This is a genomic window from Sphingobium sp., assembly GCF_036170395.1.
Taxonomy (GTDB): Bacteria; Pseudomonadota; Alphaproteobacteria; order Sphingomonadales; family Sphingomonadaceae; genus Sphingobium.
This window is the reverse complement of the sequence record NZ_JAVHPD010000029.1, coordinates 1-53,506: the sequence shown is the minus strand read 5'-3', so window position 1 is coordinate 53,506 and position 53,506 is coordinate 1. Positions and strand designations below refer to the sequence as shown.

Sequence of the window (53,506 nt, the reverse complement as noted above, 5' to 3'; positions counted from 1 at the left end):
CGGTCGCATTAACGGCGCAAGGGCTGTCCTACATCGCCTTCGCGCGGACCCATCCGGCGCTGTTCCGGCTGATGTTCGCGGACCATGCCGGGCTGACATTGCCGCAGGAAGAATGTCTGGACGCCTATGGGCGAATGGCGCGGCGCGTGGCGCAGTTGGCGCCGGACCGCGCCGAAGCGGGCGCGCTCGCCTGCTGGGGGCTGGTGCATGGCCTTGCCACGCTGGCGCTCGATGGCAGGCTGCCGCCCGATCCGGCTGCGGAACGGGCGGCGCTGGAATTGATGGCGCGGGCGCTCAGCGTCCGCGCCTGATGCTGGCGATCAGCTCCGCACGTCGTTTTCGGTGACGGGCGCGATCTTGATTTCGACGCGGCGGTTGGACGCCTTGCCTTCTTCGGTCGCGTTGGACGCGATCGGCTGGGTTTCGCCATAGCCGCGCGTCGCGATGCGCGCCGACTGGACGCCGCGGCTCACCAGATAGCTCGCAACCGCCTGCGCCCGGCGCTCCGAAAGCGTCTGGTTATAGGCGTCGGTGCCGTCGCTGTCGGTGTGACCGAGAACGTCGACATAGGTTTTGGGATATTGCGCCAAAACCGACGCGACATCGTTCAGCGTCGGCTGGAACTGCGGCTGCACGTCCGCTCGATCATAGGCGAAGGTGATGCCCGAGGGCATACGCAGCAGCAGATTGTCGCCGTCGCGGATCACGTCCACGCCGGTGCCGGCGGTCTGCTCGCGCAGCTTGCGCTCCTGCGCGTCCATATAGGCGCCGATGCCCGCGCCCGCGATCGCGCCGATCCCTGCGCCCACGATCTTTTCGGTGCGGTCGCGCCGGCCGCCGACCAGATCGCCGAGCAGATAGCCGCCCAGCGCGCCGCCGATGCCGCCGATCGCGGCCTTCGACACGCGGCGCTCGCCGGTGGTCGGGTCGGTGGTGCAGGCGGTGGTGGCGAGCATGGCGGCCAGGCCGGCCGCGCCCAAGATGCGATGCGAAATCCTCATGATCCAATGTCCCTTGTCTTGGTGTCAATCAACCGCGGGTGACCTCCCCAATCACCGAGCGATCAACTTTGTTCCACAAGCGAACTGAACAGCCAATGATGGCAAGGTTGTGAAAATGAAAGAATCAAGGTTATAGCGATTCGCTGACCGCTATGGCCCCGATCCCCCCTCACAATCCGACTCCCTTTCCGTGGGTCGATCTTGTCATCATCCTGGTGCTGGTGGCGCTGAACGGCGTCTTCGCCATGTCGGAGCTGGCCGTGGTGTCGGCGCGCCGCCCCCGGTTGCAGGCGATGGAGAAGGCCGGGCGCAAGGGCGCGCGCGCCGCGCTGGGCCTTGCCGCCGATCCCGGCAAGTTCCTGTCCACCGTCCAGATCGGCATCACCCTCATCGGCATCGGCACCGGCGCCTATTCGGGCGCGAGCCTGGGCGGGCCGGTGGGCGAGCGGCTGGCGGCGCTCGGCCTTTCGCCCAATCTTGCCGAAAATCTGGGCTTCGCCATCGTGATCGGCCTCACCACCTATGCCTCGCTGATCGTGGGCGAGCTGGTGCCCAAGCAGTTCGCGCTGCGCGCGCCCGAGCCGATCGCGGTGGTGGTGGCGACGCCGATGATGTGGCTCGCCCGGATCACCGCGCCGATCGTCTGGGTGCTCGACATATCGAGCATCCTCATCTTCAAGGCGCTGCGCCTCGACCGCGAATCCGAAAGCCATGTGACCGCCGAGGAACTGCACCTGATCGTCGCCGAAGCGAGCAAGTCGGGCGTGATCGAGGAAAGCGAGCGGGCGATCATCTCCGGCGTGGTGCGGCTCGCCGACCGGCCGGTGCGCGAGGTGATGACGCAGCGGATGGACGTCGACTGGATCGACATCGCCGCCGATGAGGCGACGATCCGCGCGCGGCTGCTCGACACGCCGCACACGCGCCTGCCGATCGGCCGGGGGTCGGTGGAGGATATTATCGGCATCGTCCAGGCGCGCGACATCATGACTGCGCTGTTCCGGGGCGAGCCGCTGAACCTGGAATCGCTGATGCGCCGGGCGGAGGTCGTGCCCGATCAGGTGGATGCGATGGACGCGCTGGAAGTGCTGCGCCGGTCCGACGTGCCGATGGTCATGGTGCATGACGAATATGGGCATTTCGAGGGGATCGTGACGCCCGCCGATCTTCTGTCCGCCATCGCCGGCCATTTCGCGTCCGACCGCGACGCCTATGACGAGCCGGATCTGGTCGAGCGCGAGGATGGCAGCCTGCTGGTGTCGGGGCAGATGGCGATCGACCAGCTGGCCGAACGAATCGACATCAGCCTGTCGGAGGACCGCGACTATGCGACCGTCGCGGGCCATGTGCTGTGGCTGATGCGCCGCCTGCCCGAAGTCGGCGACTATATCGACGATCAGGGCTGGCGGTTCGAGATCGTCGATATGGACGGGCGCAAGATCGACAAGCTGCTGGTCGCGGCGCAATAAGGCGATGACGCCGCTGGAGCCTGTCGCCGCGCTGGCCGATCGGTTGCTGGCGGCGCGCGACGGGCTGGTGGTGCTGGGCATCGCTGGCGCGCAGGGCAGCGGAAAATCTACATTGGCGGGGGGTCTGAAGGCGCGGATGGAGGCGCGCGGCGTTGCCTGCGCGCTTCTCTCGATCGACGATCTGTATCGTACCAAGGCCGAGCGCGAGCGGCTGGCGGCGCAGGTGCATCCGCTGCTGCGGACGCGGGGCGTGCCGGGCACGCATGACGTGGCGGTTGGCCTTTCGGTGATCGCGGCGCTGGAGCGAGGCGAAGCAGCGGCGCTGCCCCGGTTCGACAAAGGGCGCGACGATCGCGCGCCGGAGGCGGAATGGCCGATCGCGGCGGCGGGCACGCGGCTGCTGATCCTGGAGGGCTGGTGCGTCGGCGCGGCGCCGCAGCCGGACGCGGCGCTGGTCGCGCCGGTCAACCGGCTGGAGGCGGAAGAGGACGCCGAGGGGCGCTGGCGCGCTTATGTGAACGCGGCGCTGGCGGGAGAGTATCAAGCGCTCTTCGGGCGATTGGATGCGCTGGCGCTTCTCGCCGCGCCGGGCTTCGAGATGGTGGCGCAGTGGCGGGGCGAGCAGGAAGCGGCGCTGCGGGCACGGGTCGGCGATGCCGATGGGGTGATGGACGTGGGCCAGCTTGCCCGCTTCATCCAGCATTATGAGCGGCTGACCCGGCATATGCTTGAGCAGATGCCGGGCCGCGCGACGCTGACCATCTTCCTTCGCGCCGATCGCAGCGTGGACCATATCATCGGCGGCTGAATTTGCGGTAGGCGGCGTCGTGCGGATGCGGCAGAACGGGCCAGAGGAGGCGAGCCCATGGAAACGATCGGTCGTGATCTGCGCGAGATGCAGCGGGTGCCGCTGGCCGCCGCGCATGTCGAGGCGCTGCGCGCGGCGGGCACGCCGGCGCATTATCCCGCCGGCGCGTTCCTGGCGCGACCGGGCGATCCGGCCGACCGCTTCGTCTATGTCGAGGATGGCGAGATAGAGGTCGTCAATCCGTTCGGTGACGAACGCCATGTCGCCTCCACCCTTGGCCCGGCCCAGTTCATGGCGGAGATCGGCTTTCTGTCCGGCGGGGTGTGGACCATGCCGATGCGCGCCGCGCGCGACACGCAGGTGATCGAGGTGCCGCGCGCGGCGATGCTGCGGCTGATGTCGCAAATCCCGGAAATGTCCGACATCATCATCACCGTGATCGCCGCGCGGCGGCGGCGGCAGCTCGACATGCAGGACGGCGCGCTGGTGCTGATCGGCGAAGAAGTCGATCGCGACGTGCGCTGCATCGCCGAATTCGCCAGCCGCAACCGCCTGCCCTTCGCCTCCTACCCGCTCGGCAGCGACGATGCGCGCCGGGTTGCGCAGAGCTGCGCGGTGCCTGACGATCGGCCGGCGGTCATCTTCGGCCGCGACCAGGTGATCGAGGAACCGACCCCGCACAAGGTGGCGCAGCTGCTGGGCCTCAACCGCGACATCGGCGAATGCGAGGCGTTCGACGTGCTGATCGTGGGCGGCGGGCCGGCGGGCGTGGCGGCGGCGGTCTATGCCGGGGCGGAGGGGCTGCGCGCGCTGGTGGTCGAAGATATCGCCATCGGCGGGCAGGCGGGCACGTCGAGCCGGATCGAAAATTATATGGGCTTTCCGACCGGCATTTCGGGCGCGGACCTGCTGTGGCGCGGCGAGGTGCAGGCGATGAAGTTCGGCACCCGCTTCGTCATCCCCTGCCGCGCGACCGCGCTGGAGCGGATGGCGGACGACTCTTTCTGCGCCCGGCTGGACAATGGGCACAGCATCCGCGCCGGGGCGGTGGTGGTGGCGACCGGCGTGCAATATCGCCGGCTGCCGATCGAAAAATTGGCGCAGTTCGAGGGCGCGGGCGTCTATTATGCCGCGACCGAGAATGAGGCGCGCTATTGCACCGGGGCGGAGGCGATCGTCATCGGCGGCGGCAATTCGGCGGGACAGGCGGCGATGTACCTCAGCCGCACGGCCGATCATGTCCGGCTGCTGGTGCGGGGCGGATCGCTCGCCGCCTCCATGTCGAGCTATTTGTCGAGCCGGCTGGAGGCGGACCCGGCGATCAGCATCGACTATCATAGCGAAGTCGTCGCGCTGCACGGGGAGAACAGCCTGGAAGCGGTGACGGTGCGCGACATCCAGAGCGGCGAGACGCGCGAGGTGCGGACCTGCGGCCTGTTCATCATGGTGGGCGCGGCTCCCAATACGGAGTGGCTGTCAGGACTGGTGTCGCTGGACGACAAGGGCTTCGTGCTGACCGGCGACGCGGCGGGGGGCGATTCGACCTATGCGACCTCGCAGCCCGGCATCTTCGCGGTGGGCGACGTGCGCGCGGGGTCGGTCAAGCGCGTCGCGTCCTCGGTGGGCGAGGGATCGGTCGTGATCTCGAAAATATGGGAGTATCTGAACGGGTGATTCAACGGGCGTTGGGGGCGTTCCCCGGCGGAGGCCGGGGCCTAGTTCCGCGCTCCCAGCTGGACCCCGGCCTGCGCCGGGGAACAAGAGCTTCAGGTTTCGATTGAGGCGCGCTGGTATGAGCGAGAGGGCGAGAGCCCCTATTTCTTCTTGCCGAAGTCCACCGTGACGACGTTCGATCCGTCCTCCGCAACCGCCTGGGGCGCGTCATTTTCGGCCGCTTCATGCGGTTCGGGGGCTTCGTCGCCCTGGACCTGGAACTGGAGCGCGAAATTGACCGCCGGATCGACGAAAGCGGTGATCGCGCTGAACGGGATGACGAGGTGGGCGGCGACCTGACTGAAGGTCAGGCTGACCTCGAAATGCACGTCGCTGACCTTCAAATCCCAGAATTTATTCTGGAGGACGATGGTCATTTCGTCGGGGAAGCGCTCGATCAGATGGCGGGGAATGTCGACGCCGAGCGCCTGCGTCTTGAAGGTGATGTAGAAATGATGCGCGCCCGGCAGCCCGCCGGTCGTCTGCACTTCGCCCAGCACCCGGCCGACCACGGCGCGCAGCGCCTCCTGCACGATCTCGTCATAGGGAATCAGGCTGTCGGGCAGGTCGTCGCTCATGGCCCCCTGTCCTAGCGGCGGGAAAGGCGGGGTCAACCCCGCGCGCGTCATTGCATGATGGGCGCAAGCCGCTATAGCGCGGCCATGCGCACGGCCGAGATTCACCGCAACACTGCGGAAACGCAGATCAACGTGACCGTCAATCTGGACGGCACCGGGCTTTACACCGTATCGACCGGGATCGGCTTTTTCGACCATATGATCGAGCAGCTTTCCCGCCATTCGCTGATCGACATGGACGTGAAAACGGTGGGCGACCTGCATGTCGACCAGCATCACACAACCGAGGACACGGCGATCGCGATCGGCGAGGCGGTGGCCAAGGCGCTGGGCGACAAGCGCGGCATCAGCCGCTACGGCAGCGTCTATTCGCCTATGGACGAGACGCTGACGCGGGTGGCGCTCGACATTTCGGGCCGGCCCTGGCTGGTGTGCAAGCTGCCCTTCACCGTGAGCAAGATCGGCGAGTGGGACGCGGAGATGGTGGAGCATTTCTTCCACAGCTTCGCGCAGGCGGCGGGCATCACGCTGCACATCGAAAATCTCTATGGCGGCAACAACCACCATATCGTCGAGAGCGCGTTCAAGGGGCTGGCCCGCGCGCTGCGGCAGGCGGTCGAGATCGACCCGCGCAAGGCGGACGCGATCCCGTCCACCAAGGGCATTCTATAAGGAATCGTGGCGATGTTCCTGATTTCCATCACCTATACCGCGGCGCTCGATGTTCTGGACGGCTATCGGGCGGCGCATCGCGAATGGCTGGACCAGGGCATTGCCGAAGGCTGGCTGTTGCTGGCCGGCCCGCTGGAACCGCGCGAGGGCGGCGTGCTGCTGGCGCGCGGCACGCGGGCGGCGTTGCAGGAAAAGGCGGCGGGCGATCCCTTCTTCATCAACAATGTGGCGACGTTCGAACTGATCGAGTTCGTGCCGGTGAAGGCCGCGCCGGGCGTCACATTGGAGAGCCTGCTGGCGTGACCATCGCCCTCATCGACTATGGCGCGGGCAACCTCCATTCGGTGCATAATGCGCTGCGTAAGGCGGGCGCGACGGATGTCGTCATCACCGCCGACGCCGATGTCGTGGCGAAGGCGGACCGGATCGTGCTGCCGGGCGTGGGCGCGTTCCGTGCCTGCCGCGACGCGCTGGTCGGGATCGACGGGATGGTGGAGGCGATGGGCGCTGCGGTTCGGGAGCGCGGCGTACCGTTCCTGGGCGTGTGCGTGGGGATGCAGTTGCTGGCCGATGCCGGCGAGGAGTTCGGGCGGCATGAGGGGCTGGGCTGGGTGCCGGGCACGGTGCGGCTGATCGAGCCGGGCGACTCGGCAATCAAGGTACCGCATATGGGCTGGAACGACGTGACGTTGACGGCGGCTGCGCCGGCGCTGCTGGAGGGCGGCGAGGCCTATTTCCTGCACAGCTATCATTTCGACGCGGCCGACCCGGCTCATGTGGCGGCGGTCACCGACCATGGCGGGCCGCTGGTCGCGGCGGTGGCGCGGGACAGCATCATCGGCTGCCAGTTCCACCCGGAAAAGAGCCAGCGCTATGGGCTGTCTTTCCTTGCGCGATTTCTAGCGTGGAAGCCGTGAATTATCTGCCCCACCCGTTCGGTTCGAGCTTGTCGAGAACCAAGCGCGCGGGTTCTCGACAAGCTCGAACTGAACGGGTGTCAGCATCATGTCCCTGATCGTCTTTCCCGCCATCGACCTGAAAGGCGGCCAGGTCGTACGTCTGGCCGAGGGCGATATGGACCGCGCGACCGTCTATGGCGACGACCCGGCACGCCAAGCGCTGCTGTTCGCCGAGGCCGGCGCGCAGCATCTGCATGTGGTCGATCTCGACGGCAGCTTCGCCGGCCATGCCGTGAATGCGTCGGCGGTCGAGGCGATCGTCGACGCCTTTCCCGGCTATGTCCAGCTGGGCGGCGGCATCCGTAACCGGGAGGCGGTGGAACGCTGGTTCGACCTGGGCGTCGCGCGCATCGTGATTGGCACGGCGGCGCTGAAAGACCCTGCCTTCGTCAAGGCGGCGGCGCGTGACTTCCCTGGCGGGATCGTCGTAGCGGTGGACGCCCGCGACGGCTTCGTCGCGACCGACGGCTGGGCGGAAAAGAGCGACATGCCGGTGATCGACCTCGCCCGCCGGTTCGAGGATGCGGGCGTCGCGAGCCTGCTCTTCACCGATGTCGGGCGCGACGGGCTGCTCAAAGGCTGCAACATCGACGCGACCGTGGACCTTGCCCGCGCCACCGACATTCCGGTGATCGCGAGCGGCGGCGTGGCGGGGATCGCCGACATTCGCGTGCTGAGCCTTCATGCCGACGAGGGGATAGAGGGCGTCATTACCGGGCGGGCGCTCTATGACGGCCGGCTGGACCTCAAGACCGCGCTGGCGGTGGCGCAGGCGGCGGCGTGATGCACGCGGACCTATTCCTCCCCGGTACGGGGAGGGGGACCATGCGAAGCATGGTGGAGGGGGCCGGCCTCTCGCACGTCGCTATGGGACTGCCCCCCTCCACCACCGGCTACGCCGGCGGTCCCCCTCCCCTTGCAGGGGAGGAATAATGACCGTCCGAACCCGCGTCATTCCCTGCCTCGACGTTGCCGATGGGCGCGTGGTCAAGGGCGTCAATTTCGTCGATCTGCGCGATGCCGGCGATCCGGTGGAGCAGGCGCGGCTCTATGACGCGGCGGGGGCGGACGAGCTGTGCTTCCTGGACATCACCGCCAGCCATGAGGCGCGCGGCACCATATTGGACGTGGTGCGGCGCACGGCGGAGGTATGCTTCATGCCGCTGACCGTGGGCGGCGGGGTGCGGAGCGCCGAGGATGCGCGCGCGCTGCTGCTCGCGGGCGCGGACAAGGTGGCGGTGAACAGCGCGGCGGTCGCGCGGCCGGAGGTCGTGGCCGACATCGCCGATCGCTTCGGCAGCCAGTGCATCGTCGGATCGGTCGATGCCCGGCGGGTCGGCGAGGATCGTTGGGAAATCTTCACCCATGGCGGGCGCAAGCCGACCGGGATCGACGCGGTGGCGCATGGGGTGCGGCTGGCGGAGCTGGGCGCGGGCGAACTGCTGGTCACGTCGATGGACGGGGACGGGACGCGCGCGGGCTATGACCTGGCCTTGACCCGCGCGATCGCCGATGCGGTGTCGGTGCCGGTGATCGCCAGCGGCGGCGTCGGCACGCTCGACCATCTGGTCGAGGGCGTGACGAAGGGCCATGCGAGCGCGGTGCTGGCCGCCTCCATCTTCCATTTCGGCCAGCACAGCGTAGCGGACGCGCATCGCGCGCTGGCGGCGGCGGGCGTTGCGGTGCGTCGCGCCTGACCGCGCTGCAAGAGTCGGCATATCTTACAAAGGGCAGGATAGCGCTGCTGGCGTTAACCAGCGGATCGACGGATTTCCGCTGGCCGCCATGCAACGGCACGGCTCCTGCATTAACCCTTGTCGGGTCGCGAACGACCATCGGTTTTCGCGTGAACAAGGGGTGACATTCATGACTATGAGCAAGATGATCCTGACGATGGGCGCCGCCGGCCTGATGGCTGCGGCGCTGCCCTCGCCAGCGCAGGCGACCTTCTGGGGTTGCTGGTTCGGCAAGTGCGGCGGCTCTTCGGGCGGCAGCAGCAGCAGCTCTTCAGGTGGCGGCAGCTCGGGCGGCAATCCGACTCCGGTGCCCGAGCCCGAGCAGATGGCGCTGTTCGGCATGGGCGCGGCGGTGCTCGCCGGCCGCGTCTTCTTCGCGCGCCGCAAGCGCAAGTAAGGCTTGACGGGTCGCGCGCGGGGCGCTTGATGCCGCCATGCGCGCGACCCTTCATACCCTCGAACAGACGATCCTGCAGCGGCGGAGCGCTGATCCGTCGGCTTCCTATGTCGCCAGGCTGACGGCGCGCGGCCGGGCGAAGATCGCGCAGAAAGTGGGCGAGGAAGCGGTCGAGGCGGTGATCGCCGCGATGGGGGACGATCGCGACGGGCTGGTGGGCGAAAGCGCCGACCTCATCTTCCACCTGATGCTGCTGCTGGCCGATGCGGGCGTGTCGTTCGACGCCGTGCTGGACGAACTGGAGCGGCGCGAAGGCGTGTCGGGCATCGCGGAAAAGGCGTCGCGGCCCGCCGACTGAGGGATAGAAGTTGAACCTTCCGCGTTGGGAGCGCAGGTTTTCCGCGCCATAGCGTCAGGGGAGGCATCATGATCCGCATCTTTATCGGCGGGCTGCTCGGCGGCCTTGCGATGTTCATCATCGGCTTCCTCTTCTGGGGCACGCCGCTGTCGGCGCTGGCGCTGAGCCGCGCCGACGATCAGGCGAGCGCCAATCTTCAGGCAGCGCTGGCGCAGGGCCTCAACAGCGGCGGCACCGGCGTCTATATCATCCCCGATCCGGCTACCGCGCAGGGCACCATTCTCTATGGCAAGGGACCGGTGGCGCAGATCTTCTACAACAGCAGCGGCTTTCCGGTGACCGATGGCGCGGCGCTGATCGGCGGCGCGATTCTGGCCGTGGTGGTCGGGCTGCTGATCGCGCTGGCGCTGCGCTTCGCTCTCCCCGATTTCAACAGCCGCGCGCGGGTGTCGGTGATCTTCGCCGTGGCGGCGGCGCTGTGGATGCATGTCGGGCAGGCGGTGTTCAACCATGCGCCCTGGGGCTATATTCTCTATCTCGGCTTCAGCGATTTCCTGGCGCTCGCCGCCGCCGGGCTGATCGCGGCGAAGCTGATGGAGAGCAAGGCGGTCCCCGCCATCGATGCGGATCTGGCGCGCTAGGCGATCTCCTCCGCCATCCTTATCATGCAGGCGGCGTGGCGGTGGGCAACCGCCATGCGGTCGGCGCCATAGCCGCCGCCCATGGTGCTGGCGACCGGAATGCCGCGCGCGCGCGCCTGGCGCATGACATAGCGGTCGCGCGCGTCCAGCCCCGCGTCGGTGAGAGCGAGGCGGCCGAGCCGGTCGTCGCCATGGGGATCGACGCCGGCCTGGTAGAGGATGAGGTCGGGCGCGAAATCGGCGAGCACAGGGGGGAGCGTTTCGGCCAGAATGGCGAGATAGGCATCGTCACCCGTCTTGTCGGGCAGGCCGATGTCGAGCGTCGATCGCGCCTTTCGCACCGGGAAATTCTTTTCGGCGTGGATCGAGAGGGTGAAGATGTCGCTGCGCCCCGCCAGCAGCGACGCGGTGCCGTCGCCCTGATGCACGTCCAAATCGAGGATCAGGATGCGCGCGGCGTCCCCTTCCGCGATCAGCCGGTTGGCGGCGATGGCGAGATCGTTGAACACGCAATAGCCGGCGCCCGTATCAGCGAGCGCATGGTGGCTGCCGCCGGCCGCGTTGGCGGCATAGCCATGGATCATCGCGAGCTTCGCCGCAGCCCAAGTGCCGCCGGGCGAGAGCAGCGACCGGCGCATCACCCGTTCCGTCACCGCAAAGCCGATGCGCCGTTCCTTTTCCGGGGGGACGGTGAGGGTCATCACCTGTTCGACATAGTCGGGGTCATGCACGGCCTCGATCCAGGCGCGGGGCATGGGCTCCGGCGTATGGCGCACATAGATCGCGCCGATTTCCTCCAGCGCCAGCATCACCAGCCCATATTTGTCGAAACGATACGCGCTACCAGGTGTTGCAGGGGAGACATAGGCGGGATGGTGAACGAGGTGCAGCATCATCTTTTCCCGCTATCGCGATTCCAACCTAGGGGGCTTTGCGCTATCTGGTCCAGCATGAACCGTCCCGATATGATCCGTTTTCCGTTGCTGGCGCTCGTTGCGCTCGGCGCTACCGCCAGTTTCGCGCAGACGCCGCCCCCGGCCGTCGCGCCTACCATCGCCCCGCCCACGGTGCAGCCGCTGCCTGCGCCACCCCCGCCGGTGCCGATCCCGGCGCTGTCACCCGCGCAGGAGGCATGGGCGAACGAATGGCTGAAAAATGGCGCGGCGCAGGGGCTGATGGCGCGGCAGAAGGCAGCCGGGCCGCTGAAGGGCGAGGCGCTGGTGAGCGCGCTGCTCGATCGCGCCAAGGCGCTGTCGACCGGGCGGGTGGATACCGCCGACTTCCTGCAAGTCTGGGCGTTGCGCCCTGCCCCGTTCGATCCGCGCCCTGGCCTTGCCCAGGCGGTCAGCAACGACACGCTGGCGCAATGGGCCAAGGGGCTGACCCCGCCCTGGTCGGGCTATGAGACGCTGCGCCGCGGCCTCGCCAAATATGAGGCGATCCGCGACAAGGGCGGCTGGCCGACGCTGACGGCCGGTTCCCCCGCCGATGTCGTGCGCGCGCGAATCGCGCTGGAAGACCCCGCTGTCACGCGCGACGAGCCGCTGGTGCAGGTGATCCAGCGGGCGCAGCGCCGCTATGGGCTGGAGCCGACTGGCCAGCTCGGCGCGCGCACGCTGGAGGCGCTCAATGTCGGGGTCGACGAGCGCATCGCCGCGATCATGGCGAATATGGAGCGGTGGCGCTGGATGCCGCGCAGCCTGCCGGTCAACCGGGTGCAGGTGAACATCGCCGCCGCAGTGCTGACCGTGTTCGAGGGCGACCAGCCCGTCACCTCGATGCGCGCGGTGACCGGCAGCCCGGACAATCAGACGCCGATGCTGACGTCCAGCATCCATTCGATCGTCGTCAATCCGCCCTGGAACGTGCCGATGTCGATCGCCAAGCGCGAGCTGTTCCCCAAGGGGCGGGCGGCGCTCATCCGGCAGGGCTACAAGATCGTCAAGACGCCCGAAGGCGGCGAGCGGATCGTGCAGCCGGCCGGGCCGAACAGCGCGCTCGGGCGGCTGAAGTTCGACTTCAACAATCCCTTCGCCGTCTATCTGCACGATACGCCGTCGCGCGGGAAATTTTCGAGCTACGACCGGCTTGCCAGCCATGGCTGCGTCCGGCTGGAAAAGCCGGTGGCGCTCGCCGAACGGATGGTCGCCGCCGACCCGAACCTGAACGGGCAGATCCAGACGTTGATCGACGAGGGGAAGACTCAGCGCGTGTCGCTGCCCAACCAGGTCGCGGTCTATCTGCTCTACTGGACCGCTTTCGCCAATAATGACGGCGTGGTCAGCTTCCGCAGCGATCCCTATGGCTGGGACAAGCTGCTGGCGTCCAAGATCGAGGCATCGAGCAGCCGCGTCGATCCCACCGCCGCCCCCTCCCCCGCCATCGCTCTCAAGGACTGATCCCATGCGTAAAATCGCCCTCGCCGCGCTCGCCGGCACGTTGATCCTCGCCGCCTGCGGGAAAAAGCCGGAAGAGCCGGCCGCGACCAACAATCTGGTCGAGCCGCCGGTCGAGAATGTCGTGGTGGAAGAACCCGACGCGCCGCTGCCCGAGCCGCAGAACAATGCCGTGGCGACTCCGGCCGCGCCGCCGCCGTCCGTGTCCGAACAGCAGCAGATATTGGACGATGCCGAGGCGACCGGCATGACCTCCCGCCTGCCCGAAGGCGGCGAACAGAGCCAGCCTGCGGACGAATCGAGCACGACGAACGAGTGAAGGCGCCCGCCCCGGACTTCAACCGGGGCGGCGGTTTTGCTATATTGCGGCGATGGATCGTCGCAACTTCACGAAGTTCGCGCTAAGCGGACTCGCCTTTTCGTTTCTTTCCGACAGCATGGGCAGAGCCGCATTGCCGGTGCCTGCTGAACCCGCAGCGCCGGTTCCGGTTCCGGCCGTGCCGGCGACGCCGCGCGCGGTGGCGCAAAAGCCCTATGCCGCGCTGCTGGAACGCGCCCGCGCGGCGCTCGATGCCCATGCCCATCATTTCGAGTTGCGCGACCGGGTGGCGATCGTCGATTTCGATGCGCCGTCGAAGGATATGCGGATGCATATCGTCGACCTGATCGGCGGGCAGACGAGCAGCTATCTGGTCTCGCACGGGCGCGGATCGGACCCGGCCCATTCGGGCTGGCTGCACAGCTTCTCCAACGAACCCAATTCGCTCGCCAGCAGCCAGGGCGCGTTCAAGACGGGCGAGATGTATTTCGGCCAGCATGGGCGATCGATGCGGCTCCATGGCCTCGACCCGGCGAACAGCAACGCCGAGGCGCGCGCGATCGTGATCCATGGCGCGGACTATGTGAGCGAGGATCATGTGGCGACCTGGGGCAAATGCGGGCGGAGCGAAGGCTGCTTCGCGGTCGCGCCGCATATCGTGCCGCAGGTGCTGGGGATGATGGGGCCGGGGCGGATGCTCTATGCCGACAAGATCGGGCGGGGGTGAGGGGGCGGGCTCCCCCAGTTTCTCGTCATTCCCGCGAAGGCGGGAACCCATCTCCTGGCCTTGCGCCTGGACGATAGGGTGGGAGATGGGCCCCCGCTTTCGCGGGGGTGACGATTAAAATTGCGCGTCCGCTATCACCCCGCACTCGCGCCGGTCAGTATCTCGATCGAGGGGCGGTTGGCGGCGTCGATGCTGCCGTCGGCCATCATCGCTTTGCCGAGATTCAGCGTCTCGTCCCGCAGCCCTTCCTCCATCGAGGTCTGGCTCGCGCCGATGAGGGCCGAGAGCAGGATATTCTTGGCGACCTTGTCGTCGGGCTGGGTCTCGACCGCCTTGCGGCCCAGCGTCAGCGCCTCCTGATAATAGGGGTCGGCGCCGCTCGTGTCCTGCACCGCTAGCTTCTGGTTGCCGAGCTGGATCAATATGCCGGCGAGGATGTTGCGGCCGGTGGCATCCTCAGGCTTCGCTTCGACCATCCTGCGCCAGTGCGGGAGCGCTTCCTCGTACAGCGGGATCAGCTTGCCCATCTGGCCCAGCGCGCCATAGGCGGCGGCGTCCGCGAAAAGGGCGTTGGCGAGAAAATTGACATTGTCGATGTTGCTCGGGTCCGCTTCGACCGCGACGCGGATCGCGGGGAGCGCCGCGTCATATTTCGCGACCGCACCCTGATTGTCGCCGGCCTGCTGGGCGGTCTGGCCGGCGGTGAAGTCGCTGACCGCCTGGTTGAAGGCGGCGATTTCCTTGGGCGTCAGCTCGCGGGGTTCGACCGGAGCGGCCTCGGGCGCGGGCGCCTCTTCCGGTGCGGCGACTTCGGGCGGCGGCGCGTCAGGGGCCTGCTGGGCAAAGGCGGGCGCGGCGAGCGCCAGCAGGGCGGTCAGGGCGGATTTCGCGAACGTCGAGGCCATGGCTTCGGGTCTCCTTACGTCGATAAAAGGGGGTCGCAGGCGGACCTAGCCCATCTCTGCTGGCCCAAGAATGAACGAAGAAGCGCTACGGTTCCGCCGTGTCAGGCGCGCGACAGGGCGATGAAATCCGCAGCGGTCGCGAACTCGGCCGCGCGGCGGGAGCTGCGGGCGGCGGCTTCGGCGTCCTCGCCCCATTGCTCGACCTGCCATGCTTCGTCGATTTCGGCCGCCTGCCAGACGGCGACGGGATCATGGCCGCCCTCGACCACCGCGAGGCCGCAGACCAGCGATCCGCTGAGCGTCACCAGCGTCGACATGCCGGTGAGGCGGAAAGGATCGAGCGCCGCCACCGCCGCGCCGAGCCGGGCGAGCGTCTCTTCGGGCTGGGGCACGGGGATGATCCCCTGCGTCACGGCGAAGGCGACATCGTAGCGCGCCCGCGCCCAGTCGAGCAGCGGGTTCCAGGCGGCGGCCTGCCGCGCCACCAGCGCTTCGGGACCATCGGCGCGGTAGCAGAGCAGGTCGGACTGGGCATAGCGAGCGACGCCCGCGGCGAAATCGGCGGGGTTGGGCGCGACATGATCGAGCGCCGCGTTGGCGAGGCCGGTCATGGGCATGGTGGCGGGATCGACGGTCTCGCCCTGCCTGCGCCATTCCGCCGCCACCGCCTCGGCCAGCGTAGGGGTCGGCAGCGCCAGCTGCGCGCGGGCGGGGGTGCGGATGGGGCGGCCGTCGAGCTGGATGGTCCAGCCGCCGTCCGACGGGACGACCGCGACATCCGTGTAGAAGCGCTTCATTGCGGCGGCCCCTTGCGGAACAGCGCCAGCAGCAGGCGCGGCACGAGGACGAACTGGAACAGGCCGGCGAGCACCATGATCGTGCCGAACGCCTTGGCCTTGCCGCCCTGAACCCAGGAGAAACGCTGCGCGATGGCAAGGAAGCCGAACATCACCAGGAATGCGCCCGACAGGCGGAAGAGCGAAAGGGCGAAATGGCGCTGGCGCGCGACCTTTTCGGGGTCGGAGGGCGGAAGAGGATCGGTCATGCGGCGTCGATATGGGCGCGCAGCTCCGCGCTGTCCATGGCGACGGCGTGTGCGCCGGCCGCGATCAGCATGTCGGGGGGATGATAGCCCCAGCCGACGCCGATCGCGCGCACCCCGGCAGCGGCGGCCATGTCGATGTCGAAGCTGGTGTCGCCGATCATCACCGTCGTTTCGGGCGCGGCTCCTGCTTCCGCCATGGCGGTGAGCAGCATGGAAGGGTGCGGCTTGGAGGGGTGGCGATCGGCGGTCTGGAGGGTGACGAAGCGGTCGCGCACGCCATGATGGGCGAGGCAGAGATCAAGCCCGCGATCGGACTTGCCGGTGGCGACGCCGAGCAGCCAGCCGGACTCTTCCAGCGCGACGAGGAGGTCAACGATGCCGGGATAGAGCGGCTCCTGCACGCCCTCGGCCCGGCGCAGCGCCTGAAAGGCCAGCTTGTAGCGTTCGGCGAGATGATCGTGGAAATCGCTGTGGGCCTCAGGAAGCAGGCGCGCCATGGCGTGAGGGAGCGAGAGGCCCACGACCGAGAGGATGGCGGGCCGATCGGGCGGGGACAGCCGCGCTTCCTCGAAGGCGCGGGTCATGGCGGCGCAGATGCTGTGCTGGCTGTCGACCAGCGTGCCGTCGCAATCGAACACCACGAGACGATTGGTCATGCGCCGGTCGTACCCCGCATCAGGTCGGCCATGTCCGCCTTGCCCTGCGCCGCGAGCGCATCGGCGACGGCGTTGCGCGCGGCTTCGGGCTTGTCCTGCCCGAGCTTGGCGGTGCCGTGCATCGCCTCCACCTGCATGGCGAAGCCGATGAGGCCGGTAAGGGTGCGGTCGAACAGGCCGGGGCTCATCTTTTCGCGGGTCCAGGCGGGCTTGGGGGCAAGCCGCCGCTCCTGCTCGGCGCTGAGCGCATCGACCTGCGCGACGGTCGCGTCATGGTCCAGCCGGGTCATCGGCCCACGCAGTTCCACCGCGACATAGTTCCAGGTCGGCACGCGGTCGGGATCGCCATACCAGTCCGGGCTGACATAGGCATCGGGGCCGGTGACGACGATCAGCGCCTGGCGGTCCTCCAGATGCCGGACGATCGGGTTGGCGCGGTGCAGATGGAGGCCGATCCGCGCCTCGTCGAGCCAGATGAGCGGCAGATGCACGGCATGGAGCCGGTCCGGCCCCGCGGCGCAGAGCAGGCCGAAGCCGACATCGCGCACGAAGGCGCGCATCGCCGCCTCGTCGGTCCAGCGATAGGGCGCGCCCGGCGTCATCCCTTGCGCGCGGCGCCCCGTGCGCGACGTTCGCCCTTACGGCCCTTGCGGATCTGCTTGGCGTGCTGGCGGGCGGCCTTCTTCTCGTCCTCGCGGGTGGGGGTGCGGTCGATCTCGTCGTCGAGCGGCAGGTCGCCGAGGCTGATGTCGAAGCCGAGGTCGGCGAGGCTGTTGGCGAAGTGCGAGGGGAGCTGTGCGGTCACGTCGACGCGGCCACCATCGGGATGATCGACGCGGATGCGGCGGGCGTGGAGGTGCATCTTGCGGCTGATCGTGCCGGAGAGAAACGCTTCCTTGCCGCCATATTTGCCGTCGCCGACGATCGGATGGCCGATCGCCGCAAGATGAACGCGCAGCTGGTGGGTGCGGCCGGTATAGGGTTGCAGCTCGACCCAGGCGGCGCGGTTGCCGGCGCGCTCGATCACGCGGTAGCGAGTGCGGGCGGGCAGCCCCTCCGCTTCATCGACGTGCATCTTCTCGCCGCCGGTGCCGGGCTGCTTGGCAAGGGGCAGCTCGATCATGCCATCCTCGATGCTGGGGACGCCCATCACCAAGGCCCAATAGACTTTGCGCGCGGTGCGGCTGGAAAAGGCCTTGGCGAAATGGGCGGCAGAGCGGGCGGTGCGGGCGAGCAGCAGCGCGCCCGACGTGTCCTTGTCGAGCCGGTGGACGAGCTTCGGGCGGGTTTCGAGGTCGTAGAGCAGGCCGTCGAGCAGCTTGTCGACATGCGCGTCGGTCTTGGTCCCGCCTTGCGTCGCGAGGCCGGGGGGCTTGTTGATGACGATGGCCTGTGCGTCGCGATGGATCACCATCTCCTGCGCATAGGCGATCTCCTCGGGGGTGAGGTCGATGACGCGGACGCGCTTGGGCTTGTCGGGGGCTTCGGGCTTCTGGTCGGCGGGAGGGACGCGGATCGTCTGGCCTTCAGTCACGCGGTCGCCCGGCGCGGCGCGCGCGCCATCGACGCGGAGCTGGCCGGTGCGCGACCAGCGCGAGACGAGGTTGAAGCCGACGTCGGGGAGGTGCCGCTGGAACCAGCGATCGAGCCGGATGCCATCATCGTCGGCGGCGACGCGGAATTGGCGAACAGCGAGTGAGACACCTGTGGGGGGGGTTGCTTTGGCTGGCGCGGGCTTGGCTGGCGCGGGTTTCGCGGCGGATTTGGTCGCGGCGGGAGCGCGGGGCTTGAAGGCAGGCTTGTTGTTCTTGCGCGGGCCGGCGGGTTTGCGGTCAGCGGCCGGCTTGCGGGGGCCGGGGCCCTTTGCGGGAGGACGGCCCTTCATGCCGCGACGCTCCGCATCAGGGTGAGGCCAAGGCCAAGCGCCGCGACCGCGCCGGTCACCGAGGCAAGCGCGTAGCCGAGCGCCAGCATCCCCTGCCCGCGCTCGATCATCAGCATCGTCTCGAGGCTGAAGGCAGAGAAAGTGGTGAAGCCGCCGAGCAGACCGACGCCCAGCAGCAGGCGTATCGGCTCGCCCCCGCCCTGCCCGCCGCGCGCCAGCCAGCCGGCGAGCAGGCCCATGGCGAAGCCGCCGATCAGATTGGCCGCGAAGGTGCCCCAGGGCCAGGCCGCGCCAGGCGCGATCTGGCCGGCATAGCGCCCGAGCTGATAGCGCAGCGCCGCGCCCACCGCGCCGCCGCCCATCACGAGAAACATATTGGTCATCGCGCCGCCCTATCGCGAAAGCGCGGATGTGGAAAGGCCAGGCCGTCAGGCGGGCAGGATGAGGCTGGCCTCCAGCCCGCCCTGGGGCCGGTTGGCGAGGCGCAGTTCGCCCTGATGTTCGGCCATGATCGCGCGGACGAGGGCGAGGCCGAGGCCAGCGCCGCCGGTCTCCCGGTTGCGCGATCCTTCCAGGCGGGTGAAGGGCTCCAGCATTTCGGCCATGCGGTCCTGCGCGATGCCGGGGCCGTCATCGGCGACGGCGATGCGGATCGTGCCGCCCTCGCGGCTGACAGACACATGGGCGCGATCGCCATAGACGATCGCGTTCTCGATGAGGTTGCGCAGCGCCCGGCGGATCTGCTGGGGGCGCACGAAAGCGACGGCGCGATCGCTATCGGCGAGATCGACCGGCGATCCGAGTTCGATGAAATCTTCCACGACGGCGTCGGCCAGAGAGGCGAGATCGACCTTCTGCGCGCTTTCGGTGCTGCGGCCGGCACGGGCGAGCGAGAGGATATCCTCCAGCATCCGGTTCATCTCGTCGATAGTTTGCGACATGCGGGCGCGCTCGCCCTCGTCCTCGACCGACTCGGCGCGGACGCGCAGCGACGCGAGCGGGGTGCGCAGGTCATGGCCGATCGCGCCCAGCATCCGGTCCTTCTCGTCCAGCATGGCGATGATGCGCGCGCGCATGGCGTTGAACGCCATGGTGAGATCGCGCACGTCGCCGGGGCCGCGCTCGTCCACCGGATCGGCCGCGCCGGTGCGGGCGAATTGCTGGGCCGAGCCGGTGAGCTGGCGCATCGGCCGCGCCATCCGCCGGCCGATCCAGACGAGCGGGGCGAGGACGATGATGTAGAGGATCAGCGTCTGGCCGATCAGCCAGGGGAGGAAACGCGGCGACCGATCGCCGCCGCGTGCCTGCGCGACCACCCAGCGGCCGGGTTCATATTCGACCGCGAGGGTAAGGCGCGTCGCCGGGCGAGCCTCCGGCGGTTCGCCATTGGCGCGCGCGCGGATGCGGTCCCAGCGGCGCATGGGCGTGGGCCGCGCCTCTTCCGCCGCCGCGAGCGAGCGGACGGTAACGCCGATGTCGGCGAACATGTCGGCCGCGCGCCGCTCTATGTCGGGGCGTGGATTGCCCGGAAGCACAGGGCGGCCCTCAACGAAGCGGACGGCGCGCCAGTCGCGCCGGTTCCGGCCCTGCGGCCGCGCTTCGCCCTGCCCCGACCAGCGGTCGGCGCGGGCGTCGAGCGCGTTGATGATGCGGTAGACGGCGGGCGCGGTCTGGCCGGTCAGCGCCAGCCGGCTGCGCTCGCGCAGCAGCAGTCCGAAATTGATCGCCTGGGCGACGAACAGGCCGATCGCGACCAGCAGGATGATCTGGCCGACCAGGCTCTGCGGCCAGAGGCGCAGTCTCTTCACAGTTTGCGGACCTCGGCGGACAAGGTGTAGCCGCCGCCCCACACCGTCTTGATGAGCGTCGGGTTTTTGGGGTCTGGCTCGATCTTCTTGCGGAGGCGGCTGATCTGGTTGTCGATCGCGCGGTCGAAGGCATTGGCCTCGCGACCCTGGGTAATGTCGAGCAGCTGGTCGCGGCTCAGCACTTGATTGGGCCGGGTGGCGAAGGCGAGCATCAGATTATATTCGGCGGTCGAGAGCGGCAGCGACACGCCCTCGGCATCGACCAAAGTGCGCTCCTGCGATTTCAGCAGCCAGCCGGCAAAGGCGTAGGTCGCGCCATCGGGCGCGGTGACGCGCTGGCCGCCGGTAGCGACGCGGCGGAAGATCACCTTGATCCGGGCGACCAGCTCGCGCGGGGAAAAGGGCTTCAGCACATAGTCGTCCGCGCCCATTTCAAGCCCGACGATGCGGTCGGTCTCTTCCGACTTGGCGGTCAGGAGGATGACCGGAATTTCGCTGGTTGCGCGGATGTGGCGGCAGAGCGACAGGCCGTCCTCGCCGGGCATCATGATGTCGAGGATGACGAGGTCGATGGCGTTGGCGTTGAGGCGGACGCGCGCTTCGGCGGCGCTGTCGACGGCGGTGACGCGAAAGCCGTTGCGGGAGAGATATTGCGCCAGCGGCTCGCGGATGGACCGCTCGTCATCGACGAGGAGGAGATGGGGACGATCGCTCATGATGCCTGTCTGTCATGGCTTGGGAGAGGTTGGAAGGGCGAAGGCGTCCCCTTTTTGGGGAGTGCCTTCGCCCTTCACCGCCGACGGTGGCGATGCGCGGGGACAAGGGGGGAGAGGAACCCCGCGCCGCCATCCCGCCGGCCGAGCCGTCAGCCCTGGGGCGCCTGGCGCGCGCGCCACTGGCCGCGCATCGCGTCGCGCGCCGCCTTCATCTCCTCGGTGGTGACGAAGCCGTCCCCGTTGGCGTCGGCCTTGTCGAAGCGCTGGGTCGCGCCCGCGAGGAATTCGGCCTGGGTCACGACGCCGTCCTTGCGCGCTTCGGCCATCGGGCCGGGGCCGCCATGACGCCGCCCGCCCCAGCGCTTGCCGCCGAGACCGCCACGGCGGTCGGCGCGCGCTTCATGCCCGGCGGTGAACTCCGCCTTGCTGATCTGGCCGTTGCGGTCGGTGTCGAGCGCGGCGAAGCGGTCTTCGAGGCGCTGGTCACGCTTGATCTCGCGATCCTTGAGGGTCAGTTGGCCGTCCTTGTCGGCGTCCATCCTGGCAAAGCGGGCCTGCGCGGCGGCGGTGGCTTCGGCCTTGCTGATCTTGCCGTCCTTGTCGGCGTCGGCCATCGCCATCATGCCGCCGCGCCCGCGCGGGCCGTCTTCTTGGCCGGGCTGGGCGAAAGCGAGATGGGTGGCGGCAAGGCCGCCGACGAACAGCGAACCGGCGGCGACGGTCAGGAAATAGTTGCGGAGCATGGCTTGTCCTTCATTCGGGTTGGCTTGGAACGGCGCTCTCGCCGCCCCTTGAAACCGGTTTTGAAGGAAGAGTGTCCCGCAACTTTGTCAGAGGCGGTGGGGATATGTCGCAAAGTGTATCAGGGCTACCCCGTCATTCCCGCGTAGGCGGGAGCCCATCTCCCGACCTTGCGCCAGGCGGGACGCTCGGGAGATGGATCCCCGCTTTCGCGGGGATGACCGTTATATCTTAAATTACTCGTAATAAACAATATTTTTTGGTATCATTCTCTACACAAGCACTGCACAGCAACGGCATATCAATCACTTAGGTCGCCGTTCTGCACAGAAACTGCACAGAGAGTGAGGTATCGCATGGCTACGGTCGCAGGCAAAGGGACCTTCATCAAGGACAAAGTCGAGTTGAAGCCCGGCTTGATCCTCTTTCGCCGGTCGGACGTGCAGCACGGCAACTGGTATTGCCGGGTAAAGGTGCCGAACGTGGACCGCTATAAGACCTTCTCCCTCAAAACCGAGGACATCAACACCGCTCGCAGCATGGCGTGGCGGCACGATGCCAAGGTCGAGCACAGCCTTGAGCAGAACATTCCGTTGTTCAATCGCTCCTTTGCCAAGGTGGCGCAGGAGTTTTTGATCGAGCAGGAGAAGCGCGCGGAGCATGGCGAAATCAGCGCCCAGCGCCCGAAGAAGCTGCGCGCGGTGATCGAAGGCCCGCTGACCGACTATATGGGTTCGACGCAGGTGCACCTCATTGGCGACGACACATGGAAAAACTATCCGACATGGCGGCGCGCTAACGGTGAAGGACGCGCCGCGCGTAACGGGATGCGGACCGTGTCGGAAGCGCTGGCGGCCAAGCTGGTCGATCAGGAACTGGCGGCCCGCGAGAAGGGCCGTGCGGCACGCGGCCTGCGCGCGCGCCCGCTTCCGGGTGATCGCAACCGGCGCGGCGTGTCGGCGAGTGACGAAGCCATCGCGGCGCGCGAAGCCGCCATTGCGGAACGGATGAAAGGCACCAAGCAGATCAGCGACAGCACCATCCGCTTTGAAATGTCGGTGTTCGCCTCAGTGATGGGCTTCGCCATGAAGAAGCGCTATGCGCCCGTCAGTCAGCGCTACGAAAGCCGCCCCAAACTCAAGGTCATGCGCCGCGACGAGTTTACCAACGAGGAGTATACGGCGCTTTACACCTACTCTCGCGACTATTGGGTAAAGGGCAAGGAAAAGCCCAAGGACAAGGCCGAGACCGAAGAGACGGAAAAGAAAGAGCGCAAGCTATCGCCCATCAGCCGCTGGTATCGCACGGTGACGCATAATTTCGTGCTGGTGATGTGCAACACCGGGATGCGGCCCGGTGAGGCGAAGAACCTGCGCTGGAAGGATGTAACGACCGCCAAGGACCGGGACGGCAACGAAATCGTCGTGCTTGCCGTGCAGGGCAAGGGCAAGTCGCGCAAGCTGGTAGCGGTGCCCAGCGTCGGCAAATATCTCGACCGCATCCGCGCCTGCGCCCGCGACGCCGCCCGCAAACGGGCGGAGGCCGAGGGCAAGAAGAACGTCCCCGACCATGCCATCGAGCCACGGCCCGACGATCCGGTGTTCACCACCATCGATGGGACGCCCGCTTCATCGCTCTACAAGCACCTGATCGACGACCTGCTGAACAAAGCCGAGTTGCGCGACGGGCCGGGCGGCACGGTGCGCTCGACCTACAGCTTCCGCCACACCTATGCGACCATGCGCTTGAGCGAAGGCGTGGACGTGTATCTTCTCGCCGAGCAGATGGGCACATCCGTCAAGATGATCGAAGATCACTATGGCCATGTGAACAGCATCCGGCACGCCGACCGCCTGCTGCAAGGCGCGGGCGGTTGGAACGCCGCCAAGCCGGATGATGTGGAACTGGAAACAAAGGCCAAAGCCACCAAGGCTGCCGCCACGCGCGACAAGGCGAAGCGGCCCGCTAAGCCCCAACGGGGTCGTCGACCTCGCGCCGGTTAGCGCTGCTAACCCGACCCCGCGCCCGGCTCGGGCTCCCCGGCGGGATCAAAAGCCATTGCCTGACGCGCCGCTGGCGCTCCCCGGTCAGGTGACGGCCAAGCGGGCATGGGTAAAAGACGCGCCCGGCCCGTAGCGTCCCTATGCCTGCGTTCTTCCCATCGTCGCTTCCTCTGGCCGCTGGCCATGAAGAGGGAGCAACGATGGGCCACAGTATCTATCCGGTTGGAAGAACAACCGCCTTCATGCGTTTTGCCAGTTCGATACCGGCCTGAACCTCAGGCTTGCTCAAATACTCTAGCGCCGCCTTCAGCGGCGAAAGGGCCACATACTGATTGCGGAGCATCTGAACCGCCTGATGATCGCACATCGCCTTGAGGCGCGTGGCGGCTGGGCTATCCGCTGCGCTGTTGCCAATCACTGCGCTGACTTTCAGTGCCGCCCACCACTGACTGTCCGGCCATTGCCGTGCCTGCTGCAAGGCAAAGCGTCCGTAGGCTCGTGCGTCTACGTCACGTGGCTGCCGCCTGATGCGCCGTTCCTGGGCGTCAGCCATCAATTGCCCTTTCCTGCGATTGAACTTGTCGCGAAGGCGGCGAATGATGGTGTCGTCATATTTTGCCACGACACGCTTAATGGCGGTGGCGCATTTCAAATGCGGCTCGGCTAGAAGAAGGTCGGCGACCTTAGCCAGAAGAATATCGTCACCGGGCTTTTCGCTGCCAATCGGGCGACCGCGTTTGCGTTCGTTGTTCATTGCGACCTCCATTCCTGATGCCGCCATCATGCCTCATCGTCGCGCATGGACAAGGAAGAAGAATTGCCAGCCGCGAAAATCGACAGAGATTAAATGGCGTACTGCTGCGTCGCAGCGGAGGAAAAACCGCCACGGTCATCGCCGCAGGGCGGCGATCAACTGCGCTACCGCCGCAATCAGCTGGGCGATGCTGTTGATGGTCAGCAAGATGATGGTGGTCGTCATGGGTTCCTCCCCGTTTGCGCCCCGCGCGGGATTGCGCGTGGACAGGGCTGAACCGCCGACCGCATGAGCACCACGGACACAGACCGCATGGATGCGCCGCGCCAGCGGACCGCTGCTGCACGAAGGAAGCGAGGAGCCTTTTCCGGGGTGCGCGGTTGCCGATACCGCCCACAACCCACGCCATTCTAAACGGGACCGGATGGGGGGCGAACCCGTGACATGCATCCCAGCCATGCTCTGAACCTGGCGCAACGGTAAGAAGATTTGCTGCCAAACTTGCAGGCGGGAGTCCCTTAATGGACGAACTCAGTTCGGAAAGGTGCCTCGCCCTGTGTGCTTACACAGCTCTGGCGTGACGAGGCACCAGTTGCGGCGCTATCTGGAGTTCGTAAACAGATAGCAGGCCACAGACCAGCTTCTTCCGGCCGGTCTGAACTCCGCGCGCAACCAATCTAAGACGGGTGACGTAACGGAGAACAAAACTCGACCGGTGTTCTACTGGTGTATGGCGCTTCTGTGTGTGACAGTTGTGTGAAGATGACCATCGACACAGAAAAGGCCTGCCACGGGTATGGCAGGCCTCCCTGTTGATTCGCCTCGTTCAGGCAGAGGTGACTTCTGGCACCACCAGCATCTCCGGGCCGGTGGCAGTTATCGTCAACAGCGCAGCGGTCATGCAAAGCATGGCAATCGCTTTGTGAGATCTCCGGTTATCCGCATATTTTGCTTGTTTCCAATGCAGTACGGCTTCGATCAGCAACGCAGCGGCGATAGCGACATGCGCAATTAGAAAAGGCGAGCTAAAAGGGAAAATCGATGTCCCGGCCCCAAAAGCCGGGATCATCATGCTCGCAAGACTGGCTGCCAAGATCACGGCAGCTATCAGAATAAAGGTGCGTATCCGATTCATGACGAACTCCTTCGTTGTGAGGCCTGACGCCAAGTCGGGCGTCAGGTGGAGAGAAGGAGGTCCGTCAAATCGCCAGAGATGTAGGAAATCTCCGTCTCTTCCAGGATTCGCATAACGGAGAAATATGACGTTTTTAGACGTAATATTGCAGTAATATTACGGCGCTCTGAGTGTGGTTATCGTAAGAATCAGGAAAGGGGAAGCACGAGGCTTCCCCTTTCCCGAATGTGGAGATTTTCCACATCTCTGGCGTCTTGGCCCTAGGCCAAGAGGTCGAATCCGTCAACCGCCCTTGGCTACACCGCACTCATTTTATCGCACCCATCCAGGCACTCACCGCGTTTCGTAATCCTCCGCAGAAATCTGATACAAACAAAGATTTAGCATCTGCGATATCACCTGATCCTGTTGCCGACCTTCCATACTGCTAGATCAATTCGTCTATGAAGCGTGATATGAGTATTCTCTAAATAGCTCTATTGCAGTTTGCAGCCGATCGTGCGGACATATCGGATCATCGCTGGCGTAACATGCTACGCGGATGAGTGACCGCCATCAGCGCCGCGCCAGCGGGCCGCTGCTGCACGAAGGAAGCGAGGGGTCTTTTCCGGGGTGCGCGGTCGGCGATACCGCCCGTAACCCACGCCTTTCCGTGAGGGCCACGCCGGGGTGAAATCACGGCGACCCTATGGCCAGCCCTCACCATCAACGACATGGCCGAGCGGATTACCGAGCGTGGCGACGTGTCCAAGCCATAGCCCCTTGGCCGCACCACCCTCCCTATCGGTGGGCTTCGATTGGGTGAGCGATGCGGCAGTCCCGCCGCCGGTCAAGGCGCTCCCTTCCGCGCTACGCTTGTGCAGGTTCGCCCCTGTCGGGCGCTGGCGCGGCCTTGACCGGCGGCTCGATGGCCTGCCGCGAAGGCTCCCCACGAAGCCACCGGATAGGCCGGTGGCACCACCAAGGAGCCGATCATGACCGAACAAGCAACCACCACCAGCAAACCGACCCACCGCATTTACATCGTCGTTGGCGAGGGCAAGAAAGCCAAATGGACCGAGATTGCCGCCGCATGGCCGCACAGCGACGGCAAGGGCTACGGTATCAGCGCCACCGCGATCCCACTGCAAGGCCGCATCGTCATGCGTGAGATCAAGGAACGCCCCCGTGCCGAGTAGCGAGCGCGACGGCCCAAGGCATCCGCCTTGGGCCGTGCGGAAGCGCCCAGCAAATTCGGTTCGCCCCCGCACGATCCAAAATCAAACATGTTGTGAGGGCCTTGCAGCCCATTTATGGCTGGTTCTCCATTGTGGAGGCGGCATGATGGTTCGGTCGGACTTGGTGGCAAAGCTGCTTGAAGACAATCCGGCCCTGACCTCCTTGGAGGTCGAGCGGATCGTGCAGCTATTCTTCGACGAGATTGCCGCCCGATTGAAAGACGGGGGCCGGGTTGAACTGCGCGGCTTTGGTGCCTTCAGCGTCCGCGCCCGCCAAGCACGAACGGGCCGGAATCCCCGCACCGGGGATCAGGTGGAGGTTCCCGCCAAGCATGCCGTGCATTTCAAGCCCGGCAAGGAAATCGCGACGCGCATTCGGCGGAACGAGGTTCCATCAGCACCCGTGGCCGAATAGCGGCAAGCACGGTTCATCCGCCTGTCCTTGCGCCGTTAGGCAAATATTAACCAATTTTTAGCGGTTTCGCGTGTATCCTCTCGGAAGGTTCACGCGCGCACGAAGCACGGCACAGGTAATCTATAGACGCCCGCATCACAGTTTCCCCGACCGATCATCCGGCTTCACCGGATGATCCGCAAGCGAGCTTGCGCGCCGAATTGCTGGGGCAAATCGTCGGTGCGCGTTTTGCATTAGAGGCAGCGCTTACCGAACTGGCGCGCAGCGGCGGCAACGTCGCCGGAGTGCAGAACCAGGCGCAGGCACTGGCCCAGCTTCAACGCAACATCGGCAGCGCCAGCCTTGCTGACCTGGCCGCCATGCGCGGCGAGATTGCCGCCGCCGTGACGCAGACCCATGCCGTCATCGAACAGGGCCGTGCCGCCCAGGGGCCGGATGCGACCGATGACGCGGCGCTGGCGAGCCTCTCCAGCCGTGCGCAGGTGCAGGCTACCAGCTTCATGCGCGACCTGCACCAGTATGATGGCCTCCTGCAATTTGACAACGCCGAGCAGGAACGCGCCTACCGCCAGCGCGGGGAAGACTATCGCAAGCGCTACGAGGCGGGCATGGCGCAAGGCACGCCCGAGGGCGCGCTACAGGCCAGTGGCGCGGCCTACGCGCAGGCGGTCGATCTTGCCGCCCATGGCGGCAGCGCCGACCCGGCCTTGATGCGTCGCGTGGACGAGCTGGCCGCCAGCACCGCAGCGCTGCGCGCTAGAATGATCCGCGACGGCAAGGACGTATCGAGGTTCGACGCCGACATGTGCGCCGACCTCCGCGCGATCATGAAGTCCAAGGGCAAGACGGACGCCGAGATCGACGCGCTGCTCGCCGCCCATCCCGATAATCCCATCGACGCGATGAAGGCGTTTGTTGCCGATCAGGCTGGCACCGTTACGGCAAAGGACGTGGCAACGCTGGAAAACAAAATGAAAGAAAATGCAGCACCCACCGCCGCCCAAGACATCAAGCCGCAATCTGCCTTACCTCTATCCTCATCGGATATACTGGCGGCGTCGTTAGGGGACGTTGGCGCGGAACTGAAAGCGCTCGGTGTCGGCATTGCCGAACACGATAGCAATGTAGCCCCCACCCATGGCGTGGCGGCCCACGTTGCTAAAGGCGACAACAAAACCGCCGCTCTTTCGTAACGAACCGCGCTACGAAACAGGCACAACTTCGCCATGTGCGGCGCGAGCGCCCAGCACTTGGCCCACCAAGCCGCATAGTCGCAACTTCTCTTCTTTCTGGTCAAGGCAGCGGTCAGCGATAGGCAGCAACATCGCCATGCTGGGCGCATCGGCGGGCAACGATTCATGCTTCAGATAGCCGTTCACAAACCCGGTATCGAAAGCAACGGCGGGCGTGGTTTCGTTACTTCCGAGCGTGACGTAACCCAATGTGCCGTCCCGACCTGCGCGGGTCAGTGCCGTCACGCAATAGGCTCCCGCCGAAAGTGTCTGAAAGCCGCTGGCGCGCAGCCGCACCAGCCATGCCGGAATATTCCCCGCTGCGCAGGATGCTCGCCGCTGGGCGATTTTATCAGCAGACAGGTCATGGAGAACACTGTCGCGGTCGAATTGGAGTTGCGATTCCCCTGCTATTGCTGGAGCCGCCACGCATAGGCACCCTATCGCGAGCATCGACAGAGCGGCGGGCCATAGGCCCGCGCCGCCTTTCACATGCCACACGGTTTAGGCCACACGCTTGAAGGTGTAATGATGGAGGGCAACATTCGCCCCGAGCGTCAACAAGGCCGAAAGCAAGGCCCGCTCAAAATCCGCTTTCGACATATGTTCGTGATGCTTCTGGACGGTAACGTCATAGGTGCCCTTGCTCGTCTGCACCGAATAAACATAGGCCATGGCAAAAATCCCTCACCCACCAAGGAACCGATGGAGAGGACGCTACATTACTGTCTGTAGTGTTGCGGGGTGAGTGCCCGGAACGCTTAATGTTCCGGTGTTTCCAACCCCCACAGTATTGCATTTCGACGACGCACGATATTCCGCGCGAACCCACTCTGCGCCTAATTTTTATCGCCCTCCAGGTTGCAACACTACAGACAGTAGTGTTGCACGGGGCAGGCAGGGAGCAAGGTGGTGAGCGTGAACGGCAGCGCGGGCACAGGCTCGTGGTTCGATTTATTTGATGGGAACGGGCAGCGCAAATACCTCACCAATGGCGAAGCCAAGGCCCTGCTTCGCGCCGCTCGCAAGGCCGATGTCCGCACGCGGCTGTTCTGCCGCCTGCTCTATTATACCGGCTGCCGCCTGTCGGAGGGCTTACAAGTCACGCGGCGGCGGCTTGATATAGAAACCGGGCGCGTCATCTTCCGCACCCTCAAACGCCGTCGCACGGTCTTCCGCGCCGTGCCAGTGCCGCGCCCGTTCCTGCGCGAGCTGGCGGAGTTTGCTGAAACGCAGGGCTTGGCACCGGATTCGCTGCTATTCCCGTGGTGCCGGCAGACCGCATGGCGGCATATCCGCGCGCTGATGCAGTGCGCCGGGATCGAAGGCCCCCAAGCCTCGCCCAAGGGCTTCCGGCATGGGTTCGGTTGTCATGGTATCGGCTCCGGTCTGCCGGAATCACTGGTGGGCCGCCTGCTCGGCCATGCCGAAGGCGGTAAATCCACCCGCATCTACACCTATGTCATGGATGCCGAAGAACGAGCGCTGGCCGCGCGTATGTGGCGAAACAACTAACATCCTATGACTGTTCGATTAAATCTTCACCAAATTGTCACAAACAATCCTCGCGATGAATGTATCATCGAAGTATGACCGATAAACACGAACAGAATAGTGAATGCAAACGGGAAATATCTTCAAGCACCGGAATCGGCGTTGGGGCAGGCTTATTCTGTGCTGGAGTTATAGGAACCTCAACACAATTTTTGCATAAGGAACGCAGTTGCAAAGCCCTAACATACTTGAACGTAAATAACGTCACCATAGGAGCTGTTACATGCGCCGTGGCTCTCGTTCACTCATTGAATTTGCGTCCGAAAGCCAAAAACAAAACTTGAATTCCTACTTCATTGTAGTGATTCTAGACGGATTTCTGACATAATTCCCCTTATGGCATTTCGTGCATATAGCTGTAGTGCCATCGCTATATTGACGATCATTGATATTAATGGTTGAGCAATGATAGCACTTATAACCAAATACATTACACTGAGAATAATCGCATTGCATAACATCCACCGTCGGTGGACCGAGCGCAGACCGAGCTGATCGAATTAGGCTAGTAATGGCTCCAATGGTATGCAGGCTAAAAGCTTCAGCCTGATCTACAAAAGGCTTGTGTTTGCCCGATCCACACCTTGGGCATGCATCGGCCATTAATGGGAAGCCATTACTTGAGCAATGCGCTTTAACGCTAGAAAACTCCCGCCACCTAATGTTATGACACCCAAAGGAATCCCCAACCACTTTGCTGCCTGCTTAATCTGATCCCACGCTGGATGATCGGGGTCATGCTGATTCTTCAGAGCATGACTGCCTGCCGCTCTCCAGTTGTCAGATTCATGGGCAGGCATGCTGCTTAGATGGTGCCGTAACTGACGTTCATGATGTTGTTCCACGAATCACCTCCAACCAATCTAAGTCAATTTTGCTCACACGGTTACGGCGTTGCAACTCCTTTGCTTCATCGGGCAGTCATATCTTGCACTTTCGTTTCCCTTATAGCTGTAACCAACGGTCTCACGGGCTGCGCCGCCCACACCGACGGGGCATATTCCAGTATAGTTTCCACCTTGCCCTGCTGGATATGGCGGGCGAGCGCATCGAGGCCCCTTCCTTCGATGACGAACTGCCGCGCGCCGAAATCCAGCGACAGCATCCGTTCGCCTATATATTCGACCGCATACAGGCCATGGTAAGGCATGGCCCAGCCCTGCCATAAGCCGGAGCGCGGCTCGTAGCGGCGCAGTTCCAACATCAGCGCGGGACGCGAGCGCACCCGCTGGATAATCCACGGCTTGTAGTCCGTGAGATCCAGTGCCGACGTGTCTTCCTCAGGCGCATCGTCCTGTGGCGGGGACGTTTGGAAAGACCCGCCCGGAGGCTTACCATCGCGGGACTGTTGCTCGAACATGGCGGTCCAGTTTTTGCCGAGGCCTTGGGGTTCCCAGCTGTTTGAATAGGAATCGCTCATTTAACGCTCCATGGAAATGTCGGGTGATAGGGGTCGATCGCGATCCGGTCCTTCGCGTGGCGAGCTGAGTCGGTCGAGCTGGCGGTCGATCCAGTCGTGGAAGCGCTGGAAGTTGCGGACGGTATCGCCCGCCCGCGTCGGGGCTTGCTCCAGCCGTGCGAAGGCCGCCTTGGCACGAGCTTCGACCGCCTGGTAATGCTTCGCCATCTGGAACTGGCCAAACCGCTCTTTGAGCGCCCCGCGCAAATCCTTGAGGTGGTAAGCCAGCCGTAAGGCCGGTTCGGGCATCCGCGCCAAGCCGCGCTCCAGCAGGCTGCGCCGGTCGATGCGCTCCATCGATCCGGCCCGCGCCAGCGCGGCGTTGGCCGTGTTCTCCCAATCTTCCCGGCAGCGCTCATAATAGTCCGCCGAGTTCCAGCTATGGGCGTTGGACTCGACCATGACCGGCCTGCCGTCCGGCTGGGTTCGGCCTGTGGGATCAGGCACCCAGTCGTGCCGCACCTTCTGGCCGAACCCGCCCGGCTCCACCGCCGGGCGCATGGTCAGCATGACATGGGCGTGGGGCTGTTCCAGCCCGTCGCTGGCGACCTTGTTGTGGATCGCGATGTCTGCGATCATTCCTTTGGACACGAAGTTGCGGATCACATAATCGCGCACCAGCGCGATGCGTTGGTCGGCGGGTATCTCCCGTGGCAGGGTCAGACGCAACTCACGGGCAGTCTGGCTGTCCTTTCTCTTTTCCCCGGACTCGACCGCACACCACAATCCTTGCCGATCAATGTCCCTGACCCATGCGGGAGAGTTTTCCGGGATCAGGATTTCCGTATGCTCCACCCCCGTTCGGTTGGAGTAGTCATGGGTGATGCCCTGCCGTTCATCGACCAGCTTCTCGCCCGCCCGATAGGCGGCGGCAGCCACCGAACTGCGCCCGGCGCTGCGCTTAATGACCTGCATCCGCATGGAGAAGATCGCCATGCTATATCGCCCCCGTAATCATCGCTCCCCGTTCCCCCAAGTCAGTAAAAAGGCCTAAGTGTGCACAGATACGTTGCCCGCTAAGGTTGCGGACAACGTGCACCCCTGCGGGAGGCCTTTTGAAGGTCAGTATGGAGGAGAACGTGGTTAACGATTCCCTAATGTGGTGGTGCAACAGACTGTTTCCCGAGAACATTAGGGCGGCGGCGTCGGTCGCCTTCCGGGTGGTCGGGCAGCGACCCAACCACCCGCAAAGGGCAATCGGCGGTTGCATGGCGGCAGTGCCGCCATGGTCCCTTTGGGAGCCGAGTGCCTCACGGGCGACGAAGGCATGGGCGGTCATGTCAGCGTCCGCCCAGCACTACCCAGCAATGGGCCGGGAGGGCGGCGTAGGCCTGTTGCAGGGTCGGGACCGGCAACAGGGGCGTGCGGACGCAGACGGTGACGGGATCGTCCTTGGCCTGTTTCGCTGCCCGCTTCTTTCGCCAGAGGCTTCGCCCGGCAAAGAACACGCCGACGCCGATCAGCCATACCAGCATCACTCCGATGGCGTTCTGTGTATCGGTGCGGTCGAGCGTGGCAACGAGGTAGAGGCCGATGGCGGCAAGCGCCACCGCACCAGTCAACGGACGGAGGACGTTGCGCCGCTTTCGCGTCTGCCCCGCCATGGCGTTCCATGTCCCGCGCCAGATGCGATAGGCCTCGCATTGCTCGTAGGCGCGCATGACCGGCGCGCCGATCATGAAGGCGGCTGCCGCCATGATCCATGTGTCCGGCTGAACCAGCAGCATGTAGCCCGACCACAGGAAGAAGCCGATGGTCGGCCAGACGACTAGCGGATGGCCCATGATCCGCGTTTTGATGCCCGGCGCCCTCATTGGACGAACTCGCAATAAAGGGCATTGCCGCCGCTGGACGGGAAGATGCGCCCGGCCTGGTACCAGACGGCGGACACGATATTGCCGTTGGGCGGGCCGCCCGTCTTGAGCATCCGGCTAAACTGGCCCGGCTCGATCAGCCAGTCGCTGACCTCGCTGCCGCCCCAGCTCTGACCGCTGTTGCTGCCGGAACTGCGGTTGCGGCCCCACTGGTCGCCGCCACCGCTGGACGTGCCGCTGCTCCATGAACTACCGCCGCCATAGCTGCTACCGCCCGCGCCGTTATTGTAGCTGCTGCTCCCGCCGCCGCTGCTGTTGGTGCCCCAGTTCGTATTCTCGCCCATATTGAGGCCGAACTGGCTGCTGGTGCCCTGAGAGCGGCTTTCGTTGCGCCGCCACTGAATGCCTTTGCCGATGATCCGCGCGGCCCAGTCCGCCGTTTCGCTGCACCCTCCGGGGTTATGGAAGACCTTGGTGCCGAAATTGCCTAGCAAATGGTGGGTGCGGTCATGCGCGTTGTCGCCGCCGATCTTGGCGTAGAAGGTCGGCAGGCTCTGCGAGAGGAACACGGTGCAGATGCGCGATCCCCGGCAGGTCGACAGGAACTCCGCGTCATAGCTGTTGACGAAATATTGCGCTTCGTCGGCCCACAGGAAGGTCGGGCGCTGCTGGTGCGGCGCTGCCAGTGCATTACGCGCCAGCACGGCCCGCTGCCAGAGATATTTGACGATCTGCTGGGCGATGATGCCATCCTCGTTCTTTGTGAGGGCAGGCATGTTCATCAGCAGGATGACGCCGTGCAGACTCAGCTCCGGCACGATGTCCGTGGTGGTACAGAACATCTGTTCGAGCCAGCCATGGTTGAAGCGGTCGAGCGCAGTGGTCAGGGAGAGCTGGACCGACGCGCGCGTCTTGGGGTCGAGCTTCGCATAGTCGTTGCGCCAATAGCTGGTGGCGCGCTCGCCCGCCCTGTCATCGAATCCCGCAACCGGCCCGGCGCGCAGCCGTTCCGCCGCCGTCAGGAACACATGGCAGAAATAGCTTTGCTTTTGCCAATCGGGATTGGCCATCTCGTCCGGGCTGGACGGGGCGCTGCGGACGAAACGGAGCAGGTCCGAAATCTTGACCGTGCCGGTCGCCGCGAACAGGGGAGGAATGGCGTTGCGCAATATCTGCCGCAGCGTATCGTCCCAGAAATGTTCACCTGCCCGGCCCGGCGAGGGGCTGGCTAGGCGCGCGATCTCCAGCACGCGCATCAGTAGTTCCACGACCGAGTTCAGGCCGTCGCCGCCTTGTCGCGCCAGTTCATAGGCCAGCATATTGATATGGGCGTTGGTGCCGTCGCATTCGATCAGCGAGCCGCTGCGGCCATGCTTGGCGCAATAGGCGCGCCATAAATCAGCTTCCTCCGGCTTGGCACACAGCACGAGGCCTCCCATGCCTGCCTTGAGGAAGGCGGCCGCCATGGTCGCGCCGCTGCCACTGGTCTTGCCGCTGCCGACACCGCCGAGGATCAAGGTGCCTTGGCAGGCGTCGCGTACGGTATAGGCGCTATTGCTGTCGAGTTTGAATAAAGGGGTGTCGAGGTCTCCGGTGCGAAGGGCCATGATTGCCTCCTGCTAGCGGTCGATGCCGCGTTCGATGTCGGGATTTTCGGGCGCGGAGGATCTGGGTTGCTCGCCATGCGTCCAACCCAGATCGCCCCGGCTCCAAGGTTCGGGCGACCGTCGCGCATACCAGCCCTCATTGATGAGCTTGGCCCATATGTCATCGACTGTCGCGCCGAAGGCGTCGGTAAACCAGTCGCGGCTCATCCGAAGACATTGCCGCAATAGTTACACTTAATCGGCGGGCGCACCTTGTTCGCGGCAGTGATCGCCAGCCACAGCATCAACTGGCTGAGCGTATCGCGCAGCCAGTTGGGCGGACGCTCGGCGATAACGCCGTTGGCGATCTTGACGATCGGCATGTTCGGAAAGGCGTTGGACGCACAATCCGTGCTGCCGCAGCGAGGACATCCTGCAGTCATGGTTTTTCTCCTGATAGATGGGATCAGCGGAACTCATGGCCGCATTTGGTGCATCGCTTGAGGCCGCCGCCCGGTATCCGCTTGTAGATTTCGCGGCCGAACTTGATGCCGAGATGGGCAAGCTGCATGTGCGGATGCGGATGGTGCCGCATATTCTCGAAACGCAACGCGCCACCGATACCGTTGTTGAGCGCGTCGATGCCATCGGGTTCGATGGACTTGGCGGCACCGCCGCACTCGGGACATTTTGGCATGAACATGGGTCGTCTCCCGTTTGCTGGACGCAGTTCGCCGTTCGGCGGGACGCGCCGTTGAAGAAATTGCTCGTGATGGTGAAAATGGCGGCGAAGCCGCGGGTCAGGCATGGCCTGTGCCATTGAGGGTATGGCTATGGATCGTGGGCTTTTCTCCTTGCCGTGGGAACAGCGTCAGAAAAGCGGAACGGCGCGGAACAGCCTAGGCAAGCGATGGAACAGCTAGCGCGCCCATGTGCGCGGCGCAGTGCGCAGCGCTTCATTAAGCGCATCGAGCAAGGCGGCATCGCTGTCCAGCAGCAGCTTGCCTTTCTCGTCGCAGCCCAGGGCCTCTTTCATTTTGCAGAAGCGATCATAGCGGTCGGCACCGCCCGGCGCGGATGGGAAGGATAACTCGCCGGTTTCGGTGTCGTATTCGGCATCGAACTCCCATGATTCCAGGCCGTGGCGCTGGGCGAGTTCATTGACCTTCATCATTACGGCAACTTCAAAATGTCCGATCTTGCTCATCGTCATCCATTCGCCCACGTGACCGGCGCGCTCGCAACTGTGACGACGCTTCAGGGCTTTTGAGCATCCATTTTGGTTGAATATGTGGCGGTCCCGCCGCACGTGGACTTGCCTTGCCGCTCCGTTGGCACAATGCTGACCGGAACGGGGGAACAGGATGGCAAAGCAACCGAAGCGGACACCGGGCCTTGAATTAGGCGTGCTGCTCAAGCGTCATTTCGACCATCCGCCCGTTCCACCCCCAAAGAATGACCGGGCGTTACCACGATGGACGACCGAGACATTCGCGCTGGCGGTCGGCTATTCCGCCCGCGTCGTCAGGATGTGGTTAAAAGGCGAACGCATACCGGAGGACATCGACACCATCGAGCGGGTGCTATTTGGCGATGACCTTACGCCGTTCAAGAAGCAGGTCGATGAATTGCGCGATGTGGTGACCCGCTGCCGCTATCGGCGTGACGAGAAGGAGCCGCTGCCCGAAAGCCGGTCCGCGCTGGTCGCGCCCGTCATCTACAGTGATCCCACAGCCGACTTCGCTGTGCTGACCTACCGCGACATCGACGCCTTGCCGGTCGATCCCGACTGGCGGTTCGATGAGGCGCATTATGGTGAGGGCGTGCAGAAGATAGCTGTTCCGGGCCGGAGCCTATTTTGGCTGCCTTCCGCCGAACAGCTGACCGACGCAAATGGTGAACGACGCGCGCTGACCGACTTCTTTCCCGCAGAATCCGATGCCTTGGACGCGCTATCGCTGCAGCACCATCTTTTCTTTCCGCGCCGCATCGTTGTTCACGGGATGAAACGGCGTGATGCCGTGGTCCGGCTCTATGCTTGCACTGACCAACCCTATGTCAACGAGGATTATCGCGACGATCCCGAACAGTTTGAGAGCGAGGCGCTTCTTGGGCTGGGCGGCATCGCCGCCTTCGTCAATCGCGACGGCTCGCTGCGCGAGCGCTCCGCAGGAGAAATGGGCAAAGGGCTGGGCTGCGTCGTCGCGCTTGTTGCTGTGGCCTATGTCCATCGGCGACCGCGCTATCGCACACCCTATTGCCTGATGATCCGCAAAGGCATCCGCTATCCCGATGACGTGTGGATCAACCCGGCGACGGGCTCGCCTGTCTGGTCAGGCCCGGAACCGCTTTCATCGCGCTTCCTGTTCCAGTCCCGCGAGGCGAAGGGCAGCAGCACTGATATGTTTGCAGCCGACTTCAACGGCGCCCGCTTGTTCAATCTCAACGAGCAGGACGAAACCGCATGGGATGGGTTCACGGATGAAAATGGCCGTGACCTCGTGACTTGGAAGGAAAACCGGGTCACGATGGCATCACTGGTGGAGGGAAATGGTTTTGTTGGCCAAATCACGAGAGAGGATAGAAATCCCTGATCCACGCTATCTACCGAATGAGAGGCCCCCGGCGATGGAATAAATCAAAGCTGAAAAATGTCAGAAAAACCTGTGTTGAATATGAGCGTCACGCTAGACAGATAGGTATAAAATATCCATTATATTTTGATCAAATCCGCGGCCATTAGTAAGACATTCATCTATATTACCTACTATAGACGCCACCTTGTTTAGATTGTCGCTAAAAGCTGCATCAATATCAAACATCGGGACCGAATTTTCTTTATGTCCCTTACGTGAAAGAATTACGAAATAGGGGAAATTATTTTGTGCTGCTATGCTCAGGATACGAAAAATCTCTCTACTATCAAGCCAAGATGATTGTGCAAAGCCTCTAATATTAGGATAAGAAACTTCATCCATATCTAGACTTATCATTCGCTCTAAGCTTTTTAAGGATAGTTTAATCTGAAGATCAGTCATTTCATCTTCGCCAAACTTTACGTATAATTTTCCGGACAAGATTGGTAATATCATATCCTCCACAGTTTTTACCAGCACTTCAGCCGGTGATAAATCGTTCTCGACGCTGAGAGAAGTTACGAAACGTAAACATCTTAGTCCATCCAATTTAAACTTTCCGACCCATTCAGCTTCGTTCCATCCTATTTCACGAAACGGAATACCGGCTCGAAGGCGATAATGACAGATCGCAGCTCTATTTATCTTCATGGATCTATACCATAGTAATGGTGATTTGGAAGATTCTGGTATGAGCCATTTCTTACTATTCCCGAGTTATAATGGGGAGACTGAAAGTATGACCCACTATCAAAACGAATGCCAACCTTTAATCCCTTACTATTAGAGTATAGAAAATACACCTTATTACGACTATCCAACCCTATATCCGCTCCCTCAGGCGTTCCTGGTTTAAACGTAACTAGCGGTTGAGAAGATGCGTATACTCCGTTTACAAATTTCGCTGAAGCCAGGGCCTGTGATTTTGTTAGGCTATACGTGTCAAATCTATATACCCCATTACTACCACTATATGATTTATAGAACTGAAATGGTGCGCCTACAATTGGACCGGATGGCGGTCTAAAAATGTCCAGAAAGCCGATATCTTCTGTCAACTCATTACCGTCATAGTATTCGTCTGCTTCAAACACTGCCGATTGAGAGTTAAGATTGAGCGCTCCAAGCGTCAGTAGCCCGTTCCTGTAGCTTAGGCATCCATACGCACACGGGGGGAGCTTAACGCTGGGGTTGGTGATAAACGCCGGCGTCGTGGGGCGGCCGGTCACGATGATAGGATCAGTTCCCATTGGGTCGGAAAGGTTCACAGGGTCATTAGCCGCGTAGGCATAAAGGTTACTTCCTCCCTCATACCCAATCGGATCGGTCTCGATAAATCGGCCCATATGCGCATCGTAGAAGCGCGCCTTGTTGTAATACAGCCTGAGCGACGACAGAAAGGCCTGCCCTGCGAATTGAAATAGGCCACGATTATCCTGGCCCGGTACGCCAGATGGGTCGTAAGCGTTGCGTGCCTGTGTTGCGCCGCTCATGTCAGTTATCGCTACGGTCGACCCGCGCTCGTCACCATGCATAAAGCGCCGCGATGCCAAGTCTAGTGCACCGCCCTCGTAATATGCTAACCATTCGTCCATCACCGCGCCGGGCGCATAGCGACGCAACAAAGTCCCACCGTCGCTATATTCAGCGATGATGCGGGGGCCGTCGTAAAGATAACGGGTAGCCGTGCCGCCGCTCACCGATCGCGAAAGGCGCCCCACCGGGTCGTAGAAGAGCGAAGCCGAAGCTCCGCCCGTAGCGCCGGTCAACCGGTTGCGGGAATCGTGAGTGTAATATGTCGCACCATTACGTGAGAGATTGCCGTCCAGATCGGATTCAAGAGGGGTTGGCACTCCATTGGCCGTGATGTTGGTATATTCATCCAGATGGTTCGGCGTATAAGTCGATTCACTCGCGATACCATATTTGGCATAGGCATCGTTGGACAGGCTGCGCGTAGCGATTTCGCTCGCAGGGCTGTAGGTGAATCCCAGGTCCAGATCGTCGGCGGTCCCGGTCAGATCGATGCCCAGCGACGTCAGACGCGAGGCGGGATCATAACCGTAGCTGGTGACCGTCGATCCTGTTCCAACGCCGCGCTGAAGCTCGGTCCTGCGGCCGAGATCATCGTAGGTGAACGCCGCTATCCGCGCGGTCGTCGCGACGCTGCCATTCTCGCGAACATATTTGACCCGATCGACGCGGTCATAATCATAGCGTAAATACTGGCCGTCTGGGTAGATCAGCCTGGTGCGGCGACCAGCGAGGTCATATTCCCATGACACCGTGCCCAATGCGCCCGTCTCGCTGAGCGGCTGGTTCCACGGGTTGTATGTGAAGCTGGTCACGGCGGAACCCTCGGTCACGCTCAACAAGCGTCCTACATTGTCATAGGCGAACTGACTCGTGGCCTCGCCTGCAGGCCGAGTAACCGTCTTCACGCGGTTCAGATCATCATAGGCATAGCTTGTTGTCTGCCCACGACGGTTTTGCACGGTTAGGACATTATCATTGAGGTCGAACGTCTTCACGATCCGATCGGTGCTGCTGGGCTGGCCCGGCGTCGCCGACGGAAACCGCCACTGGTCCCGGCGATCGAAGCGATCATAATGATATTCAGCTTTGTAGCCTCGGCCATTTTCGACCGTGGCGAGAAGGCCATTATCCGTATAGCCATATTTGGCGATCACTTGTTCGCTCGACGTACCAACGCCGCCACGTTCCTCAACGGGCCGATCAGCGTTGTCGTAATAGGTGCGCACGATCCGGTCAGGACCATATTGGCCGGAAGGATCGGACTGGCTGCATCCCGACGAAGGCAGCCCGCTGACGAACAGATCGGGATTCATTCGCACAGCCGTGCAAATCAGTCTGTCGGCCTCATCGTAACGGAAGTGCGTGTAGCTGTAGGACTGGCCGCCTGCGCGCAGCCGCTCCCTGATTTTGCGAGCTGCGCTATCGTAAACAAAATCCGTCTGTTGAAGACTATCAAAGGCTTGCCATTGCGAGTTCGACACGCCTTCGACGGTTCCCCGTTCGACCGTTAGCGGCTGGCCGTTGTCATTATAGCTGTAGCGGATGGCGGGCCGCTTGAGGGGGCCGCTGCCATCGGGATCGGGACCGATCTGCCCCTCAAGCTGGCGGTTGGCCGTGAACCGATAATAGACCTTCTCCAGCGTTCCTTCGATCGGGCCATCGACTGTCTCGCGATTGCCGATGTCGTCATAGGTGAACGCCACGCGGCGATTTGCCCCGCTACCGTCACCAGAATTGGCCGCAAGCGGCAGGAGGTTCGTCGGGACCGCCGTCGAGTCGTATTCGACGCTACTGACCATCTCCTCGGCTGTGCCTGCGCAACTCGACCCCGTTTTGCAGCTTTTGACGGTATCGAGCAGATAGACCATTGGCCCCGCCGTCACGGGCGCCCCGTTTACATCCTTCACATAGGCCTGCCGGTAGACATATGTGTAGCGCGTTTGCGGGCGTGACGAACTCGAACTGGGCGCAGGCAGTGTGACCGTCTTCAACAAACCTGTGTCGAAATACTCATAATCCGTCTGCCGCCCGGTATCGATTTCGAGCGGACCTTTCGTCCAGATCGGCTTGTTGCATTTTGCCGGTGTTGCGCCACAGGTCGAACTCGCTGGATACTCGGTCTTCCAAATGCGGGTCGGAACAGGCGTCGCCCCCGGTTTGGCTGTCTCCTTGATCTCAATAACATTACCGCGCGTATCATCGTTGCTGTCTTTGTCGTACTTGTATTCGACGTAATTTCCCTCAGGAGCGGTGACTTTGATCGTACGACCATAATCGTCATAAACATAGGCGGTCGTTTTGTTTTCGCCGTTGGTCACGGACGCCGGGCGCTTGGCGTTCGTAGCCATCACCAGCGTCGTTGTATGCGACAACGGATCGGTAACTGTGATCGTGTCTCCACTAGCGGCATAGGTCCAGGTCCGCCCGTCACGGACAACCGACGTCACCCGCGCGTCGGCTGTATCGCTTGAGTAGCTGTAGATGATGTTGTCGGTCGAACTTGTGGGACGACGGATCGATTGAACCCGCTCGATTATCCCATAGCCCTGCTGGTTTATCTTCAGATATTTGACGTGCGTCGTCCCTCCATCGGGATTGGTAATAGCCATATCGGTTTCATTGCCGGATACGGTCTTTACGATGTTGACACTAGGCCATGATGGGCTGAGATTTGGACAAGAAGCTTGCGGATCGCAATACTCGACAGCGTTGTTAATCGCGACCGCCTTTACAATGGACCGCCACGAGGTGAGCACAGTTTCATTGGTCAAAATATCAGATTCATATTGGAGGCGAATCTGATAGCCGAAATTATTGGTCACCGCCCGGAGGCGATATGCGTACTTACAAGGATTTATAGGAGACGGTGTACAGTCACTGAACATGGACACGTCGTAAAAATATTTAACTTCGGTTCCATCCGGGTAGTTCACCTTAGTTACCCGATAGAGCGGATAGGATTTTCCCCAATAAAACGGTGCGATTTGCGATCCAACACTTTGCTGTGTCATAATCGCCCCGTCGCGGTCTTTGTAGATTAATCCATTGAGATTTGACCCATTCCCCAAAACAGGTATCGGCGTCCCATCGGACGCATCAAAGGTATCATTCTGATTCCCGTTGACGACCGTGTAGATGGTACGGATGGGTTGGACTACCGCTATGCCTCCGCTGTAAAACTTGCCGGTGATGGTTTCGCTTTCGGTACCACCCATCAAACTGTGACTGAGGCGTTGTCCGTCGAAGATGACATCAAAGCGCAGTCCTCTATTTCCGCTGGGACCGATCGAGACGCCCGGAATGGTGACTTTGACCCGGCCACTCGCCAGATCGACGCTGTTTTCGTCCAGCGTATTGTAAGGCGCTGGCGTCGGCGCATTGGTTTGAGCGCAGACTTTCACTGCCACAGCTGCCATGCAGAACAGCAACAAGCTGCAGAATGCGCGCGACCAGAGACGCACGCCCGATCGCTCCAAGGAGCGCACAAAATCCACCGGGATTGCCGACCGCGTTCCGCAGCCGCCCCCTTGCGTCTGATTGCGACGTGAAACGGGTATGTCGAAAAGGCGCATTTTGTGCCCTCACTCAAAAGAGAATAACTCGCCTGCGCTTCTCAGTCGCCGGGAAGAGCAATGACGGTAAGCCCGTTGAGCGGCACGACCACGACGCGCGAACTGACGCCGCTGACGCGATGCGTTGTTCGGTTGTCCGCATCATCGTAGGTCGTGACAGTCTGCGCGCCGTTATTGACGGTTCCAGTAGTGCTGGTCTGCACCAATCGCCCCAGCGGATCGTAGGTGTAAGTGGTCGTACTCGACGCTAGCACAACATCGGGAGCACATGCGATCGCAAGGGCAACGAAGCCTCCACCTGCCATGAAAAATCTCATTGCCTTAGCCCCCATATGAAAGAAATTCGCTGTCCCGTTGCCGCCGATTCCCAGACGCGCCTTGGCCCATGATGGCGGTATGGTCGCGGAGTGAATAGACTTGCAGAGGAGTTGACGCAGCCCCCGGGCTGCACAGGATCAATCGCTAGGTCTCACCCTATAGTCGCATCAATGTAATCAATGTCCTCCACCGTCGCCGCCCCTGTACAAACGCCTTTTCCCCGAATATAAACTATCGATCCGTCTTGCCTTGCGCTTATCAGCAACGAAGCGATCATTTTATCGGCCTCGCTCGTGATCGCGAGAACACCGGTGTAGTCGGGGCTTGTAGCGCAACTGGGCGGCGTGCCACCGAGAGGAAACGCTAACTTCACGAAGAGTTTGTTCGTACCGGCGTCCAGACGGACAGAGACTACCGGGCCACGTGTGGCGCCTACGGCGAGCGCGCCGGCCGGAAACGCAGATGCAGCAAGAGCTATCGCGAGACATTTGATTGTTATCGCAGTTTTTATCGATTTCATGTTCATCTCCAATCAGTCGTTAATCACGATATATTGCACCGATTCGGTGTCTGATTGGCGATAACAGCTATTCATGCCAACAATGGTCACCTGCTTTCGCTGTGCATAAGCGGTAAGCAATACAGCAAGTTGAGCTTGTCCGAACGGCGTTCCAGCAGCAATGGCCCATCGTGAAGGATTTGCCTGACCACATGTCGGCACCGTTGTCCTTGTACCGGTCTGAATGAACAGCACGGAATTCGTTTCTGCAATGGTAAGTATCTGGCTGACCGTCCCCGATCCGGCCTGGCTAGCCCGAGCCGGAGTCACAGCGACTAAGGCCATGGATAAAATGAGGGCGGGTAAAATTTTTCGGTTCATAACAATACCCCTGTAACGCAGGTTTCTGTCGCTTGCTGCCCGATGGTGTCGTCGTTGTCCTTCGGTTTGGGAGTTCGGACATCAGGGCATCGATTTTACCAAAGAAATGAAAGGCGGAATTTTCTTCCAAAATGCCGCCGTTGGCACGAGACAAAGCAATCCGTCCCGCGCAAGAAGCATGCACAGACGACCTTTCACAATGATGCATAACCCCACTCGGTGGTGAGTGGTCTCATGCAAAATCCTACATTGCAAGCTAAATTATGTGTTAATATTTTATGACAGATGTAACCCTGTTCTTTCATGCCGGTTACACCCATTAAGCAGACATATTCTTAAACCTCAGCCAATTGCACTGTCCAATGATCCGAAATGGAGTTTGTAGAGACTCAGCTGTCGTGATCCGCTCACCGCCCGGCGTGGACGATAGATGTGACATCGATCGAAAATGCTTTTTCCCGTCCGTCATTGAGCCACTGCATGCTGCGCTTGAACTCCAAATCGCGGCGTCCCGCGACCTGAAATGCGGCGAGCTGAGCAAGCATGGCTTCGTTGATGGTTCCAATTAGCGGATTTAACACGACACCCGCTTAACACAGGTGGCAGGTGGGTTAAGTACCACAGCGATTTTCGGCGTTGCCTACGGCCCGCGCTCTCGGCGCTGCGCGCCCGGAGCCTGTAGTCTCCGCCTTCGGTTTCGATCGCAAACGCAAGGGCTGGGGCGCTGCCCCTCGCGCACTGCGAAGCGCCTTCCGCCCAGCTTCCTGCGCTACGCTCCGTGCAGCCGGTTCCCCGTGAAGGCGCTTGCTCCGCTTGCCCCCCGCTGTTCGCCACGAGGCAAGGTTTCAGATCAGCACTGAAACCCAAGCCTAACGGAGAAAACCATGGGAGCAACCATCACCAATCAAACCAAACAGCCCCGCATCTATGTGGCGTGCCTTGCGGCCTATAATAACGGTATCCTGCATGGAGCGTGGATCGACGCAGCGCAGGAGCCTTGGGCGCTGTGGGATGTGGTGAGCGCCATGCTGGCGGGATCGCCCATCACCGGGGCCGAGGAATGGGCCATCCATGACCATGAAGGGTTCGGGGTTCGGCTCGGAGAATGTGCCAGCCTTGACCATGTGGCCGCGCTGGCCGCGTTCATCGCCGAGCATGGAGAACTTGGGGCGGCGATCCTCGATCATTGCAGCGGTGATTTGGATGAAGCACGCGAAGCGATGGACGGGCGCTACCTTGGCCAGCACGCCAGCCTTGCCGACTACATGCAGGAGGTGACGGAGGAAACCACCGAGGTGCCCGCATCGCTGCGCTATTATATCGACTATCAGGCCATGGCGCGCGATGCCGAAATCAGCGGCGACCTGTTTACCGTGCAGACGGCATGGGATGCTTTTCATGTGTTCGCGGGGGCATAAGATGGACCAGCCGCAGCAAGCCTACTGTTTCACATGGCAGGGCATCGAGATCGCGGTGATCTACACGCCCCGCCGCTGGACGGTCATCGACCATCTGGAAATCCGCAGCATCAAACCGGAGGGCGCGCCGCTGCCCATCACCAACACCGGCTACCGATCCCACTTCATGCAACCCGGCACCATCGAAGCCCATGGCGGCGATGTCGTTGCACAGGTCATCGCATGGCTGGACGAGGAAGCGGCTAAGCCCGCGTGGCGGGCGCATGTCGAGGCGGGCAGGCAGGGCGATCTTTTCGCGTGACGTGCGCGGTTGTGGAGAGCATCGCGGTTTCGCTGGACACCGCCTCATGCCGTGATAAAAACGCCACAACCTGCACAAAAAGAGATATTCAGCCTGCACAGTTTCTGCACAGGCGGATTTAAAGTAATTTATTTGTTTAATAACAACGATTTATTTTTGGTATTTCTTTTCGCGGGGATGACGAAGAATTTACGGGCGGTGCGAAGGCCCACCCCGCTGCGACTAAATTCGCTTCGCTCATTAAGTCTCGCTGCCCTTCAAACGAGTCACGTGCCTCGTTTGAACGCTTGCGGGAGGGGAATAGGTCAGCGGTCGCGCCGTCCTAGCAACCGAAGCCGCAGCGCGTTGAGCTTGATGAAGCCGGCCGCATCGCGCTGGTCGTAGGCGCCGGCGTCGTCCTCAAAGGTCACGACCTTTTCGCTGTAGAGCGAGTAAGGCGACTTGCGGCCGACGACATAGACGCCGCCCTTGTAGAGCTTGAGGCGAACCGTGCCGGTCACCTTCTCCTGGCTGTGGTCGATCGCGGCCTGGAGCATCTCGCGCTCGGGCGAGAACCAGAAGCCGTTGTAGATCAGCTCGGCATAGCGGGGGGCGAGTTCATCCTTGAGGTGCGCTGCGCCGCGATCGAGCGTCAGCTGCTCGATGCCCCGATGGGCGAGATGATAGATGGTGCCGCCCGGCGTCTCGTACATGCCGCGCGACTTCATGCCGACGAAACGGTTTTCAACGAGGTCCAGCCGGCCGATGCCATGTTTGCGGCCATAGTCGTTGAGGGTTTCGAGCAGGGTCGCGGGCGACAGGCCGACGCCGTTGATCGCGACGCCGTCGCCGCGCTCGAAGTCGATGGTGATATATTCGGGCGCGTCGGGCGCGTCCTCCGGGTTGACCGTGCGCGAATAGACATAGTCCGGGGTTTCTTCCCACGGGTCTTCGAGCACCTTCCCCTCCGACGAGGTGTGCAGCATGTTCGCGTCGGTCGAGAAGGGGCTTTCGCCGCGCTTGTCGCGCGGGATCGGGATCTGGTGCTGTTCGGCGAATTCGATCAGCTTGGTGCGGCTGGTCAAATCCCATTCGCGCCAGGGGGCGATCACCTTGATGTCGGGGGCGAGGCCGTAATAGCCGAGTTCGAAGCGGACCTGGTCATTGCCCTTGCCGGTCGCGCCGTGGCTGACCGCGTCGGCGCCGACTTGTCTGGCGATCTCGATCTGGCGCTTGGCGATCAGCGGCCGGGCGATCGAGGTGCCGAGCAGGTACAGTCCTTCATAGAGCGCGTTCGAGCGCATCATCGGGAAGACATAGTCGCGCACGAATTCCTCGCGCAGATCGTCGATGAAGATATGCTCTTCCTTGACGCCCATCAGGCGCGCCTTGGCGCGCGCGGGTTCCAGTTCCTCGCCCTGCCCCAGGTCGGCGGTGAAGGTCACGACGTCGCACCCATAGGTCTGTTGCAGCCATTTCAGGATCACGCTGGTGTCGAGGCCCCCGGAGAAGGCGAGGACGATCTTGTCGATGGAATCAGACATGGGCGGCGGCGACTCTTTCTGATGGAACGGCGCGGTAACGATGCGCGCGCCGGTATCAGGCACGCCGCCAAAGCGCAACCGGACAGCCAAAGAGGAGCCGGGCGGATGGCCCGGCTCCCCGATTGGATGGTCCGACGATCAGCGGCGGCTGGGACGCAGCGTGCCGGGGCGGACGGGTTCGCCACCGAAGCGATAGACGGTCTGGCTGCGATTCTCCCGCGCGGCGACCGGAGCCGGCTCGGCGTCGATCGTCTGGGGCGCGGGGCGCGGCATGGCCGCCGCCTCACGCTGCGCGAGCAGGAATTTGGCGCGGCGCACGCGCTTGGCGCGGGTGGTGAAGGGATTGTCGGCGCTTGGCGGGGCAGCGACCATCGCGTCGAGATCGGCGTCGGCGCTGGTGCGGGCAAGGATCGGGCGGGCCGGAGCGGCGGGCATGGGCGCAACGGCCATTTCCGGCACGCGGGGTGCGGCGACCGGCTCATCCTCATATGCATCCTGCGTCAGCGCGTCGCTGCGGCGGCGGCGCATCAGCGCGGTGCCGCCGATGCCCAGAAGCAGAAGCGCGCCACCGCCAAGCGCCCAGAGCAGCGCGTCGTCGGTGCGGGCAGCTTCCGCCGCGGTCGCGGCGGGTGCGACAGCCGGCGCGGGCGGCGCGACATCGGCGGACGACTGCGGGGTCGCGGCGGGCGCGGGTTCAGGCTGAGCGACAGGCGCGGCGACGGGCGGCGAAGCCGTCACGCGCTCGGGACGAGGCGCTTCGCGCGCGGTGGGAGCGGCCGGCTGCGGCGCGGCGCGTTCTGCTTCCACGGCAGCGGTCGCTTCAGCGATGCGTTCTTCGACCGGCGGGGTCTGCTGCACGACGGGCTGGCTCGCCGTGAACAGGGGGGCTGCGGCGGCCGGCGGCGTCGCAGCGGGAGCCGCCGGCGTCACCGTCGGCGCGACCGGCGGGGGCGCGACAATTTCCTGGGCGAGCAACGGGGTTGCACTGAAGGCCAGAACAGCGGCAATCGCGGCCCTGGCGGGGCGGGTTGAGCGGATGGTGTCAGTCATAGCGGAAGGTCAACGACCCACCGTGCAATTCATCCCCGGCGGGAGGTCGAAATCGCGACAGGACGAGTGTTGTTGAAGACAAGTCGCTCATATGAACAGATGTTCATATGCAAGATGAACGGCATGTTTACGGAATGATAGTTACCGACGACGCCATTTATCTGGCCTAGATATAAATAATATGATCTGTTCTTCCGCGAAGGTCGGACTTTGGTTCAGAGGGCGGAACTGGACCCCGGCCTTCGCCGGGGAACAAGATTTAGGCGCTTGCGGCTTATTCTTCCTCGTCGCTCTTGCTTTCCCTGATTATGGGCGCAACAGCTTCCAACCTAGCGCCTTCAATCACCGCTTCTCGGCGCGCCTCCTCCGCCTGTTGCGCCGTGCGTTCCGCCTTGGTCCGGCCGAATTTCGCGCGGTTCGCTTCTGCGGCGCGGGCCTTGTCGGCGCGGACCTTGGCCTTGCGGGCCTGGCGCAGGTTGATGACGTTGCTCATGGCCCGGTTTCTAGCCTGCGCTGCTGCCTCTTGCCAATCCGGCCCGCGAGCCGCCATGGTTGCGCCATGGCCATGCCCAGCATCCACGATGTCGCCGCGCTCGCGCAGGTGTCGATCAAGACCGTGTCGCGCGTCGTCAACAAAGCGCCAAACGTCAGCGCGGAGCTGCGCGACCGGGTGGAGGCGGCGATCGATCGGCTCGGCTATCGGCCCAACCAGTCGGCGCGGCGGCTGGCGGGGGGCAAGTCCTTCATGCTGGCCTTCCTCTACAACAACCCCGCGCCCGGCTATGTCAGCCGCATCCAGATGGGGGCGGCGTGGCGGTGCCGCGACCTTGGCTATCATCTGGTGGTCGAACCGCTGTCCCCCGAAGCGAACGAGCGGTTCGAGGTGCTCGACCGGCTGGTCGCGGCGCTGCGCCCCGACGGCGTGCTGCTGGTGCCGCCGCTGGCCGACGATGCTGGGCTGCTGGCGCGGCTGACCGAGATGGGGCTGCCCTGCGCGCGGATCGCCGGATCGCTGAGCGCGCCCGATTTCACCATCCACACGCCCGAGCGCGCGGGCGGGCGCATGGTCGCGGACCATCTGATCGGCCTTGGCCACCGGCGGATCGGGGTCATCACCCCACCCCCCGGCCACCGCGCCGCATCCCGCCGGGTCGAGGGGTTCCGCGACGGGCTGGAGGCAGCCGGGCTGCCGGTCGAGGATGCGCTGTTTCTGCCCGGCCGGTTCGATTTCGCCTCGGGCATCACAGCGGGCGAGGCGTTGCTGGCGCTGCCCGAACGGCCGAGCGCGATCTTCGCCACCAATGACGAGATGGCGCTGGGCGTGCTGACGCTGGCGCACCGGATGGGGCTCCGGGTGCCCGAAGACCTGTCTGTCGTGGGCTTCGACGATACCAGCGCCAGCCTCACCTCCTGGCCGCCGCTCACCACCGTGCGCCAGCCGCTGGAGGATATGGGGCGATCGGTGGTCGATGCGCTGGCGGGCGGCGGGAGCGACGCGCCCGAATTTCTCTTCACCCTGATCGCGCGGGGCAGCAGCGGGGCGGTGTGACAATTGGCTCCATTATGGAGCGTCCGCTCATCCTTGATAGGGAATTTACCCTTATTCACCGGGCGCATGGACAGTGCCCCTTCTTGCCCGACGAACCCGACGCTGGTGCCCGCGACGCGGCACAGGGACGCGCGGGGATGGTTTGCCGAAAGCTGGTCGATCGACGCTTACGCGCGGATCGGCATCGGCTGCGCCTTCGTGCAGGACAATCATTCGCTCTCGCGCGCGGCCTTCACGCTGCGCGGTCTGCATTATCAGCGGCCGCCGCACACGCAGGCGAAGCTGGTGCGATGCCTGCGCGGGCGGATTTTCGATGTTGCGGTGGATTTGCGCGCGGGGTCGCCGGGGTTCGGGCGCTGGACCGGGGTGGAATTGAGCGCGGAGGGGGGCGCGGCCTTCTTCGTGCCGATCGGGTTCGCCCATGGCTTCCTGACGCTGGAGCCGGATTGCGAGGTGTTTTACAAGGTTTCGGCCCCTTATGCGCCGGCGAGCGATGCCGGGCTGCTCTGGGATGACCCTGCGATCGGCATAGACTGGCCGCTGCCGCGCGGCGTCGCGCCGGTCCTGTCGGCCAAGGATGCCGCTCTGCCCCGGCTGGCCGACATCGCGCAGCCCTTTCCTAGCCAGGAGGGGACGGACTGATGCGCATTCTCGTTACCGGCGGCGCGGGGTTCATCGGGTCGGCGCTGATCCGCCACCTGATCGCCGACAGCACGCATGATTTGCTCAATTTCGACAAGCTCACCTATGCCGCTACCGAAGGATCGGTGGAGAGCGTCGCGGACCATCCGCGCTATGGCTTCGTGCGGGGTGATATTTGCGACCGGGCGGCGGTGGCGGCGGCGCTGGCCGATTTCCGCCCCGACATCATCACCCATCTGGCGGCGGAGAGCCATGTCGATCGCTCGATCGACAGGCCGGACGCCTTCATCCGCACCAATATCGAGGGGACTTTCATCCTGCTGAGCGCGGCGCGGGCTTATTGGGCAGGGCTGGAGGGCGACGCGAAAGCGCGCTTTCGCTTCCACCACATCTCGACCGACGAGGTATTCGGATCGCTGGGCGCGGAGGGACTGTTCAGCGAGGACACGCCCTATGACCCGCGATCGCCCTATTCGGCGTCGAAGGCGGCGGCCGACCATCTGGTCCGCGCCTGGGGGCATAGCTATGGCCTGCCGGTGCTCGTCACCAACTGTTCCAACAATTACGGCCCCTATCATTTTCCCGAAAAGCTGATCCCGCTCATCATCGTCCGCGCGCTGCGGGGCGAGAGCCTGCCCGTCTATGGCGCGGGGGACCAGGTACGCGACTGGCTGTATGTCGAGGATCATGCCCGCGCGCTGCGCGCCGTGTTCGAGCGCGGCGAGCCGGGGCGGAGCTATACTATCGGCGGGTCGGCGGAGCGGCGCAATATCGACGTGGTGCGGGCGGTATGCGCCATCCTCGATGACCTGCGGCCGCTGGGGGATGGGCGCTGCTATGCCGCGCAGATCACCCATGTCGCCGACCGGCCGGGGCATGACGCGCGCTACGCCATCGATGCAAGCCGCATCCGTCGCGAACTGGGCTGGGCGCCGGCCGAGACGTTCGAGAGCGGGCTGGCGAAGACGGTCGGCTGGTATCTGGAGAATGAAGGCTGGTGGGCGCCGCTGCTTTCCGACCGTTCGGCGGCGGCGCGGCGGGGACTGGCGGCCTGATGCGGACGATGCTGGTCACGGGGGGCGACGGGCAGCTTGGCCGGGCGCTTGGCGCGCTGGTTCCGCCGGCGGGGTGGCGCGTGAAGGCCGCAGGGCGCGGCGCGCTGGACGTCGCCGATGCTGGCGCGGTGGCGAAGGCGATCGGCAGCGGCGGCTATGCGGCGGTCATCAACGCTGCCGCCTATACCGATGTCGATCGGGCGAAGCGGGATGCAGTGGAAGCATGGCGGATGAACGCCCTTGCCCCGGCCGGGCTGGCAGCGGCCTGCGCCGCGCATGGCGTCCCGATCGTCCATATCTCCACCGACTATGTGTTCGACGGGCGCAAGCCGGCGCCTTATGAGCCTGGCGACCGACCCGCACCTTGCAACATCTACGGCGCATCGAAACTAGGCGGCGAGATCGCGGTTGCGGCGAGCGGGGCGCGGCATGTGATCCTGCGCACCGCCTGGCTGATTTCGCCTTATGGCCACAATTTCGCGACGACGATGATGCGGCTTGCGGCCGAGCGGCGCAGCGTCCGCGTCGTCGCCGACCAGATCGGCAACCCGACGCTGGCGGGCGATCTGGCGCAGGCGGCCGTCGCGATCGCCATTCGCCTGGCCGACGATCCGACCGCGCCGAGCAGCATCTATCATTTCGCCAATGCGGGCGCGGCGAGTTGGGCGGAGCTTGCGCGCGCGCTCTTTGCGCAGAGCTGCGCGCGCGGCGGGCCGAGCGCGGCGGTGGAGCCGATCGGGTCCGCCGACTGGCCCACCCCGGCGCGGCGGCCGGCGAACAGCCGCTTGTCCACACAGAGCCTGACCGACGGCTTCGGCATCACCCCCCGGCCATGGCGCGACGGGTTGCCTGCGTTGCTCGACATGCTGATCGGAGACCCACGATGAAGGGCATCATCCTGGCCGGCGGGGCCGGCACGCGGCTGCACCCTGCGACGCTGGCGGTGAACAAGCAGTTGCTGCCGGTCTATGACAAGCCGATGATCTATTATCCGCTCTCGGTGCTGATGCTGGCGGGGATACGCGACATCCTCATCATCTCCAGCCCGGACTATCTGGACAGCTATCGCCGGCTGTTCGGCGACGGGACGCCGCTGGGGCTTTCGATGTCCTACGCGCTCCAGCCGCGGCCGGAGGGGCTGGCGCAGGCGCTGCTGATCGGGGCGGACTTCATCGAGGGCGGGCCGGTGGCGCTGATCCTGGGGGACAATATCTTTTTCGGCGCGCATCTGCCGGCGCTGCTGCGGCGCGCAGTCGAACGGACGGAGGGCGCGACGGTGTTCGCCTACCGGGTCGATGATCCGGCGCGATACGGCGTGGTCGAACTGGGGGCGGACGGGCGCGCGATGGGGCTGGAGGAGAAGCCGGCCGCGCCCAAATCGAACCTTGCCGTCACGGGCCTTTATTTCTACGATGCGCGGGCGGTCGGTCTGGCCCGCACGCTCGTTCCCTCGCCGCGCGGCGAGCTGGAGATCACCGATCTCAACCGCCTCTACATGGACGCGGGCGACCTGCATGTCGAGCAGATGGGGCGCGGCTATGCCTGGCTCGATACAGGGACGCATGACAGCCTGATCGAAGCGTCGGAGTTCGTGCGCACGATCCAGCACCGGCAGGGCATCCAGATCGCCTGCCTGGAGGAGATCGCCTATCAGCAGGGGTTCATCGGCCGGGCGGCGGCGCAGGCGCGGGGCGAGCTGTTCGCCAAGACGGCTTATGGGCGGGCGATCTTGGCGGCGCTCAACCCCCAGGGCATTGAGCTTTCAAACTGACCCGTTCGCTTCGAGCAGGTTCGAGTGCAGTCGAGAACCGTCCGTCGAGAAGTCCGCGCACGCATTCTCGATACCCCTTCTCGACTTCGCTCGAAGTCTACTCGAACCGAACGGAGGTGGGTGAGATCAAACGCTCGGCGCTCAATCCCTAGCTTTCGTCCCCCATGCGGAGCGCGGCGATGAAGGCTTCCTGCGGGATTTGCACGCTGCCATATTCGCGCATGCGCTTCTTGCCTTCCTTCTGCTTCTCCAGCAGCTTCTTCTTGCGGGTGATGTCGCCGCCATAGCATTTGGCGGTCACGTCCTTGCGCATCGCCGCGATCGTCTCGCGCGCGATCACCTTGCCGCCGATCGCCGCCTGGATCGGGATTTTGAACAGGTGGCGGGGGATCAAGTCCTTCAGCCGCTCGCACATGTGCCGGCCACGCGCTTCGGCGGCGGAGCGGTGGACGATCATGGAGAGCGCATCGACCGGCTCGTTGTTGACGAGGATGCTCATCTTGACGAGGTCGCCCTCGCGCGTGCCGATCTGGTGATAGTCGAAGCTGGCATAGCC

Annotated in this window: 62 protein-coding genes and 1 pseudogene (1 of these 63 cut by a window edge); 29 read left to right on the top strand and 34 right to left on the bottom strand. The window is 63.7% G+C overall.

The window, feature by feature from the left end:
• Positions 1-311, top strand: partial view of a TetR/AcrR family transcriptional regulator gene (locus tag V2B31_RS08840; protein WP_328277531.1) — the 3' portion only. Its footprint begins 250 nt before the window's first position; only the last 311 of its 561 coding nucleotides appear in the window; its start codon lies beyond the left edge, outside the window; the stop codon is at positions 309-311.
• 9 nt (positions 312-320) lie between these two features.
• Here the strand turns inward: V2B31_RS08840 and V2B31_RS08835 are convergent, their stop codons facing one another.
• On the bottom strand, positions 321-1,001 hold the full coding sequence (locus tag V2B31_RS08835) for an OmpA family protein (protein ID WP_328277529.1): 681 nt from the start codon (positions 999-1,001) through the stop codon (positions 321-323).
• A gap of 152 nt (positions 1,002-1,153) precedes the next feature.
• Here V2B31_RS08835 and V2B31_RS08830 point away from each other — a divergent pair, with 152 nt between their 5' ends.
• Genes V2B31_RS08830 through V2B31_RS08820 form a run of 3 tightly spaced genes read left to right on the top strand, consistent with a single transcriptional unit; the run spans position 1,154 to position 4,952 of the window.
• Positions 1,154-2,470, top strand: coding sequence for a hemolysin family protein (locus V2B31_RS08830; RefSeq protein WP_328277528.1), 1,317 nt, complete (start codon positions 1,154-1,156; stop codon positions 2,468-2,470).
• Positions 2,471-2,474: 4 nt separating this feature from the next.
• Positions 2,475-3,278 carry a kinase gene (locus tag V2B31_RS08825; RefSeq protein ID WP_328277526.1) on the top strand — a complete coding sequence of 268 codons (804 nt, stop codon included), beginning with the start codon at positions 2,475-2,477 and terminating at the stop codon, positions 3,276-3,278.
• 57 nt (positions 3,279-3,335) lie between these two features.
• Positions 3,336-4,952, top strand: coding sequence for an FAD-dependent oxidoreductase (locus V2B31_RS08820; protein WP_328277524.1), 1,617 nt, complete (start codon positions 3,336-3,338; stop codon positions 4,950-4,952).
• A 140-nt stretch (positions 4,953-5,092) separates the two neighbouring features.
• Here the strand turns inward: V2B31_RS08820 and V2B31_RS08815 are convergent, their stop codons facing one another.
• Positions 5,093-5,569 (bottom strand): SspB family protein, encoded by a 477-nt coding sequence (locus V2B31_RS08815; RefSeq protein WP_328277522.1) that lies wholly within the window; start codon positions 5,567-5,569, stop codon positions 5,093-5,095.
• An 84-nt stretch (positions 5,570-5,653) separates the two neighbouring features.
• Here V2B31_RS08815 and hisB point away from each other — a divergent pair, with 84 nt between their 5' ends.
• The 8 genes from hisB (at position 5,654) to V2B31_RS08775 (ending at position 10,332) form a co-directional block, all read left to right on the top strand.
• Entirely contained in the window at positions 5,654-6,241 is a 588-nt protein-coding gene (gene hisB, locus V2B31_RS08810; protein WP_328277520.1) for an imidazoleglycerol-phosphate dehydratase HisB, read from the top strand.
• A 12-nt stretch (positions 6,242-6,253) separates the two neighbouring features.
• Positions 6,254-6,544, top strand: a complete 291-nt coding sequence (locus V2B31_RS08805) for a YciI family protein (RefSeq protein WP_328277518.1) — start codon at positions 6,254-6,256, stop codon at positions 6,542-6,544.
• Positions 6,541-7,158: an imidazole glycerol phosphate synthase subunit HisH gene (hisH, locus tag V2B31_RS08800; protein ID WP_328277516.1), complete on the top strand. Its 618-nt coding sequence runs from the start codon at positions 6,541-6,543 to the stop codon at positions 7,156-7,158. Before V2B31_RS08805 ends, hisH begins: the two co-directional genes overlap by 4 nt.
• Positions 7,159-7,246: 88 nt before the next feature.
• Complete coding sequence (hisA, locus tag V2B31_RS08795) at positions 7,247-7,984, top strand: 1-(5-phosphoribosyl)-5-[(5-phosphoribosylamino)methylideneamino]imidazole-4-carboxamide isomerase (protein WP_328277514.1); 738 nt, start codon at positions 7,247-7,249, stop codon at positions 7,982-7,984.
• Between the two features lie 148 nt (positions 7,985-8,132).
• On the top strand, positions 8,133-8,897 hold the full coding sequence (hisF, locus tag V2B31_RS08790; protein ID WP_328277512.1) for an imidazole glycerol phosphate synthase subunit HisF: 765 nt from the start codon (positions 8,133-8,135) through the stop codon (positions 8,895-8,897).
• A 169-nt stretch (positions 8,898-9,066) separates the two neighbouring features.
• A complete protein-coding gene (locus V2B31_RS08785; protein WP_328277510.1) occupies positions 9,067-9,333 on the top strand; it encodes a PEP-CTERM sorting domain-containing protein in 267 nt (88 codons plus the stop codon).
• A 37-nt stretch (positions 9,334-9,370) separates the two neighbouring features.
• Complete coding sequence (locus tag V2B31_RS08780) at positions 9,371-9,691, top strand: phosphoribosyl-ATP diphosphatase (RefSeq protein ID WP_328277508.1); 321 nt, start codon at positions 9,371-9,373, stop codon at positions 9,689-9,691.
• Positions 9,692-9,759: 68 nt separating this feature from the next.
• Complete coding sequence (locus V2B31_RS08775; protein WP_328277506.1) at positions 9,760-10,332, top strand: hypothetical protein; 573 nt, start codon at positions 9,760-9,762, stop codon at positions 10,330-10,332.
• On the opposite strand, the gene V2B31_RS08770 is transcribed toward V2B31_RS08775, so the two are convergent.
• On the bottom strand, positions 10,329-11,225 hold the full coding sequence (locus V2B31_RS08770) for a histone deacetylase family protein (RefSeq protein WP_328277626.1): 897 nt from the start codon (positions 11,223-11,225) through the stop codon (positions 10,329-10,331). The two genes, V2B31_RS08775 and V2B31_RS08770, sit on opposite strands and share 4 nt — an antisense overlap.
• Positions 11,226-11,282: 57 nt before the next feature.
• Here V2B31_RS08770 and V2B31_RS08765 point away from each other — a divergent pair, with 57 nt between their 5' ends.
• From V2B31_RS08765 to V2B31_RS08755, 3 genes are read left to right on the top strand one after another with little or no spacing between them, the layout of a single operon-like run.
• Positions 11,283-12,731 (top strand): L,D-transpeptidase family protein, encoded by a 1,449-nt coding sequence (locus V2B31_RS08765; protein WP_328277504.1) that lies wholly within the window; start codon positions 11,283-11,285, stop codon positions 12,729-12,731.
• Between the two features lie 4 nt (positions 12,732-12,735).
• On the top strand, positions 12,736-13,047 hold the full coding sequence (locus tag V2B31_RS08760; protein WP_328277502.1) for a hypothetical protein: 312 nt from the start codon (positions 12,736-12,738) through the stop codon (positions 13,045-13,047).
• Positions 13,048-13,099: 52 nt separating this feature from the next.
• Complete coding sequence (locus tag V2B31_RS08755; RefSeq protein ID WP_328277500.1) at positions 13,100-13,774, top strand: murein L,D-transpeptidase catalytic domain family protein; 675 nt, start codon at positions 13,100-13,102, stop codon at positions 13,772-13,774.
• A gap of 134 nt (positions 13,775-13,908) precedes the next feature.
• Here the strand turns inward: V2B31_RS08755 and V2B31_RS08750 are convergent, their stop codons facing one another.
• The 10 genes from V2B31_RS08750 to V2B31_RS08705 all read right to left on the bottom strand — a co-directional run bounded on the left by V2B31_RS08750 (position 13,909) and on the right by V2B31_RS08705 (position 21,532).
• Positions 13,909-14,679, bottom strand: a complete 771-nt coding sequence (locus V2B31_RS08750) for a hypothetical protein (RefSeq protein ID WP_328277498.1) — start codon at positions 14,677-14,679, stop codon at positions 13,909-13,911.
• A gap of 101 nt (positions 14,680-14,780) precedes the next feature.
• Positions 14,781-15,476, bottom strand: coding sequence for an ATP12 family chaperone protein (locus V2B31_RS08745; RefSeq protein ID WP_328277497.1), 696 nt, complete (start codon positions 15,474-15,476; stop codon positions 14,781-14,783).
• On the bottom strand, positions 15,473-15,724 hold the full coding sequence (locus V2B31_RS08740; protein WP_328277495.1) for a hypothetical protein: 252 nt from the start codon (positions 15,722-15,724) through the stop codon (positions 15,473-15,475). The genes V2B31_RS08745 and V2B31_RS08740 overlap by 4 nt, the downstream gene beginning before the upstream one ends.
• A complete protein-coding gene (locus tag V2B31_RS08735) occupies positions 15,721-16,380 on the bottom strand; it encodes an HAD-IA family hydrolase (protein ID WP_328277493.1) in 660 nt (219 codons plus the stop codon). Before V2B31_RS08735 ends, V2B31_RS08740 begins: the two co-directional genes overlap by 4 nt.
• Positions 16,377-16,982, bottom strand: a complete 606-nt coding sequence (locus tag V2B31_RS08730) for an FMN-binding negative transcriptional regulator (RefSeq protein ID WP_328277491.1) — start codon at positions 16,980-16,982, stop codon at positions 16,377-16,379. The genes V2B31_RS08735 and V2B31_RS08730 overlap by 4 nt, the downstream gene beginning before the upstream one ends.
• The gene (locus V2B31_RS08725; protein WP_328277489.1) at positions 16,979-18,265 is read right to left on the bottom strand and encodes an RluA family pseudouridine synthase; all 1,287 of its coding nucleotides are present in this window, start codon (positions 18,263-18,265) and stop codon (positions 16,979-16,981) included. The genes V2B31_RS08730 and V2B31_RS08725 overlap by 4 nt, the downstream gene beginning before the upstream one ends.
• Entirely contained in the window at positions 18,262-18,648 is a 387-nt protein-coding gene (locus tag V2B31_RS08720; RefSeq protein ID WP_328277487.1) for a CrcB family protein, read from the bottom strand. Before V2B31_RS08720 ends, V2B31_RS08725 begins: the two co-directional genes overlap by 4 nt.
• 45 nt (positions 18,649-18,693) lie before the next feature.
• A complete protein-coding gene (locus V2B31_RS08715) occupies positions 18,694-20,073 on the bottom strand; it encodes an ATP-binding protein (RefSeq protein ID WP_328277485.1) in 1,380 nt (459 codons plus the stop codon).
• A complete protein-coding gene (locus V2B31_RS08710) occupies positions 20,070-20,789 on the bottom strand; it encodes a response regulator transcription factor (protein ID WP_328277484.1) in 720 nt (239 codons plus the stop codon). The genes V2B31_RS08715 and V2B31_RS08710 overlap by 4 nt, the downstream gene beginning before the upstream one ends.
• A gap of 149 nt (positions 20,790-20,938) precedes the next feature.
• On the bottom strand, positions 20,939-21,532 hold the full coding sequence (locus V2B31_RS08705) for an EF-hand domain-containing protein (RefSeq protein WP_328277482.1): 594 nt from the start codon (positions 21,530-21,532) through the stop codon (positions 20,939-20,941).
• A gap of 354 nt (positions 21,533-21,886) precedes the next feature.
• Between V2B31_RS08705 and V2B31_RS08700 the strand changes: the two genes are divergently transcribed.
• On the top strand, positions 21,887-23,533 hold the full coding sequence (locus V2B31_RS08700; protein WP_328277480.1) for a tyrosine-type recombinase/integrase: 1,647 nt from the start codon (positions 21,887-21,889) through the stop codon (positions 23,531-23,533).
• A gap of 214 nt (positions 23,534-23,747) precedes the next feature.
• Here the strand turns inward: V2B31_RS08700 and V2B31_RS08695 are convergent, their stop codons facing one another.
• Together V2B31_RS08695 and V2B31_RS08690 are read right to left on the bottom strand one after the other, a co-directional pair.
• Positions 23,748-24,287 (bottom strand): hypothetical protein, encoded by a 540-nt coding sequence (locus V2B31_RS08695; protein ID WP_328277478.1) that lies wholly within the window; start codon positions 24,285-24,287, stop codon positions 23,748-23,750.
• A gap of 826 nt (positions 24,288-25,113) precedes the next feature.
• Positions 25,114-25,422, bottom strand: a complete 309-nt coding sequence (locus tag V2B31_RS08690) for a hypothetical protein (protein WP_328277476.1) — start codon at positions 25,420-25,422, stop codon at positions 25,114-25,116.
• 974 nt (positions 25,423-26,396) lie between these two features.
• Between V2B31_RS08690 and V2B31_RS08685 the strand changes: the two genes are divergently transcribed.
• From V2B31_RS08685 to V2B31_RS08675, 3 genes are all read left to right on the top strand, one after another.
• Positions 26,397-26,600, top strand: coding sequence for a hypothetical protein (locus V2B31_RS08685; RefSeq protein ID WP_328277474.1), 204 nt, complete (start codon positions 26,397-26,399; stop codon positions 26,598-26,600).
• 145 nt (positions 26,601-26,745) lie between these two features.
• A complete protein-coding gene (locus V2B31_RS08680; RefSeq protein WP_328277624.1) occupies positions 26,746-27,054 on the top strand; it encodes an HU family DNA-binding protein in 309 nt (102 codons plus the stop codon).
• Between the two features lie 188 nt (positions 27,055-27,242).
• Positions 27,243-28,247, top strand: coding sequence for a hypothetical protein (locus V2B31_RS08675; protein ID WP_328277472.1), 1,005 nt, complete (start codon positions 27,243-27,245; stop codon positions 28,245-28,247).
• Positions 28,248-28,256: 9 nt separating this feature from the next.
• On the opposite strand, the gene V2B31_RS08670 is transcribed toward V2B31_RS08675, so the two are convergent.
• Together V2B31_RS08670 and V2B31_RS08665 are read right to left on the bottom strand one after the other, a co-directional pair.
• Positions 28,257-28,715 carry a hypothetical protein gene (locus V2B31_RS08670; RefSeq protein ID WP_328277470.1) on the bottom strand — a complete coding sequence of 153 codons (459 nt, stop codon included), beginning with the start codon at positions 28,713-28,715 and terminating at the stop codon, positions 28,257-28,259.
• Positions 28,716-28,790: 75 nt separating this feature from the next.
• Positions 28,791-28,961 (bottom strand): hypothetical protein, encoded by a 171-nt coding sequence (locus V2B31_RS08665; protein ID WP_328277468.1) that lies wholly within the window; start codon positions 28,959-28,961, stop codon positions 28,791-28,793.
• 237 nt (positions 28,962-29,198) lie between these two features.
• Here V2B31_RS08665 and V2B31_RS08660 point away from each other — a divergent pair, with 237 nt between their 5' ends.
• The gene (locus V2B31_RS08660) at positions 29,199-29,801 is read left to right on the top strand and encodes a tyrosine-type recombinase/integrase (RefSeq protein ID WP_328277466.1); all 603 of its coding nucleotides are present in this window, start codon (positions 29,199-29,201) and stop codon (positions 29,799-29,801) included.
• A gap of 949 nt (positions 29,802-30,750) precedes the next feature.
• Here V2B31_RS08660 and V2B31_RS08655 read toward each other — a convergent pair.
• The 6 genes from V2B31_RS08655 to V2B31_RS08630 all read right to left on the bottom strand — a co-directional run bounded on the left by V2B31_RS08655 (position 30,751) and on the right by V2B31_RS08630 (position 35,082).
• Positions 30,751-31,260, bottom strand: coding sequence for a hypothetical protein (locus tag V2B31_RS08655; RefSeq protein WP_328277464.1), 510 nt, complete (start codon positions 31,258-31,260; stop codon positions 30,751-30,753).
• Positions 31,261-32,235 carry a MobQ family relaxase gene (mobQ, locus tag V2B31_RS08650; RefSeq protein ID WP_328277462.1) on the bottom strand — a complete coding sequence of 325 codons (975 nt, stop codon included), beginning with the start codon at positions 32,233-32,235 and terminating at the stop codon, positions 31,261-31,263.
• Positions 32,236-32,579: 344 nt separating this feature from the next.
• Positions 32,580-33,083, bottom strand: coding sequence for a hypothetical protein (locus V2B31_RS08645; RefSeq protein ID WP_328277460.1), 504 nt, complete (start codon positions 33,081-33,083; stop codon positions 32,580-32,582).
• 26 nt (positions 33,084-33,109) lie between these two features.
• Positions 33,110-34,720: a type IV secretory system conjugative DNA transfer family protein gene (locus tag V2B31_RS08640; RefSeq protein ID WP_328277458.1), complete on the bottom strand. Its 1,611-nt coding sequence runs from the start codon at positions 34,718-34,720 to the stop codon at positions 33,110-33,112.
• A 12-nt stretch (positions 34,721-34,732) separates the two neighbouring features.
• Positions 34,733-34,927: a hypothetical protein gene (locus tag V2B31_RS08635; RefSeq protein ID WP_328277456.1), complete on the bottom strand. Its 195-nt coding sequence runs from the start codon at positions 34,925-34,927 to the stop codon at positions 34,733-34,735.
• The gene (locus V2B31_RS08630; protein WP_328277454.1) at positions 34,924-35,082 is read right to left on the bottom strand and encodes a hypothetical protein; all 159 of its coding nucleotides are present in this window, start codon (positions 35,080-35,082) and stop codon (positions 34,924-34,926) included. Before V2B31_RS08630 ends, V2B31_RS08635 begins: the two co-directional genes overlap by 4 nt.
• Before the next feature lie 95 nt (positions 35,083-35,177).
• Between V2B31_RS08630 and V2B31_RS08625 the strand changes: the two genes are divergently transcribed.
• Entirely contained in the window at positions 35,178-35,522 is a 345-nt protein-coding gene (locus V2B31_RS08625) for a hypothetical protein (RefSeq protein ID WP_328277452.1), read from the top strand.
• A 96-nt stretch (positions 35,523-35,618) separates the two neighbouring features.
• On the opposite strand, the gene V2B31_RS08620 is transcribed toward V2B31_RS08625, so the two are convergent.
• Positions 35,619-35,906 (bottom strand): hypothetical protein, encoded by a 288-nt coding sequence (locus V2B31_RS08620; RefSeq protein ID WP_328277450.1) that lies wholly within the window; start codon positions 35,904-35,906, stop codon positions 35,619-35,621.
• 157 nt (positions 35,907-36,063) lie between these two features.
• Here V2B31_RS08620 and V2B31_RS08615 point away from each other — a divergent pair, with 157 nt between their 5' ends.
• On the top strand, positions 36,064-37,293 hold the full coding sequence (locus V2B31_RS08615; protein ID WP_328277448.1) for a hypothetical protein: 1,230 nt from the start codon (positions 36,064-36,066) through the stop codon (positions 37,291-37,293).
• 93 nt (positions 37,294-37,386) lie between these two features.
• On the opposite strand, the gene V2B31_RS08610 is transcribed toward V2B31_RS08615, so the two are convergent.
• The 6 genes from V2B31_RS08610 to V2B31_RS08585 form a co-directional block, all read right to left on the bottom strand.
• Positions 37,387-37,986 (bottom strand): hypothetical protein, encoded by a 600-nt coding sequence (locus V2B31_RS08610; protein WP_328277446.1) that lies wholly within the window; start codon positions 37,984-37,986, stop codon positions 37,387-37,389.
• Positions 37,983-42,443: an RHS repeat domain-containing protein gene (locus V2B31_RS08605; RefSeq protein WP_328277444.1), complete on the bottom strand. Its 4,461-nt coding sequence runs from the start codon at positions 42,441-42,443 to the stop codon at positions 37,983-37,985. Before V2B31_RS08605 ends, V2B31_RS08610 begins: the two co-directional genes overlap by 4 nt.
• A 41-nt stretch (positions 42,444-42,484) precedes the next feature.
• Positions 42,485-42,748, bottom strand: coding sequence for a hypothetical protein (locus tag V2B31_RS08600; protein ID WP_328277442.1), 264 nt, complete (start codon positions 42,746-42,748; stop codon positions 42,485-42,487).
• 164 nt (positions 42,749-42,912) lie between these two features.
• Positions 42,913-43,281: a hypothetical protein gene (locus V2B31_RS08595; RefSeq protein ID WP_328277440.1), complete on the bottom strand. Its 369-nt coding sequence runs from the start codon at positions 43,279-43,281 to the stop codon at positions 42,913-42,915.
• Positions 43,282-43,293: 12 nt separating this feature from the next.
• Positions 43,294-43,641, bottom strand: coding sequence for a hypothetical protein (locus V2B31_RS08590; protein ID WP_328277437.1), 348 nt, complete (start codon positions 43,639-43,641; stop codon positions 43,294-43,296).
• A gap of 407 nt (positions 43,642-44,048) precedes the next feature.
• Positions 44,049-44,222, bottom strand: coding sequence for a hypothetical protein (locus V2B31_RS08585; RefSeq protein ID WP_328277435.1), 174 nt, complete (start codon positions 44,220-44,222; stop codon positions 44,049-44,051).
• A gap of 303 nt (positions 44,223-44,525) precedes the next feature.
• Here V2B31_RS08585 and V2B31_RS08580 point away from each other — a divergent pair, with 303 nt between their 5' ends.
• A complete protein-coding gene (locus tag V2B31_RS08580; protein WP_328277432.1) occupies positions 44,526-45,059 on the top strand; it encodes an antirestriction protein ArdA in 534 nt (177 codons plus the stop codon).
• Between the two features lies 1 nt (position 45,060).
• The gene (locus tag V2B31_RS08575) at positions 45,061-45,360 is read left to right on the top strand and encodes a hypothetical protein (RefSeq protein WP_328277430.1); all 300 of its coding nucleotides are present in this window, start codon (positions 45,061-45,063) and stop codon (positions 45,358-45,360) included.
• A gap of 305 nt (positions 45,361-45,665) precedes the next feature.
• On the opposite strand, the gene V2B31_RS08570 is transcribed toward V2B31_RS08575, so the two are convergent.
• The 3 genes from V2B31_RS08570 to V2B31_RS08560 form a co-directional block, all read right to left on the bottom strand.
• Entirely contained in the window at positions 45,666-46,883 is a 1,218-nt protein-coding gene (locus V2B31_RS08570) for an argininosuccinate synthase (protein ID WP_328277427.1), read from the bottom strand.
• 138 nt (positions 46,884-47,021) lie between these two features.
• Positions 47,022-47,933, bottom strand: coding sequence for a hypothetical protein (locus V2B31_RS08565; RefSeq protein WP_328277424.1), 912 nt, complete (start codon positions 47,931-47,933; stop codon positions 47,022-47,024).
• Between the two features lie 274 nt (positions 47,934-48,207).
• On the bottom strand, positions 48,208-48,426 hold the full coding sequence (locus V2B31_RS08560; protein ID WP_328277422.1) for a DUF4169 family protein: 219 nt from the start codon (positions 48,424-48,426) through the stop codon (positions 48,208-48,210).
• A 72-nt stretch (positions 48,427-48,498) separates the two neighbouring features.
• Between V2B31_RS08560 and V2B31_RS08555 the strand changes: the two genes are divergently transcribed.
• The 5 genes from V2B31_RS08555 to rfbA all read left to right on the top strand — a co-directional run bounded on the left by V2B31_RS08555 (position 48,499) and on the right by rfbA (position 52,950).
• A complete protein-coding gene (locus V2B31_RS08555) occupies positions 48,499-49,482 on the top strand; it encodes a LacI family DNA-binding transcriptional regulator (protein WP_328277622.1) in 984 nt (327 codons plus the stop codon).
• Between the two features lie 66 nt (positions 49,483-49,548).
• Positions 49,549-50,124, top strand: coding sequence for a dTDP-4-dehydrorhamnose 3,5-epimerase (rfbC, locus tag V2B31_RS08550; RefSeq protein ID WP_328277420.1), 576 nt, complete (start codon positions 49,549-49,551; stop codon positions 50,122-50,124).
• The gene (gene rfbB / locus V2B31_RS08545) at positions 50,124-51,179 is read left to right on the top strand and encodes a dTDP-glucose 4,6-dehydratase (RefSeq protein WP_328277418.1); all 1,056 of its coding nucleotides are present in this window, start codon (positions 50,124-50,126) and stop codon (positions 51,177-51,179) included. The genes rfbC and rfbB overlap by 1 nt, the downstream gene beginning before the upstream one ends.
• Positions 51,179-52,066 carry a dTDP-4-dehydrorhamnose reductase gene (gene rfbD, locus V2B31_RS08540; RefSeq protein ID WP_328277417.1) on the top strand — a complete coding sequence of 296 codons (888 nt, stop codon included), beginning with the start codon at positions 51,179-51,181 and terminating at the stop codon, positions 52,064-52,066. Before rfbB ends, rfbD begins: the two co-directional genes overlap by 1 nt.
• Complete coding sequence (gene rfbA, locus V2B31_RS08535) at positions 52,063-52,950, top strand: glucose-1-phosphate thymidylyltransferase RfbA (protein ID WP_328277415.1); 888 nt, start codon at positions 52,063-52,065, stop codon at positions 52,948-52,950. Before rfbD ends, rfbA begins: the two co-directional genes overlap by 4 nt.
• Before the next feature lie 148 nt (positions 52,951-53,098).
• On the opposite strand, the pseudogene V2B31_RS08530 reads toward rfbA, so the two are convergent.
• A pseudogene (locus V2B31_RS08530) lies at positions 53,099-53,506 on the bottom strand (elongation factor 4); the annotation flags it as partial.

What these genes read in the sequence shown, in the direction of transcription:
- V2B31_RS08835 (WP_328277529.1), bottom strand. Translation starts at nt 1,001, where the DNA reads ATGAGGATTTCGCATCGCATCTTGGGCGCGGCCGGCCTGGCCGCCATG.
- V2B31_RS08830 (WP_328277528.1), top strand. Translation starts at nt 1,154, where the DNA reads ATGGCCCCGATCCCCCCTCACAATCCGACTCCCTTTCCGTGGGTCGAT.
- V2B31_RS08825 (WP_328277526.1), top strand. Translation starts at nt 2,475, where the DNA reads ATGACGCCGCTGGAGCCTGTCGCCGCGCTGGCCGATCGGTTGCTGGCG.
- V2B31_RS08820 (WP_328277524.1), top strand. Translation starts at nt 3,336, where the DNA reads ATGGAAACGATCGGTCGTGATCTGCGCGAGATGCAGCGGGTGCCGCTG.
- V2B31_RS08815 (WP_328277522.1), bottom strand. Translation starts at nt 5,569, where the DNA reads ATGAGCGACGACCTGCCCGACAGCCTGATTCCCTATGACGAGATCGTG.
- hisB (WP_328277520.1), top strand. Translation starts at nt 5,654, where the DNA reads ATGCGCACGGCCGAGATTCACCGCAACACTGCGGAAACGCAGATCAAC.
- V2B31_RS08805 (WP_328277518.1), top strand. Translation starts at nt 6,254, where the DNA reads ATGTTCCTGATTTCCATCACCTATACCGCGGCGCTCGATGTTCTGGAC.
- hisA (WP_328277514.1), top strand. Translation starts at nt 7,247, where the DNA reads ATGTCCCTGATCGTCTTTCCCGCCATCGACCTGAAAGGCGGCCAGGTC.
- hisF (WP_328277512.1), top strand. Translation starts at nt 8,133, where the DNA reads ATGACCGTCCGAACCCGCGTCATTCCCTGCCTCGACGTTGCCGATGGG.
- V2B31_RS08785 (WP_328277510.1), top strand. Translation starts at nt 9,067, where the DNA reads ATGACTATGAGCAAGATGATCCTGACGATGGGCGCCGCCGGCCTGATG.
- V2B31_RS08780 (WP_328277508.1), top strand. Translation starts at nt 9,371, where the DNA reads ATGCGCGCGACCCTTCATACCCTCGAACAGACGATCCTGCAGCGGCGG.
- V2B31_RS08775 (WP_328277506.1), top strand. Translation starts at nt 9,760, where the DNA reads ATGATCCGCATCTTTATCGGCGGGCTGCTCGGCGGCCTTGCGATGTTC.
- V2B31_RS08770 (WP_328277626.1), bottom strand. Translation starts at nt 11,225, where the DNA reads ATGCTGCACCTCGTTCACCATCCCGCCTATGTCTCCCCTGCAACACCT.
- V2B31_RS08765 (WP_328277504.1), top strand. Translation starts at nt 11,283, where the DNA reads ATGAACCGTCCCGATATGATCCGTTTTCCGTTGCTGGCGCTCGTTGCG.
- V2B31_RS08760 (WP_328277502.1), top strand. Translation starts at nt 12,736, where the DNA reads ATGCGTAAAATCGCCCTCGCCGCGCTCGCCGGCACGTTGATCCTCGCC.
- V2B31_RS08755 (WP_328277500.1), top strand. Translation starts at nt 13,100, where the DNA reads ATGGATCGTCGCAACTTCACGAAGTTCGCGCTAAGCGGACTCGCCTTT.
- V2B31_RS08750 (WP_328277498.1), bottom strand. Translation starts at nt 14,679, where the DNA reads ATGGCCTCGACGTTCGCGAAATCCGCCCTGACCGCCCTGCTGGCGCTC.
- V2B31_RS08745 (WP_328277497.1), bottom strand. Translation starts at nt 15,476, where the DNA reads ATGAAGCGCTTCTACACGGATGTCGCGGTCGTCCCGTCGGACGGCGGC.
- V2B31_RS08740 (WP_328277495.1), bottom strand. Translation starts at nt 15,724, where the DNA reads ATGACCGATCCTCTTCCGCCCTCCGACCCCGAAAAGGTCGCGCGCCAG.
- V2B31_RS08735 (WP_328277493.1), bottom strand. Translation starts at nt 16,380, where the DNA reads ATGACCAATCGTCTCGTGGTGTTCGATTGCGACGGCACGCTGGTCGAC.
- V2B31_RS08730 (WP_328277491.1), bottom strand. Translation starts at nt 16,982, where the DNA reads ATGACGCCGGGCGCGCCCTATCGCTGGACCGACGAGGCGGCGATGCGC.
- V2B31_RS08725 (WP_328277489.1), bottom strand. Translation starts at nt 18,265, where the DNA reads ATGAAGGGCCGTCCTCCCGCAAAGGGCCCCGGCCCCCGCAAGCCGGCC.
- V2B31_RS08720 (WP_328277487.1), bottom strand. Translation starts at nt 18,648, where the DNA reads ATGACCAATATGTTTCTCGTGATGGGCGGCGGCGCGGTGGGCGCGGCG.
- V2B31_RS08710 (WP_328277484.1), bottom strand. Translation starts at nt 20,789, where the DNA reads ATGAGCGATCGTCCCCATCTCCTCCTCGTCGATGACGAGCGGTCCATC.
- V2B31_RS08705 (WP_328277482.1), bottom strand. Translation starts at nt 21,532, where the DNA reads ATGCTCCGCAACTATTTCCTGACCGTCGCCGCCGGTTCGCTGTTCGTC.
- V2B31_RS08700 (WP_328277480.1), top strand. Translation starts at nt 21,887, where the DNA reads ATGGCTACGGTCGCAGGCAAAGGGACCTTCATCAAGGACAAAGTCGAG.
- V2B31_RS08695 (WP_328277478.1), bottom strand. Translation starts at nt 24,287, where the DNA reads ATGAACAACGAACGCAAACGCGGTCGCCCGATTGGCAGCGAAAAGCCC.
- V2B31_RS08690 (WP_328277476.1), bottom strand. Translation starts at nt 25,422, where the DNA reads ATGAATCGGATACGCACCTTTATTCTGATAGCTGCCGTGATCTTGGCA.
- V2B31_RS08685 (WP_328277474.1), top strand. Translation starts at nt 26,397, where the DNA reads ATGACCGAACAAGCAACCACCACCAGCAAACCGACCCACCGCATTTAC.
- V2B31_RS08680 (WP_328277624.1), top strand. Translation starts at nt 26,746, where the DNA reads ATGGTTCGGTCGGACTTGGTGGCAAAGCTGCTTGAAGACAATCCGGCC.
- V2B31_RS08665 (WP_328277468.1), bottom strand. Translation starts at nt 28,961, where the DNA reads ATGGCCTATGTTTATTCGGTGCAGACGAGCAAGGGCACCTATGACGTT.
- V2B31_RS08655 (WP_328277464.1), bottom strand. Translation starts at nt 31,260, where the DNA reads ATGAGCGATTCCTATTCAAACAGCTGGGAACCCCAAGGCCTCGGCAAA.
- mobQ (WP_328277462.1), bottom strand. Translation starts at nt 32,235, where the DNA reads ATGGCGATCTTCTCCATGCGGATGCAGGTCATTAAGCGCAGCGCCGGG.
- V2B31_RS08645 (WP_328277460.1), bottom strand. Translation starts at nt 33,083, where the DNA reads ATGGGCCATCCGCTAGTCGTCTGGCCGACCATCGGCTTCTTCCTGTGG.
- V2B31_RS08640 (WP_328277458.1), bottom strand. Translation starts at nt 34,720, where the DNA reads ATGGCCCTTCGCACCGGAGACCTCGACACCCCTTTATTCAAACTCGAC.
- V2B31_RS08635 (WP_328277456.1), bottom strand. Translation starts at nt 34,927, where the DNA reads ATGAGCCGCGACTGGTTTACCGACGCCTTCGGCGCGACAGTCGATGAC.
- V2B31_RS08630 (WP_328277454.1), bottom strand. Translation starts at nt 35,082, where the DNA reads ATGCCGATCGTCAAGATCGCCAACGGCGTTATCGCCGAGCGTCCGCCC.
- V2B31_RS08625 (WP_328277452.1), top strand. Translation starts at nt 35,178, where the DNA reads ATGGCCGCATTTGGTGCATCGCTTGAGGCCGCCGCCCGGTATCCGCTT.
- V2B31_RS08620 (WP_328277450.1), bottom strand. Translation starts at nt 35,906, where the DNA reads ATGAGCAAGATCGGACATTTTGAAGTTGCCGTAATGATGAAGGTCAAT.
- V2B31_RS08615 (WP_328277448.1), top strand. Translation starts at nt 36,064, where the DNA reads ATGGCAAAGCAACCGAAGCGGACACCGGGCCTTGAATTAGGCGTGCTG.
- V2B31_RS08610 (WP_328277446.1), bottom strand. Translation starts at nt 37,986, where the DNA reads ATGAAGATAAATAGAGCTGCGATCTGTCATTATCGCCTTCGAGCCGGT.
- V2B31_RS08605 (WP_328277444.1), bottom strand. Translation starts at nt 42,443, where the DNA reads ATGCGCCTTTTCGACATACCCGTTTCACGTCGCAATCAGACGCAAGGG.
- V2B31_RS08600 (WP_328277442.1), bottom strand. Translation starts at nt 42,748, where the DNA reads ATGGCAGGTGGAGGCTTCGTTGCCCTTGCGATCGCATGTGCTCCCGAT.
- V2B31_RS08595 (WP_328277440.1), bottom strand. Translation starts at nt 43,281, where the DNA reads ATGAAATCGATAAAAACTGCGATAACAATCAAATGTCTCGCGATAGCT.
- V2B31_RS08590 (WP_328277437.1), bottom strand. Translation starts at nt 43,641, where the DNA reads ATGAACCGAAAAATTTTACCCGCCCTCATTTTATCCATGGCCTTAGTC.
- V2B31_RS08580 (WP_328277432.1), top strand. Translation starts at nt 44,526, where the DNA reads ATGGGAGCAACCATCACCAATCAAACCAAACAGCCCCGCATCTATGTG.
- V2B31_RS08575 (WP_328277430.1), top strand. Translation starts at nt 45,061, where the DNA reads ATGGACCAGCCGCAGCAAGCCTACTGTTTCACATGGCAGGGCATCGAG.
- V2B31_RS08570 (WP_328277427.1), bottom strand. Translation starts at nt 46,883, where the DNA reads ATGTCTGATTCCATCGACAAGATCGTCCTCGCCTTCTCCGGGGGCCTC.
- V2B31_RS08565 (WP_328277424.1), bottom strand. Translation starts at nt 47,933, where the DNA reads ATGACTGACACCATCCGCTCAACCCGCCCCGCCAGGGCCGCGATTGCC.
- V2B31_RS08560 (WP_328277422.1), bottom strand. Translation starts at nt 48,426, where the DNA reads ATGAGCAACGTCATCAACCTGCGCCAGGCCCGCAAGGCCAAGGTCCGC.
- V2B31_RS08555 (WP_328277622.1), top strand. Translation starts at nt 48,499, where the DNA reads ATGCCCAGCATCCACGATGTCGCCGCGCTCGCGCAGGTGTCGATCAAG.
- rfbC (WP_328277420.1), top strand. Translation starts at nt 49,549, where the DNA reads ATGGACAGTGCCCCTTCTTGCCCGACGAACCCGACGCTGGTGCCCGCG.
- rfbB (WP_328277418.1), top strand. Translation starts at nt 50,124, where the DNA reads ATGCGCATTCTCGTTACCGGCGGCGCGGGGTTCATCGGGTCGGCGCTG.
- rfbD (WP_328277417.1), top strand. Translation starts at nt 51,179, where the DNA reads ATGCGGACGATGCTGGTCACGGGGGGCGACGGGCAGCTTGGCCGGGCG.
- rfbA (WP_328277415.1), top strand. Translation starts at nt 52,063, where the DNA reads ATGAAGGGCATCATCCTGGCCGGCGGGGCCGGCACGCGGCTGCACCCT.